Source organism: Rhizobium leguminosarum, from assembly GCF_001679785.1.
Classification (GTDB): domain Bacteria; phylum Pseudomonadota; class Alphaproteobacteria; order Rhizobiales; family Rhizobiaceae; genus Rhizobium; species Rhizobium leguminosarum_R.
The window spans coordinates 401147-458817 of the sequence record NZ_CP016289.1; the positions used below are offsets into that span (position 1 = coordinate 401147).

General features: G+C 59.1%; 42 protein-coding genes and 13 pseudogenes (2 of these 55 running past the window's edge). 33 read left to right on the forward strand and 22 right to left on the reverse strand.

The annotated features are described in order from the left end of the window. The 4 genes and pseudogenes from BA011_RS43080 to BA011_RS43095 form a co-directional block, all read left to right on the forward strand. A protein-coding gene (locus BA011_RS43080) for a YcaO-like family protein (RefSeq protein ID WP_186806612.1) crosses the window boundary here: on the forward strand, nucleotides 1-1174 show its 3' portion. The gene continues 86 nt to the left of window position 1, outside the view; only the last 1174 of its 1260 coding nucleotides appear in the window; the start codon falls outside the window, past its left edge; its stop codon occupies nucleotides 1172-1174. Nucleotides 1175-1725: 551 nt separating this feature from the next. Then, a pseudogene (locus tag BA011_RS43090) lies at nucleotides 1726-2381 on the forward strand (IS3-like element ISRle4 family transposase); the annotation flags it as partial. A 111-nt stretch (nucleotides 2382-2492) separates the two neighbouring features. Next, on the forward strand, nucleotides 2493-4016 hold the full coding sequence (locus tag BA011_RS33460) for an ISNCY family transposase (RefSeq protein ID WP_065279116.1): 1524 nt from the start codon (nucleotides 2493-2495) through the stop codon (nucleotides 4014-4016). A gap of 260 nt (nucleotides 4017-4276) precedes the next feature. Further along, nucleotides 4277-4399: pseudogene (locus BA011_RS43095) on the forward strand (IS3 family transposase); the annotation flags it as partial. 956 nt (nucleotides 4400-5355) lie between these two features. Here BA011_RS43095 and istB (BA011_RS33470) read toward each other — a convergent pair. Together istB (BA011_RS33470) and istA (BA011_RS33475) are read right to left on the reverse strand one after the other, a co-directional pair. Next, on the reverse strand, nucleotides 5356-6132 hold the full coding sequence (istB, locus tag BA011_RS33470) for an IS21-like element helper ATPase IstB (protein WP_065284017.1): 777 nt from the start codon (nucleotides 6130-6132) through the stop codon (nucleotides 5356-5358). Between the two features lie 16 nt (nucleotides 6133-6148). Continuing rightward, nucleotides 6149-7675, reverse strand: a pseudogene (istA, locus tag BA011_RS33475) (IS21 family transposase). 474 nt (nucleotides 7676-8149) lie between these two features. Between istA (BA011_RS33475) and tnpA (BA011_RS33480) the strand changes: the two are divergent. The 3 genes and pseudogenes from tnpA (BA011_RS33480) to BA011_RS43100 form a co-directional block, all read left to right on the forward strand. Further along, nucleotides 8150-8590, forward strand: a complete 441-nt coding sequence (tnpA, locus tag BA011_RS33480; RefSeq protein WP_065282368.1) for an IS66-like element accessory protein TnpA — start codon at nucleotides 8150-8152, stop codon at nucleotides 8588-8590. Then, nucleotides 8574-8927: an IS66 family insertion sequence element accessory protein TnpB gene (gene tnpB, locus BA011_RS33485; protein WP_018240906.1), complete on the forward strand. Its 354-nt coding sequence runs from the start codon at nucleotides 8574-8576 to the stop codon at nucleotides 8925-8927. Before tnpA (BA011_RS33480) ends, tnpB (BA011_RS33485) begins: the two co-directional genes overlap by 17 nt. A 41-nt stretch (nucleotides 8928-8968) precedes the next feature. Next, a pseudogene (locus BA011_RS43100) lies at nucleotides 8969-9754 on the forward strand (IS66 family transposase); the annotation flags it as partial. A gap of 56 nt (nucleotides 9755-9810) precedes the next feature. Here BA011_RS43100 and tnpC (BA011_RS33490) read toward each other — a convergent pair. The 3 genes from tnpC (BA011_RS33490) to tnpA (BA011_RS33500) are packed head-to-tail and all read right to left on the reverse strand — an operon-like array spanning nucleotide 9811 to nucleotide 12237. Next, a complete protein-coding gene (gene tnpC, locus BA011_RS33490; protein ID WP_065279183.1) occupies nucleotides 9811-11418 on the reverse strand; it encodes an IS66 family transposase in 1608 nt (535 codons plus the stop codon). A gap of 41 nt (nucleotides 11419-11459) precedes the next feature. Continuing rightward, the gene (tnpB, locus tag BA011_RS33495) at nucleotides 11460-11813 is read right to left on the reverse strand and encodes an IS66 family insertion sequence element accessory protein TnpB (protein ID WP_018240906.1); all 354 of its coding nucleotides are present in this window, start codon (nucleotides 11811-11813) and stop codon (nucleotides 11460-11462) included. Continuing rightward, a complete protein-coding gene (gene tnpA / locus BA011_RS33500; RefSeq protein ID WP_065282368.1) occupies nucleotides 11797-12237 on the reverse strand; it encodes an IS66-like element accessory protein TnpA in 441 nt (146 codons plus the stop codon). The genes tnpB (BA011_RS33495) and tnpA (BA011_RS33500) overlap by 17 nt, the downstream gene beginning before the upstream one ends. A gap of 80 nt (nucleotides 12238-12317) precedes the next feature. Here tnpA (BA011_RS33500) and tnpC (BA011_RS33505) point away from each other — a divergent pair. After that, nucleotides 12318-13145, forward strand: a pseudogene (gene tnpC / locus BA011_RS33505) (IS66 family transposase); the annotation flags it as partial. A 28-nt stretch (nucleotides 13146-13173) separates the two neighbouring features. On the opposite strand, the gene BA011_RS33510 reads toward tnpC (BA011_RS33505), so the two are convergent. The 4 genes and pseudogenes from BA011_RS33510 to BA011_RS45545 form a co-directional block, all read right to left on the reverse strand. Next, complete coding sequence (locus BA011_RS33510; RefSeq protein WP_065284174.1) at nucleotides 13174-13827, reverse strand: hypothetical protein; 654 nt, start codon at nucleotides 13825-13827, stop codon at nucleotides 13174-13176. A 282-nt stretch (nucleotides 13828-14109) separates the two neighbouring features. Next, nucleotides 14110-14511 carry a ParB N-terminal domain-containing protein gene (locus BA011_RS33515; protein WP_065284018.1) on the reverse strand — a complete coding sequence of 134 codons (402 nt, stop codon included), beginning with the start codon at nucleotides 14509-14511 and terminating at the stop codon, nucleotides 14110-14112. Between the two features lie 170 nt (nucleotides 14512-14681). Then, complete coding sequence (locus BA011_RS33520) at nucleotides 14682-16217, reverse strand: hypothetical protein (RefSeq protein WP_065284019.1); 1536 nt, start codon at nucleotides 16215-16217, stop codon at nucleotides 14682-14684. Then, nucleotides 16214-18001: pseudogene (locus BA011_RS45545) on the reverse strand (thioesterase domain-containing protein); the annotation flags it as partial. The pseudogene BA011_RS45545 and the gene BA011_RS33520, both read right to left, overlap by 4 nt. Nucleotides 18002-18216: 215 nt before the next feature. Here BA011_RS45545 and istA (BA011_RS33530) point away from each other — a divergent pair. Both istA (BA011_RS33530) and istB (BA011_RS33535) read left to right on the forward strand, forming a co-directional pair. Continuing rightward, entirely contained in the window at nucleotides 18217-19770 is a 1554-nt protein-coding gene (gene istA / locus BA011_RS33530; protein WP_065279982.1) for an IS21 family transposase, read from the forward strand. Between the two features lie 16 nt (nucleotides 19771-19786). Then, nucleotides 19787-20563 carry an IS21-like element helper ATPase IstB gene (istB, locus tag BA011_RS33535; protein WP_065279981.1) on the forward strand — a complete coding sequence of 259 codons (777 nt, stop codon included), beginning with the start codon at nucleotides 19787-19789 and terminating at the stop codon, nucleotides 20561-20563. Nucleotides 20564-20632: 69 nt separating this feature from the next. Here the strand turns inward: istB (BA011_RS33535) and BA011_RS33540 are convergent, their stop codons facing one another. After that, nucleotides 20633-26581, reverse strand: coding sequence for a non-ribosomal peptide synthetase (locus tag BA011_RS33540; protein WP_151343718.1), 5949 nt, complete (start codon nucleotides 26579-26581; stop codon nucleotides 20633-20635). Nucleotides 26582-26632: 51 nt separating this feature from the next. After that, nucleotides 26633-26791, reverse strand: a complete 159-nt coding sequence (locus BA011_RS33545; RefSeq protein WP_237352813.1) for a hypothetical protein — start codon at nucleotides 26789-26791, stop codon at nucleotides 26633-26635. A gap of 171 nt (nucleotides 26792-26962) precedes the next feature. On the opposite strand from BA011_RS33545, the gene BA011_RS33550 reads away from it, so the two are divergent. Next, nucleotides 26963-27859 carry a LysR family transcriptional regulator gene (locus BA011_RS33550; protein ID WP_065284022.1) on the forward strand — a complete coding sequence of 299 codons (897 nt, stop codon included), beginning with the start codon at nucleotides 26963-26965 and terminating at the stop codon, nucleotides 27857-27859. Nucleotides 27860-28000: 141 nt separating this feature from the next. After that, nucleotides 28001-28989, forward strand: a pseudogene (locus tag BA011_RS33555) (IS5 family transposase). 148 nt (nucleotides 28990-29137) lie between these two features. Here BA011_RS33555 and BA011_RS33560 read toward each other — a convergent pair. Beyond that, nucleotides 29138-29494: pseudogene (locus tag BA011_RS33560) on the reverse strand (helix-turn-helix transcriptional regulator); the annotation flags it as partial. Between the two features lie 84 nt (nucleotides 29495-29578). On the opposite strand from BA011_RS33560, the gene BA011_RS33570 reads away from it, so the two are divergent. Then, a protein-coding gene (locus BA011_RS33570; protein ID WP_186806533.1) for an IS3 family transposase occupies nucleotides 29579-30717 on the forward strand; the annotation gives its coding sequence in 2 pieces (ribosomal slippage) (nucleotides 29579-29837 and nucleotides 29837-30717; 1140 coding nt in all). A 17-nt stretch (nucleotides 30718-30734) separates the two neighbouring features. On the opposite strand, the gene BA011_RS33575 is transcribed toward BA011_RS33570, so the two are convergent. The 3 genes and pseudogenes from BA011_RS33575 to BA011_RS43120 all read right to left on the reverse strand — a co-directional run bounded on the left by BA011_RS33575 (nucleotide 30735) and on the right by BA011_RS43120 (nucleotide 31998). Then, nucleotides 30735-31373, reverse strand: coding sequence for a cupin domain-containing protein (locus BA011_RS33575; protein ID WP_237352794.1), 639 nt, complete (start codon nucleotides 31371-31373; stop codon nucleotides 30735-30737). A gap of 16 nt (nucleotides 31374-31389) precedes the next feature. Continuing rightward, nucleotides 31390-31680 (reverse strand): annotated as a pseudogene (locus tag BA011_RS43115) (ATP-binding protein); the annotation flags it as partial. 24 nt (nucleotides 31681-31704) lie between these two features. Further along, nucleotides 31705-31998, reverse strand: a complete 294-nt coding sequence (locus tag BA011_RS43120; RefSeq protein ID WP_065284789.1) for a hypothetical protein — start codon at nucleotides 31996-31998, stop codon at nucleotides 31705-31707. A gap of 273 nt (nucleotides 31999-32271) precedes the next feature. Here BA011_RS43120 and BA011_RS43125 point away from each other — a divergent pair. Next, nucleotides 32272-32597 (forward strand): annotated as a pseudogene (locus BA011_RS43125) (DDE-type integrase/transposase/recombinase); the annotation flags it as partial. 396 nt (nucleotides 32598-32993) lie between these two features. On the opposite strand, the pseudogene BA011_RS46675 reads toward BA011_RS43125, so the two are convergent. Both BA011_RS46675 and BA011_RS33590 read right to left on the reverse strand, forming a co-directional pair. Continuing rightward, a pseudogene (locus BA011_RS46675) lies at nucleotides 32994-33135 on the reverse strand (transposase domain-containing protein); the annotation flags it as partial. 54 nt (nucleotides 33136-33189) lie between these two features. Beyond that, a pseudogene (locus BA011_RS33590) lies at nucleotides 33190-33943 on the reverse strand (IS6 family transposase). Nucleotides 33944-34133: 190 nt separating this feature from the next. Between BA011_RS33590 and BA011_RS45555 the strand changes: the two are divergent. The 8 genes from BA011_RS45555 (at nucleotide 34134) to BA011_RS33625 (ending at nucleotide 40584) form a co-directional block, all read left to right on the forward strand. Then, complete coding sequence (locus tag BA011_RS45555) at nucleotides 34134-34601, forward strand: hypothetical protein (RefSeq protein WP_237352795.1); 468 nt, start codon at nucleotides 34134-34136, stop codon at nucleotides 34599-34601. Further along, nucleotides 34570-35178, forward strand: coding sequence for a SagB family peptide dehydrogenase (locus BA011_RS33595; protein ID WP_237352810.1), 609 nt, complete (start codon nucleotides 34570-34572; stop codon nucleotides 35176-35178). The genes BA011_RS45555 and BA011_RS33595 overlap by 32 nt, the downstream gene beginning before the upstream one ends. Nucleotides 35179-35509: 331 nt before the next feature. After that, complete coding sequence (locus BA011_RS45560; protein ID WP_237352796.1) at nucleotides 35510-35917, forward strand: 4'-phosphopantetheinyl transferase family protein; 408 nt, start codon at nucleotides 35510-35512, stop codon at nucleotides 35915-35917. Nucleotides 35918-36377: 460 nt separating this feature from the next. After that, entirely contained in the window at nucleotides 36378-37004 is a 627-nt protein-coding gene (locus tag BA011_RS33605) for an IS6 family transposase (RefSeq protein WP_065284026.1), read from the forward strand. A 55-nt stretch (nucleotides 37005-37059) separates the two neighbouring features. Next, nucleotides 37060-37488: an IS66-like element accessory protein TnpA gene (gene tnpA / locus BA011_RS33610; protein ID WP_065282713.1), complete on the forward strand. Its 429-nt coding sequence runs from the start codon at nucleotides 37060-37062 to the stop codon at nucleotides 37486-37488. Continuing rightward, on the forward strand, nucleotides 37485-37835 hold the full coding sequence (gene tnpB / locus BA011_RS33615; protein ID WP_064246224.1) for an IS66 family insertion sequence element accessory protein TnpB: 351 nt from the start codon (nucleotides 37485-37487) through the stop codon (nucleotides 37833-37835). The genes tnpA (BA011_RS33610) and tnpB (BA011_RS33615) overlap by 4 nt, the downstream gene beginning before the upstream one ends. Nucleotides 37836-37882: 47 nt before the next feature. After that, nucleotides 37883-39526 (forward strand): IS66 family transposase, encoded by a 1644-nt coding sequence (gene tnpC, locus BA011_RS33620; protein WP_064246225.1) that lies wholly within the window; start codon nucleotides 37883-37885, stop codon nucleotides 39524-39526. Between the two features lie 77 nt (nucleotides 39527-39603). Next, a complete protein-coding gene (locus BA011_RS33625) occupies nucleotides 39604-40584 on the forward strand; it encodes an IS5 family transposase (protein WP_065284172.1) in 981 nt (326 codons plus the stop codon). 316 nt (nucleotides 40585-40900) lie between these two features. Here the strand turns inward: BA011_RS33625 and BA011_RS33630 are convergent, their stop codons facing one another. Continuing rightward, nucleotides 40901-42856: a recombinase family protein gene (locus BA011_RS33630; protein ID WP_237352811.1), complete on the reverse strand. Its 1956-nt coding sequence runs from the start codon at nucleotides 42854-42856 to the stop codon at nucleotides 40901-40903. On the opposite strand from BA011_RS33630, the gene BA011_RS45565 reads away from it, so the two are divergent. The 7 genes and pseudogenes from BA011_RS45565 (at nucleotide 42761) to BA011_RS33655 (ending at nucleotide 48214) form a co-directional block, all read left to right on the forward strand. Next, entirely contained in the window at nucleotides 42761-42982 is a 222-nt protein-coding gene (locus BA011_RS45565) for a hypothetical protein (RefSeq protein ID WP_237352814.1), read from the forward strand. The genes BA011_RS33630 and BA011_RS45565 overlap by 96 nt on opposite strands. Then, nucleotides 42972-43952, forward strand: coding sequence for an IS5 family transposase (locus BA011_RS33635; protein WP_065284169.1), 981 nt, complete (start codon nucleotides 42972-42974; stop codon nucleotides 43950-43952). The genes BA011_RS45565 and BA011_RS33635 overlap by 11 nt, the downstream gene beginning before the upstream one ends. Before the next feature lie 52 nt (nucleotides 43953-44004). After that, a pseudogene (locus tag BA011_RS33640) lies at nucleotides 44005-45615 on the forward strand (BTAD domain-containing putative transcriptional regulator); the annotation flags it as partial. A 106-nt stretch (nucleotides 45616-45721) separates the two neighbouring features. Further along, the gene (locus BA011_RS44605; protein WP_165504093.1) at nucleotides 45722-45865 is read left to right on the forward strand and encodes a hypothetical protein; all 144 of its coding nucleotides are present in this window, start codon (nucleotides 45722-45724) and stop codon (nucleotides 45863-45865) included. Nucleotides 45866-45878: 13 nt separating this feature from the next. Next, nucleotides 45879-47141, forward strand: coding sequence for a YcaO-like family protein (locus BA011_RS33645; protein WP_065284027.1), 1263 nt, complete (start codon nucleotides 45879-45881; stop codon nucleotides 47139-47141). Next, nucleotides 47138-47881 carry a TfuA-like protein gene (locus tag BA011_RS33650; RefSeq protein WP_065284028.1) on the forward strand — a complete coding sequence of 248 codons (744 nt, stop codon included), beginning with the start codon at nucleotides 47138-47140 and terminating at the stop codon, nucleotides 47879-47881. Before BA011_RS33645 ends, BA011_RS33650 begins: the two co-directional genes overlap by 4 nt. A 66-nt stretch (nucleotides 47882-47947) precedes the next feature. After that, nucleotides 47948-48214, forward strand: coding sequence for a hypothetical protein (locus BA011_RS33655; RefSeq protein ID WP_003548229.1), 267 nt, complete (start codon nucleotides 47948-47950; stop codon nucleotides 48212-48214). Between the two features lie 100 nt (nucleotides 48215-48314). Here the strand turns inward: BA011_RS33655 and BA011_RS33660 are convergent, their stop codons facing one another. The 3 genes from BA011_RS33660 to BA011_RS33670 form a co-directional block, all read right to left on the reverse strand. Beyond that, nucleotides 48315-48719 (reverse strand): helix-turn-helix domain-containing protein, encoded by a 405-nt coding sequence (locus tag BA011_RS33660; RefSeq protein ID WP_025397650.1) that lies wholly within the window; start codon nucleotides 48717-48719, stop codon nucleotides 48315-48317. A 202-nt stretch (nucleotides 48720-48921) separates the two neighbouring features. Beyond that, nucleotides 48922-49758, reverse strand: a complete 837-nt coding sequence (locus BA011_RS33665) for an amidohydrolase family protein (RefSeq protein ID WP_065284029.1) — start codon at nucleotides 49756-49758, stop codon at nucleotides 48922-48924. 71 nt (nucleotides 49759-49829) lie between these two features. Further along, nucleotides 49830-50615, reverse strand: a complete 786-nt coding sequence (locus BA011_RS33670) for an IclR family transcriptional regulator (RefSeq protein ID WP_065284030.1) — start codon at nucleotides 50613-50615, stop codon at nucleotides 49830-49832. A gap of 426 nt (nucleotides 50616-51041) precedes the next feature. Between BA011_RS33670 and BA011_RS33675 the strand changes: the two genes are divergently transcribed. From BA011_RS33675 to BA011_RS33690, 4 genes are all read left to right on the forward strand, one after another. After that, nucleotides 51042-51776 (forward strand): SDR family oxidoreductase, encoded by a 735-nt coding sequence (locus tag BA011_RS33675; RefSeq protein ID WP_065284031.1) that lies wholly within the window; start codon nucleotides 51042-51044, stop codon nucleotides 51774-51776. A gap of 96 nt (nucleotides 51777-51872) precedes the next feature. Then, on the forward strand, nucleotides 51873-53150 hold the full coding sequence (locus BA011_RS33680; RefSeq protein WP_065284032.1) for an L-fuconate dehydratase: 1278 nt from the start codon (nucleotides 51873-51875) through the stop codon (nucleotides 53148-53150). A 223-nt stretch (nucleotides 53151-53373) separates the two neighbouring features. Further along, entirely contained in the window at nucleotides 53374-55953 is a 2580-nt protein-coding gene (locus BA011_RS33685; protein ID WP_065284033.1) for a caspase family protein, read from the forward strand. Between the two features lie 24 nt (nucleotides 55954-55977). Next, entirely contained in the window at nucleotides 55978-56622 is a 645-nt protein-coding gene (locus tag BA011_RS33690) for a tail fiber domain-containing protein (protein WP_065284034.1), read from the forward strand. Nucleotides 56623-56716: 94 nt separating this feature from the next. Here the strand turns inward: BA011_RS33690 and BA011_RS33695 are convergent, their stop codons facing one another. Continuing rightward, nucleotides 56717-57671 carry the 3' portion of a hypothetical protein gene (locus BA011_RS33695; RefSeq protein ID WP_065284035.1) on the reverse strand. It continues 656 nt past the right edge of the window, so 955 of the gene's 1611 nt are visible here — the last part of the coding sequence; its start codon lies off the right edge, out of view — the gene reads right to left on this strand; its stop codon occupies nucleotides 56717-56719.

Consider the following 57671-nt stretch of genomic DNA (forward strand, 5'->3'; position numbering starts at 1 on the left):
ACTGATCCAGGGTCACAACCGACTGCGGTCTCCGGTCAACGCATCCGGCTTTTCCACTAAGCGCAATCTGGCAGTCTTGAAAGCTCTCGGCGAGTTCATTGAACGGTATTCCCTGCTATGTCCACCAGCCCCACAAATGTTAAGGCGTGGTACCCGCCACGACTTACCGGGACAAGCTCTAGACATGGCAGCCATGCCCCTCTTTTCAGAAAACCAATGTGCTCGCAAAGACTTTCCTTGGACGGGTTTCACAGATAGTACCTATGATTGGATAGAGGCGTACAATCTTATTGATAACACACCCGTTTATGTGCCTGTAGATCTATTGCTCTTGCATAAACCATCGCACATCAGCTTGATGGGCTCAACAGGTGCCGCAGCCCACAGAAACGAGACGCAAGCACTGATATCCGCTATACTAGAGTTAGTCGAGCGGGATGCACTGTCGATCATTTGGGAAACACAAGCAATAACGCCATGCATTCCCAATTCAGCATCGTATCTTTTAAAAGAGACCCAGCAAACCATTAAACAATTGGGGAAAGCCAATCAGGACGTCATATTACGGGATATGACAACCGACCTTGGCATTCCGGTTGCCGCTTGCGTTATTTTGGACCGCGCGCGACGCCGGCCTTGTTTGGCACTTGGAGCAGGCGCAGCCCTGTCGCATAGCGAAGCTTGTCAAAAAGCCTTGGATGAAGCGACAGCCGTGTGGCTATGGATGCGGGATGAGCACAAAAAGTCGGCAACGATCTTCGAGAACATTTTACCGCTTGCTTGCAACGCTGTCGAGCCAATGTGGCAAGCGGTTCTCTACGGGTTCCAGGAAATGCTACCGGCGGCATATATTTTGACAGAACCAACTCTGCCGCCAAAGGAAGTTTACGAAGCCGAGCCCGGCCTTTCGCACTCTCAATATCTGGAGCGATTAAAAGGCAGTTTGGCAAAGAACAGAATATCCCTCTACTATCGTTCCATCCTGCCACAAGAATTCAAGGAATTGGGATGGGTAGCGATTCGCGCCATCGCTCCATCGCTCGTTCCTCTTGCTTTCGGCAATCAATGCCGTCCGCTCGGCCATCCGCGTTTACTGACCGTGCCAAAGACACGTAATTGGGCAGAAAGCCCGCGCAAGGCAAACGTTCATCATGCTCCAATTCCTTTGCCATAAGTGGAAGCTGCGAATTGGCCCTGCTGTCGTTTTGCAGATGGGGTGGTTGCCGTCCTCCCCTAAACGGCATTGCAATGTGCCAAGGTGATGTGGTGAAGGCCACAACACAGAGAGGTCGGCGGATGATCAATACGATGATAGGAGTGGATCTGGCAAAGAACGTTTTCCAGGGGCCTGTCGCAAATTTTCTTAGTTCACCTGACCTGCCACTGAGAATTTCCTCCAGAATGGATTAGAGTCCGGCCTATTATGAACCGCCCCAGGATTCTGGACCACCGGAGGCTGGAGTTTTCCGGCTTCATTCAGGGAGGTGGGCTGGTTACGCCTCCCGGATTCATCAGTAAGATTGGTACCTTATTGCCGATGGCGCCATGTGGCCGAACCTCATTGTACAACACGACGACAGAACACCCACGGGACCGAGGTTCGCGAGCTTTTGTATCCGTGGCATCCCTGGTCCGGGCGGCTCGTTCACGTGCATGAGTTGTGACCTTGCCCCGTTGAAATAATCCATTTTGAAGTAAGCTCTGGCCCATTGAGAGGACCAGAGGATGAAGCGCAATCGTTTCACAGACGAACAGATCATCGGCATATTGAAGGAGCACGAGGCAGGCACGCCGGTCTCGGAGCTTTGCCGCAAGCATGGCGTCAGCGATGCCAGCATCTATAAATGGAAGGCCAAGTACGGCGGCATGGAGGTGTCCGAGGCCAAGCGGCTGAAGACGCTTGAGGACGAGAACACGAAGCTGAAGCGGCTTCTGGCGGATGCGATGCTCGACAATGCTGCCTTGAAAGACCTTTTGGGAAAGAAGTGGTGACGCCCGCGGCCAAGCGGAAAGCTGTTGCGCATCTGATGAGCCATCATGAGATGAGCGAACGGCGGGCGTGTAAAGCCATTGGTTTTTGCCGAATGACGGTCCGTTACGAGACCAGGCGCGACGATGATCATGAGCTTCGCGAGCGAATGAAGGCGTTGGCGCATGAACGTCGCCGCTTCGGATATCGACGCATTCATGTGCTGCTCCGGCGGGAGGGTCACCTCGTGAACCACAAGAGGCTCTTCCGGCTCTATCGGGAGGAGAAACTGACGGTGCGCAAGCGCGGCGGTCGCAAGCGAGCGATAGGCACGCGAGCGCCGATGCTGGTGCCGATGGTGGCCAATGATCGCTGGTCGCTAGACTTCGTGTCGGATCAGTTCACCGATGGGTATAGCGCGACGATCAGGATGAGACGCGCATTGCCTCGCCTGAACTGCTCCCTGAGAATGGGTTATTGCCTCATCTAAATTGCTCCCGACGAATCAACCTCGGGAGCTTTGATGAGGAAGGTAAGCATGGCGACACGTGTGGAATTGGTGGCGGCGATCAGTTGTCGCTATGTGTTAGGCGGGCGGGCCGAGAAGGCGAGGATGTTGGACGAGTTCGTGGCGCTCACGGGCTTTCATCGCAAGCATGCGATGCGACTGCTGCGAGGAGAACGCGAACCGGCGAAGGGTGGTCCTCGGCCAGGGCGCCGGGTTTACGGCGATGACGTGCGGGCGGCGCTCGTCGTTGTTTGGGAGGCGTCGGATCGAATTTGCGGCAAGCGACTACACCCCCTGTTGCCAACACTGATCGAAGCGATGGAACGTCATGGACATGGCGATATGAATAGCGAGACGCGCCGGCAACTCTTGACGATGAGCCCAGCGACGATTGATCGAGTCCTCAAGGAGATTAAAGCGAGCGCCACGGGTCCGCGGCGCCGGAAAGGATCAACGGCGATTCGGCGTAGTGTTCCCGTTCGAACGTTCTCGGATTGGGATGACCCCGCACCCGGCTTTGTCGAGGCTGATCTCGTTTCTCATTCCGGCCCGTACGCGAGAGGTGCCTTCTCGCAAACGCTGGTGTTGACCGATATAGCCACGGGCTGGACGGAATGCGCGCCGCTGCTGGTTCGCGAGCAAACGGTACTGATCACTGCGTTGACCGAACTGCGCAAGTTGCTGCCGTTCCCGCTGCTGGGCTTCGACACCGACAACGACAGTGTGTTCATGAACGAGAGCGTTCATGAGTATTGCTTGCGAGATAATATCGAACTCACCCGTTGCCGCCCCTACCGAAAGAACGACCAGGCATTTGTCGAGCAGAAGAATGGCGCGATCGTGCGCAAGATCGTTGGATACCGACGCTTCGAGGGGCTGCGAGCCACCCGGGAGCTGGCCAAGCTTTATTCCTCAATGCGGTTGTTCGTGAATTTCTTTCAGCCATCATTCAAGCTGAAAGAAAAGCACCGTGACGGAGCCAAGGTGATCAAGCGCTATCATCGTCCCGCCACGCCTTATCAGCGGCTGCTTGACGACGCACGCACGCCGGAGGATACATGCCTTCGGCTCAAGGCGATGTACCTGACGCTCGATCCGGTTCGGCTGCTCCGCGACATACGGCTGGCACAAGAGAGATTGGTCGAAATTGCTGACAAGCCTGATGGTCCGCCTGCCACCGACGGCGAGGCATTACCGCTCGAAGACTTTCTGTCTGGCTTACGGATTGCTTGGCGTGGTGGTGAAGTGAAACCGACTGCCCGCTCCAAGCCAGCGGCCAAGCGAGAGCGGCGGAGGCCCGATCCTCTACTCGCCGTCACTGCCGAACTCGAGGATTGGTTCGAGGCGGAGCCTTGGCGAACTTCGCGAGAGTTGCTTGAACGCTTGCAGGTCAAATACCCCGGCGTGTATCCCGACGGCCTCATTCGGACCGTGCAGCGTCGAATGAAGATCTGGCGCAGTACACAGGCCAATGCGCTGGTGTTCGGGCCATTCGCCGATGCCGCGCGGCAGACGCAAAACGTAGAGGTCGTGCAGTGAGGCTCTTACCGCCAGGTTGGCCTTCGACAACCCGCGGAAAACATGATGAACGCCCGCGAAGCCGCCCGCTCGCTACAGCGCTATTGAGGGCGCGCTCGCGAGCGGCTTCGCTACCTCCGTCACCTTGCACCAGGTGCGGGGACAAGATCGTAACAACCCGTGAGGCATTCGAGAACATCCGAGTGAGGCAACGGCATTATTCTCCGGGAACACTCTTGGGTGAGGCAATACGAGTCTCACCTTGTTTGTCGCCGCGCACTCAGACACTCAACCCGCGACGTGATGCGGTGCTGCGCAGCCGAAATGGCTCCGCACCGCAACCCGCCGCTACCGAACCAACAACAGCAACCAAAAACCGCTGGAGCGAACTCAAAACTGGATAAAACTTGGGGGCAAGGTCATGAGGAAACTGCGTGTGAATGCAGCGTGAGCGAGAGAAACGGTGCATATTCAACGAAAGGCAATCGTGCGGCAGACGAGCAGGTTAGTAAAGAGCAGTCGTTGATAGGTGGAATCTACGCCTGAGCGGACCATCGCGAATTAAGAGACGGCCAAAGCAGCCACCGCGAGGGGTCACGGAGGATCTGCTGCTGGAGGTGGTGATTGATCAATGACGCCAGCTCTTTAGGGGGCTGCCCAGCTGCGTCGACGGTCGCCACGATTCGGGCGTCACCATCTAAATATGAGACAAGGACGAGCTCGTATCCAAACCGAGCGGCAAGCGTAAGCAGGCCGGACGGCGTTCTTGAGGAAAAACCAAGAAACATGGCGTCCACTGACGCCGTCTCGGCATAGCAATAATCAAACATGCAAGCGACCGGCTGTCCCCCCTTAAGAGACCGCATTAACCGCGCTAGGCTGCCGCGTGATCGGAACAGCAGGGTGTTCCCCTCACCCATCAGATCGACCATCCAGCGAGCTTGCTGCGCAAGTAGGGTCAGTGCTCCTAATCGTGCGATCCAAGCCATTAGTCTGGGGGCTTCCGGCTGGTGCCAGGCCAAGTAGATTCTTTTAGGCGGAAAGTCGTTGGACCCCGAACATCGTTTCGCCCCAGCAGCGTAGAAATAATATTCAGCCCAGCTGTTCAAGTATTCTGTCTCAAACGTCTTGCGGATTGGCATCTCCAACCGTCGACAAACTTGGGTGTACACCCAAAACGCCTGCCGCATTTCGGCATCCATTGGTGCAATCAGTTGTGCGCGTAACTCGCCAACCCTCGGACGGCCGGCGGACTGCGTAATTCGGAAGAACGGGACAGTCGTTTCACTAAATCGCGGACAGTGGTTTCACTAATTCCGGGACAGCATGGTGTGGTCGATTTTCGCCTGCCTGGTTGAAGTCATGAGCGATTGATTTCGCCGTTTTCAGCGCCGGTCAAGTGGGATGGTGTTTTTTGCCGTCGCATGCTGTCGCCTTCAAGGGCAATGCGGTGCGCATTGTGGATGATCCGATCGAGGATTGCGTCTGCGATGGTCGGTTCTCCGATCATGTCATGCCACTGGGCGACAGGAAGCTGCGCGGTGATGAGCGTTGATTTCCGGCGATAGCGTTCCTCGAAGATTTCCAGCAGGTCGAGGCGTTGTTGATCTGTGAGCGTGTGCGTTCCCCAGTCGTCGAGGATCAGCAACTGGACGCGGGCGAGTTTGTCGACCAGGCGTGGAAAGCGGCCGTCAAGCCTGGCAAGGCCCAGATCTTCGAACAGACGCGGCATACGCAGGTAGAGGATGGAATGATCGAGCCGGGCAGCCTGACGGCCGAAGGCGCAGGCGAGCCAGGTTTTTCCCGTGCCGGTCTGGCCGGTGATGATCATATTCTCATCTGCCTTCAACCACGCCCCTTGCGCAAGCGACAGAGTGTTGCGGCGGTCGAGACCACGATGAGCGGCAAAGTCGATGTTCTCGATGCAGGCGTCGGGAAAGCGGAGCTTTGAAGCTGCAAGCCGGTTGGTCAGGCGCTTGTCGGATCGCAGAGCCGTTTCCCGATCGAGCATCAGGCCGAGCCACTCGTCGCGGCTGAGATCGCTGCTGTTGTTCTGAGCGGCAAGTTCGCGATAGGCCGTTGCCATTCCGGCAAGGCCAAGGGCCTGCATCTGATCGAGGGTTGGATGTGTCAGCATGGGTCTTTCCTTTCCTTCACTGGTAATAGGAGCCGCCGCGGATGTTGGTGTGCGGCGGGGTGGGTTTTGCCGGGTCTGTCTGGGGTTTGGTTCGATCGAGACCGGATTTGAGAATGGCGGCGACAGAGGAATAGGTGATGGAGTTGATGACCAGCGCCCGCTCGCACGCCGCTTCCAGGCGATCCGTCTCGTAACGGCGGGCAAGGGACAGAATGCCGAAGGCCGAGCGATATCCTTGTTCGGGATGAGGACGATCGCGCATCATCCGCTCGACCAGAATGGCGGTGTTCACCCCGATCCTTGCCGCCTGGTTCAAAAGCGATGCCGGCGTCGTGTTGGCATAACGCTGGTGGGATTTGGGCATATGCTCGTTGACCGTCACATGCCCGGATCGCTGAGAACGCCTGATATGGCTGGCAATCCGCTTGTGATCGAGAAATACCTCGACCACCCGGTGGGTCAGACGCACATCAACCTGTCGGCCGATCAAGCGGTGCGGCACAGAGTAGAAGGTCTTGTCGACCTCGACATGGTAATCGGGATGGACCTTCGCCGATTTCCATTCCGCATAGTCGAACGGCGTTGCTGGCAGCGGCGCAAGCGCCTTTCTCTCTACCTCCTCGAACAGGTCTCGGCGCGACTTTCCGATGTGGCGCATCGGGCGGTTGTTCAAGTCGTCAAGCAGAACCGAGATCGCGGCATTCAGATCAGCCAGACTGAAGAAGCGTCGGTTTCTGAGGCGAGCCAATATCCAGCGCTCGACGATCAGCACTGCACCTTCGACCTTGGCTTTGTCACGCGGCTTGCGGCTTCTGGTCGGCAGGATGGTCGTATCGTAATGTTCGGCCATAGCAGCGAAGGTGGCGTTGAGCGTCGGCTCGAACCACAGCGCCTTGGCGACGCCTGCCTTCAGGTTGTCGCACACGATCGCCTTCGTGACGCCGCCGAAGAAGCTCAGCGCGCGTTCCTGGCCCTCGATCCAGTCCGGCAGTTTCTGGCTGAAGCTGGCACAGGCGAATGTCAACGACGAGGCGGGAAGCATCGCCACAAAGATTTGCGCCGAATGGATGACGCCGGTCGAAGGGTCGAGGATGGGGATGGTGTGGCCGGCATAATCCGTCTGCATCACCGCGCCCGCCTCATGACGGTTGCGGAACGTCGCGTGAGCGCGGCGTTCGAAGACGGCAAAACGGTCGCAAAACCATGTGTAGCCGTAGCCGTCGGGATGGCTCGCCCTGTATTCCTGCCAGAGCAGCGTCAGCGTTACACCCTTGCGCTTCAGCTCGGCGGAAACGGACCGCCAATCCGGCTAGACCAAGTCCTGTGGCGGCCGGCCAACGCGCCGGAAAAGATGTCGCTCCAGCGCGGCATCATCGTCCAGGCCCGCAGGTAACGGCCAGACCGAAAGTCCGGTCTCCTTCGCTCGCAGCAGATACGTCGCCACAGAGGTTTTGCTGATCTTCAGGCGTTCCGAAACGGCGCGAACCGAAAGGCCCTGTTCATGCGTCAGCCGCAGTATCGATCGAATGTCTTTCACTGTCATCCACGACGGGACTTCAAGAAGTCGATCAGAGGAAGCACCAGAAAGGCTGCAGCGGAAAATACGCGTCCCTTTGGACAGCGCCTCATGGACGTGAACGAGCCGCCCTGACCAGGGATGCCACGGATACAAAAGCTCGCGAACCTCGGTCCCGTGGGTGTTCTGTCGTTGTGTTGTACAACGAAGAACGGCAGCATGGTGCAATCGGCAATAAGGTGCCGATCTCACTGATAAATTCGGGAGGCGCCACCAGCCCGCCTCCCTGAATGAAGCCGGAAAACTCCAGCCTCAGCTGGTCCAGAAACCTGGGGCGGTTCATGACGGAAGGGAAGCTAACCATATAGTCAAAAAAATAGATCATAGCGCGTGTCGAACCCATACGTTCGGTTCGGCATATAGTAAGCGCACAATTCCCCGCACCTGTTCACTGAACGGCGAATGAGGGAGTCTGTGTCCACAAGGGAGACTGTGGACACAATGACATTGGATAACTTGAAGGGCTCAGGGGGTCTTCGGGCAGTGAAGGTTCTTCCCAACGGGAAGCGGCGTTTCGATCCGGTCGAGAAAGACCGGCTGATCGACGCCGCAATGAAGCCCGGCGTATCGGTTGCCCGTCTGGCACTGGCGCACGGCGTCAACGCCAATCAGTTACGCAACTGGGTGAAGCTTCGCCGAGATCGGCAGGCCCAGGGTAGTTTGACGGCTGCTGCAGGGCAGGAAACGTCGGCCTTTGTTCCTGTGGTTGCAGCGTCGCCGATTGCGCGGCAGCCCGACATGCCGGCCCGGCCATCATCGGCAGGAATGCGGCTGATGGCGTCTTTGCCAAATGGTGTGCGGCTTGAGCTTGAGGATGTGGATGAGCGGGCTCTTTCGGCGATGATCGAAATTCTGGGGCGGTGCAATGTTCCGGCTGGCTGACGATCTTCGCGTCTATCTTCACCGGGACCCGATCGACTTTCGTGCGGGGATCAACAGCCTGGCGATCCTGGTCGAGCAGTCGATGGGCCTGAGCCCGTTCGAGCGTGCTGTCTTTGTCTTTTGCAACCGCCGGCGCACCCGGATGAAGCTCCTGTTCTTCGAGCGGTCAGGGTTCGTGCTTGTATTGAAAGCCTTGTCCGAAGACCGGTTTCGCTGGCCCCGCCGCGAGGCGCCGGTCGTGACGCTCGATACCGAACAGTTGCGCTGGCTGCTTGACGGCATCGATCTCGACGCGATGGTGCGCCATCCTGTTCGGCAATATGAGTTTGTCGGCTGAAGGCTGTTGACGGAGCGGGGCGGCTCAGATTCAAAGCTACGATGACACGAGCCGGCACCCCGACCGTTGCGGAACTGATGGCGCTTCTGGCGGCGAATGCTGCCGAGAACGTCGCGCTGCGGGCTGAGAGAGACGCCCTTGAGCAGCGTGTCTTCAAGCTCGAGGAAGAACTGGCGCTTGCACAACTGCATCGTTTTGCGCCGCGCAGCGAAAAGCATATGGATCGCGTCTTCAATGAAGCCGAGAACGCCGCTCTCGAGGCCGATGCTGATGAGGGCTTGGCCGACTGTGACGAGACCGACGCCACTGAGCTTCCCGACACGGGATTGCCAGAGGTGGAAAAGCCCGAAGGCCGCAAGCGCGGGCGTAAACCTCTTCCGGCAAATTTGCCCCGCCAACGCGTTGAATATGACCTTGCCGACGATCAGAAGACCTGTCCGTGCTGCCGCCATCCGTTGCATCGCATGGGCGAACTCGTCACCGAGCAGCTGCATATCGAGGTGAAGGCCACGGTGCTGCAGAATGCCCGGGCCAAGTATGCTTGCCGCAACTGCGAGCGCACCGATATCAGCACTCCCGTTATCATCGCGCCGATGCCCGCACAGCCCTTGCCGGGGAGCATTGCCACGGCCTCGACGCTGGCCTTTGCTCTTGTTCATAAATATGTCGACGGCACACCGCTCTATCGCCTGGCACAGGCCTTCGAGCGCGCTGGCGTCCCTGTCAGCCGTGGCGCTCTTGGCCATTGGGTGATCGGGTCCAGCGAAAAGCACCTCGTTCGCATCTACGATGCACTGAAGCAGCGGCTCTTGTCGCAGAACGTCATTCGTAAGCGCTCATTTCGCTGCGCGTTGACGCAGTGGATTGTGACGCCCGCAGCGGCTTATGCGGCAGTGGATTTGGCGAAGTTAAATGGGAGCAGATCGTCGATATTGGCGCCGTCCGGACGCTGCGGCGATTCGGTAAAGACGTGTCGCAACCAGGTGAATGGCTCGACGCCACAGGCGCGACAGGTCAGCATAAGGCTGTAGATGACAGCGCTTGCCTTGGCCCCGTCGACAGTGTCGCAAAATAGCCAGCTCTTCCTTCCAGTGGCAAAAACTCTGATATCGCGTTCCAATAAATTGTTGTCGATCGGCATCCTGCCGTCTTCGGTGTAGCGGGTCAGATATTGCCACTGGTTTCGCGTATAGGAGATCGCATCGCCGAGCTTGGTGTCGGGCACGACCTTGGGGGCCATCCTGTCGAGCCACTCCTTCAGGGCATCAAGGACTGGAACGCTATGCTTCTGGCGCAAGCGCCGGATGCAATCGGCCTGCGTTTCGCCGTCATCCGGCTTTTCGTCCCGCACCTGCCTTTCAATCCGATAGAGCTGGTCGAAGAACTTCAATGCCTGCGCGGGCGGCCCGCTTTGTTTCTTCCCGGCCTTGAAGGCGTTGACGAAGCGTCGCCTGGCGTGAGCCATACACCCGACATGCGTTGCGCCCTTCAGGGTGCGCCAGCCCTGATAGCCGTCGCTCATCAGGATGCCGCGATAGTCACCAAGGAAAGTCTGCGGATGCACCTGCCCACGACCGGGCTGATATTCGAGCAGCACAACCGGTTCGACACTATCCTGCCCGCTGCGATAGGCCCAGATGTAGGACTCGTCAGTTGCTTTCCTGTCCTTTTCCTTCAGCACCTGCACCGTGGTCTCGTCACCGTGAATGACGTTCTGCGACAAGAGCCGCTGCTTCAGTGCATCGTAGATGCGAACGAGGTGCTTTTCGCTGGACCCGATCACCCAATGGCCAAGAGCGCCACGGCTGACAGGGACGCCAGCGCGCTCGAAGGCCTGTGCCAGGCGATAGAGCGGTGTGCCGTCGACATATTTATGAACAAGAGCAAAGGCCAGCGTCGAGGCCGTGGCAATGCTCCCCGGCAAGGGCTGTGCGGGCATCGGCGCGATGATAACGGGAGTGCTGATATCGGTGCGCTCGCAGTTGCGGCAAGCATACTTGGCCCGGGCATTCTGCAGCACCGTGGCCTTCACCTCGATATGCAGCTGCTCGGTGACGAGTTCGCCCATGCGATGCAACGGATGGCGGCAGCACGGACAGGTCTTCTGATCGTCGGCAAGGTCATATTCAACGCGTTGGCGGGGCAAATTTGCCGGAAGAGGTTTACGCCCGCGCTTGCGGCCTTCGGGCTTTTCCACCTCTGGCAATCCCGTGTCGGGAAGCTCAGTGGCGTCGGTCTCGTCACAGTCGGCCAAGCCCTCATCAGCATCGGCCTCGAGAGCGGCGTTCTCGGCTTCATTGAAGACGCGATCCATATGCTTTTCGCTGCGCGGCGCAAAACGATGCAGTTGTGCAAGCGCCAGTTCTTCCTCGAGCTTGAAGACACGCTGCTCAAGGGCGTCTCTCTCAGCCCGCAGCGCGACGTTCTCGGCAGCATTCGCCGCCAGAAGCGCCATCAGTTCCGCAACGGTCGGGGTGCCGGCTCGTGTCATCGTAGCTTTGAATCTGAGCCGCCCCGCTCCGTCAACAGCCTTCAGCCGACAAACTCATATTGCCGAACAGGATGGCGCACCATCGCGTCGAGATCGATGCCGTCAAGCAGCCAGCGCAACTGTTCGGTATCGAGCGTCACGACCGGCGCCTCGCGGCGGGGCCAGCGAAACCGGTCTTCGGACAAGGCTTTCAATACAAGCACGAACCCTGACCGCTCGAAGAACAGGAGCTTCATCCGGGTGCGCCGGCGGTTGCAAAAGACAAAGACAGCACGCTCGAACGGGCTCAGGCCCATCGACTGCTCGACCAGGATCGCCAGGCTGTTGATCCCCGCACGAAAGTCGATCGGGTCCCGGTGAAGATAGACGCGAAGATCGTCAGCCAGCCGGAACATTGCACCGCCCCAGAATTTCGATCATCGCCGAAAGAGCCCGCTCATCCACATCCTCAAGCTCAAGCCGCACACCATTTGGCAAAGACGCCATCAGCCGCATTCCTGCCGATGATGGCCGGGCCGGCATGTCGGGCTGCCGCGCAATCGGCGACGCTGCAACCACAGGAACAAAGGCCGACGTTTCCTGCCCTGCAGCAGCCGTCAAACTACCCTGGGCCTGCCGATCTCGGCGAAGCTTCACCCAGTTGCGTAACTGATTGGCGTTGACGCCGTGCGCCAGTGCCAGACGGGCAACCGATACGCCGGGCTTCATTGCGGCGTCGATCAGCCGGTCTTTCTCGACCGGATCGAAACGCCGCTTCCCGTTGGGAAGAACCTTCACTGCCCGAAGACCCCCTGAGCCCTTCAAGTTATCCAATGTCATTGTGTCCACAGTCTCCCTTGTGGACACAGACTCCCTCATTCGCCGTTCAGTGAACAGGTGCGGGGAATTGTGCGCTTACCGTCATTCACGGTGACGAGACCACGGTGCAGGTGCTGAAGGAAAAGGACAGGAAAGCAACTGACGAGTCCTACATCTGGGCCTATCGCAGCGGGCAGGATAGTGTCGAACCGGTTGTGCTGCTCGAATATCAGCCCGGTCGTGGGCAGGTGCATCCGCAGACTTTCCTTGGTGACTATCGCGGCATCCTGATGAGCGACGGCTATCAGGGCTGGCGCACCCTGAAGGGCGCAACGCATGTCGGGTGTATGGCTCACGCCAGGCGACGCTTCGTCAACGCCTTCAAGGCCGGGAAGAAACAAAGCGGGCCGCCCGCGCAGGCATTGAAGTTCTTCGACCAGCTCTATCGGATTGAAAGGCAGGTGCGGGACGAAAAGCCGGATGACGGCGAAACGCAGGCCGATTGCATCCGGCGCTTGCGCCAGAAGCATAGCGTTCCAGTCCTTGATGCCCTGAAGGAGTGGCTCGACAGGATGGCCCCCAAGGTCGTGCCCGACACCAAGCTCGGCGATGCGATCTCCTATACGCGAAACCAGTGGCAATATCTGACCCGCTACACCGAAGACGGCAGGATGCCGATCGACAACAATTTATTGGAACGCGATATCAGAGTTTTTGCCACTGGAAGGAAGAGCTGGCTATTTTGCGACACTGTCGACGGGGCCAAGGCAAGCGCTGTCATCTACAGCCTTATGCTGACCTGTCGCGCCTGTGGCGTCGAGCCATTCACCTGGTTGCGACACGTCTTTACCGAATCGCCGCAGCGTCCGGACGGCGCCAATATCGACGATCTGCTCCCATTTAACTTCGCCAAATCCACTGCCGCATAAGCCGCTGCGGGCGTCACAATCCACTGCGTCAACGCGCAGCGAAATGAGCGCTTACGGCATATATGCCGTAATTGTGCTCAATCGACACAAGCATCGGCACTAGTGCACCATCAATTTCCACCATGCCCGAACGTTCAAACGCTATTCCTGTCCAACTTGACCATTCGGCAATTGTCCCAGCAATGGTAATGGAATAAGGTGCTATTTTTAGGATCCTGCCACCGACGGCTATGTGAGTTCGCAGCCAGGAATCCACCGGGGAGCCGTCAGCACGCTGTAGTTTGATGTATTCATCCATTGGTAGCCGCGGGTCTCGTTGCTTCTGATTTGGACGAACCGGCGCAAACAATTCGTCGAAGCCAACATTCCTGGCACAGGTCTTCAATGCGCCCAACATTGCCAGTGCATTGCCAATACCTCGTGCTCTGGGCGCTAATGTGATTTCGAGTGCACTCATCGTGTTTGGTTTGCGACCGATTAGTTTATCCTCATGCGCCCAGCGGATAACCTGGTCCCAACCGCCGTCAGGCAATTCGGCACGCCCATCAACGTTCAGTGCAAACGGCACGCCGAAAGCTCGAGCAACGACCTCCTCATCGATAAGTCCTACAAAGGCATAGTCAAGGTAGTCAAAAAACACGGCCTTCCCAAAATACAGCTTTGCAGTTTGATTTTGGCGCATGAAGTTGGGCCAAAGACCATCGAATTTCGGTGAAAAAACTGAGGGAATCAGATCGGGCCGTTCCCGTAATGAGAATACCTTTAAGCTCATTCTTCTATCTCGCGCAAAACCTGTGTCACCTGAATCATTTTAACCAGTTGCGCCCCAGTCCGCAGCTTTTTCTATGCCGACCTCAATTGCGACTTGAACCCAAAGTCGCTAACCCAGAGGAAAGATTAGTGTCGAAAACCTACCGCTCTTGCATGGGACGAGCGACCGGTTTCAAGTCGGAATTCGCACCCTTCAGGAACCATTGCCCGGATCATATCCGAGATCACTCAATGGGATTTTACATTCGGGGAACTGAGGGTCGAAGACATGTTTGGTTGTCTTGGCAGGGAACTTCCGTCCGCTCCGAGCCATAGCAAAAATGATCTCGGGAGTAACTACCTCTCCCGGACGCCAAGCTTCTACACGAACACCGTAGTAGTCCAGCAACATTGCTGGCAATATCCTCAATTGAATCCGCTTGGCGACAGCCAGTCTATGATGGCCATCCATCACGAAAAGCTCTCCCTTATGGACTGCAATTGGAGTCTTCCAGAATTTGGCTTGGAGAATCTCTTCTTCAAGCTCAATAACTTTTCGGCAATCAACCTCTTCGGTCGGAGTCAAATCGTTGGGCTGTAAGAGATAGTAGCGCATTCGCGTATAACCTCCGATAGTAAAATACCTAATGTGTAGCCGGAACCTCGATTCCTTAGTGATGGCGTGCGAAGTTCCGATGGATCACGCGGGTTCAAAGACAAATAAAGCTTCTTGATTCTGGCATGGCTTTTCCAAGCTCCGGCGATGATGCCTTATCAGAATGCAGATCAGTTTCTGGTGAGGAAGGCGACGTTTTCCAAGACCATCAGACTTCGATCAAACAAATGCTTCATGCCTCGTTCGCCTGCGTTGATCGCTTCCACTATCAGGCGTGCACTAAGGCAAAGCCGCAACGCGGCGACCTGGACGCCCTCAAGCTCGCCGCAAGGAACCGGTTGTCCAACTTCGCAACGAACTGACAACATTGCGTCACCGGGCATCTTGGCTTTCACGGTCGAATCCTGGCACAAATGATCGTAGATCCTCTTGGTCTGCGGGATAGCCAGCGGATTTCTCCCCGCACGTCGACTTACGTGAAACAGTATAAAAGGAAAAATCGTCGGTAGCTGGTCCCAAGAATTGTGGGTGACTGGCAGATGGCGTTGTAACGTCGGTTGCTCTAACAGCTGAAAGTTAGGCGCATTGTTCAGCCCGGCGGTAACCTCCTTATGAAAGTCAAACACGACGCTTTGGACATCTTCCTCTGAAACACTACGGAAAGCACGCAACTCCACGAGCGCAGCTTCCCATCGCAAAAGTAAACCAAAATTACTGGCTTCCGGGAATGACTGAGCGCCTGCCCAATTTCGTGGCCAGTCTGCCCGGCAAGACTTCGCTCCGGGTATAGGGTGTAGTGGCCGTTTCTTCAAACGGCATGCCAGCGACTCAGGAACCAAGAGCATTGCCGAAAAGGCTGGACCTCCCAAAAACTTGGATCCAGTAACTATCACCAAGCAGCCGATGGTAAGATAGGTTTGCAGCGTCTTCGGTGCCAATCGAAATTGAGATGCATCGATGAGAATTTCAACACTATCAGGCCAGCGACGCTTGAGATCCAGCGCCTTGCTCGGAGTTGGAGCCAGTACGCCAGTTTTCGAAACGTCAGTCAACACAATCAAAATACGACTGTATCGCGTTATCGCAGCCGATACTATTGCCTCAAGCTCATCATCGACGGCCGCAATGGGTCGGAGACGGGAACCTTCCATGCGAACTGCTATCGATCTAACATCAATTGGATCTGCTGGATTAACCCTTATTCCATCACTCTCGCGGTGGGGAGAATGCATACCACCAGCCAGAGCATGAGCGACCCCACTCCCCGTCTCCTCCGATTGGACCATAATTGCCAATGTCTTTGCGACAGCGCTTCCTGCGACCAATTTGGAGGCGAGCATGTGAGCGTCGGTGCCAGAAGGGGAAACGATGAGTTCTAGCCCTCGAATATGTTCCAAACCGCATAAGCCAATGAATTCGGTGCGAAGTCTGTCGATCTCTTCTAGATAAACTTCTTCCGGTGCCCGTCCATGCAAGGTCTGCAATATCCTTTGGCGCAGTTTTTCCGCAGCTGAAAATCCGATGTCAGAAATCGTAGATGCGGTTGCGGAACCAAATGAGAATATTTCCCTGTCGGGAAGTGGTTTACGACCGTACTTATTTGTCATTTGGCCAGCATGAAGTTCGATCCGCTCGTCACCCCCCAAGGTTAACAACTCAGCGGTCGAAGGAAGATGAGTATTCAGGTGGGATAGCCGCTCTGTCATTTGACATCCAGATTGCTGTTCGGGTGGGTAGTCGGCGAATTGTTTAAGGCTGCTGACAGTTGGCGCGCCAAGACCCGCCGGTTTTCCGGAACAGCCATCATCGTCACGTGATCGCCTGGAACGGGCACAGCCTGGATAAACTCCGCGCCCAAAATTCGATCCCAGCCGCGCATTGGTGAATTTGCGTCCGGCGCTGCCGGAAGTCGTGCCCTTCGGCTAAGAGAGTGCTCCAGAGCATAAAATTGGTGCACGCTGACTGGCAGTGATGGCATCTCATACGAATGCACAGCTTGGTGAAATTGCGCGTATCTGATGGCGTCATAGTAGAGATCTGGTCTACCGACGCCTGCACCGATTTGTCGCGCTTTCTCAAACAACTGCTCAACGGAACTCTGCCCGGCCGATTGGCGCAGCACCTCGAACCCCTCATCACCCAGCGACTCCAGAGGTTCAAAGATCATTTGCAAAGCGATTTCTGTATCCGTCATCGCAGGCGACATCGCCGGTATTGGCACATCGATGAATGCCATAAATGAAACAGTTTCTTCGAGATAGAGCAGGCGCTCGGCGAGCGCATACGCCAGTACAGCCCCAGAGGAATACCCGGCAAATCGATATGGTCCCCGTGGCTGCACTTTGCGTACTGCGTGCGTTACTTTTGTTGCAATCTCTTCAAGGCTTGATCGACGAGCTTCCTCAAATGGCGGCCAAGGCAAAGCGTAGACAGGGCAATCTATGTCCATCTCTCTGACTAAGCGGAACACATATGAGCAGTCGCCATAACCTGTCGGAACAAAGAAGACTGGCGCTTGAGACCCTATCGTGCGAACCGGTAGCACACCGGGTGTATAATGGGATGAATCCAACTCGATCTTCGGAGCGAGGTCTTTGAGGATCGGGGCATCAAAAATGTTGCTGGCGCTGACCTTCATCCCAAGGGCTAACGCTTGGACGAGCAGGCGAACCGCCAACAACGAGTGGCCGCCGAGCTCGAAGAAGTTGTCGTGGCGCCCGACCCGCTCGACGCCGAGAAGCTCGGCCCAGATCCCGGCCAGCAGCGTCTCGATCTCGCCCTGCGGCGCCTCGTAGGCCCGACGCGCATAGGCATCGTCGTCGGGGACCGGCAGCGCCTTGCGGTCGAGCTTGCCGTTCACCGTCAGCGGCAGTGCTTCAAGCCGCACGAAGGCCGACGGCACCATGTAGTCCGGCAGCAGGCCACCCAGATGCGCCCGCAACGACGCAGCAAGCCCGGCGCCATCGGCTTCGGCCGACCCGTCCGTCGTCTTCGCAACCACATAGGCGACAAGCCGCTTGTCGCCCGCCGCATCCGCGTGCGCAACGACCGCGGCATCGCCGACAAGCTCATGCTCCAGCAGCCGGGCGGCGATCTCGCCCGGCTCGATGCGGAAGCCGCGGATCTTCACCTGGTCGTCGTTGCGGCCCAGAAACTCGAGATTGCCATCCGGCAGGTAGCGCGCCAGGTCGCCGCTCCGGTACATCCGGGCGCCGGCCTTGCCGCTGAACGGATCCGCCAGGAACCGCTCCGCCGTCAGATCCGGACGGTTCAGGTAGCCGCGCGCCACCCCCGCCCCGCCGATGTAAAGCTCGCCAACCGCCCCAAACGGAACCGGCTGACCATGGTCGTCAAGCACATAAAGCCGCGTGTTCGAGATCGGACGCCCGATCGGCACATACCGGTGAGGCGCCTCAATTCTCGTGTCGGTAAGAAAGGTGGTCGCCCAAATTGTAGTCTCCGTCGGACCATAAAGATTTCTGAGAGATTTTACCCTTCTACCGAGGTTCGAGGCCAGTTCTGAAGGCAACGTGCGTGTTTCACTAATTTCGGGACAGCGATTCCGGTAATTCGCGGACAGCGATTTCAGTAAATACGGGACAGCGATTCCGCTAATTCCGGGACAGTCTCGGACGTGGATTTAAGGTCGATTTTCGCAAGCGCCGTTCTGGCAGATTGCCTCCTCATCATCGGTTGAGAGGGGCCATGCCAAGACGGAAGCAAGCGAGACGAACGACAGTGAAAGACATTCGATCGATACTGCGACTGACGCACGAGCAGGGCCTTTCGGTTCGCGCCGTTTCGGAACGCCTGAAGATCAGCAAAACCTCTGTGGCGACGTATCTGTTGCGAGCGAGGGAGACCGGACTTTCGGTCTGGCCGTTGCCTGCGGGCCTGGACGATGATGCCGCGCTGGAGCGACATCTTTTCCGGCGCGTTGGCCGGCCGCCACAGGACTTGGTCGAGCCGGATTGGCGGTCCGTTTCCGCCGAGCTGAAGCGCAAGGGTGTAACGCTGACGCTGCTCTGGCAGGAATACAGGGCGAGCCATCCCGACGGCTACGGCTACACATGGTTTTGCGACCGTTTTGCCGTCTTCGAACGCCGCGCTCACGCGACGTTCCGCAACCGTCATGAGGCGGGCGCGGTGATGCAGACGGATTATGCCGGCCACACCATCCCCATCATCGACCCTTCGACCGGCGTCATCCATTCGGCACAAATCTTTGTGGCGATGCTTCCCGCCTCGTCGTTGACATTCGCCTGTGCCAGCTTCAGCCAGAAACTGCCGGACTGGATCGAGGGCCAGGAACGCGCGCTGAGCTTCTTCGGCGGCGTCACGAAGGCGATCGTGTGCGACAACCTGAAGGCAGGCGTCGCCAAGGCGCTGTGGTTCGAGCCGACGCTCAACGCCACCTTCGCTGCTATGGCCGAACATTACGATACGACCATCCTGCCGACCAGAAGCCGCAAGCCGCGTGACAAAGCCAAGGTCGAAGGTGCAGTGCTGATCGTCGAGCGCTGGATATTGGCTCGCCTCAGAAACCGACGCTTCTTCAGTCTGGCTGATCTGAATGCCGCGATCTCGGTTCTGCTTGACGACTTGAACAACCGCCCGATGCGCCACATCGGAAAGTCGCGCCGAGACCTGTTCGAGGAGGTAGAGAGAAAGGCGCTTGCGCCGCTGCCAGCAACGCCGTTCGACTATGCGGAATGGAAATCGGCGAAGGTCCATCCCGATTACCATGTCGAGGTCGACAAGACCTTCTACTCTGTGCCGCACCGCTTGATCGGCCGACAGGTTGATGTGCGTCTGACCCACCGGGTGGTCGAGGTATTTCTCGATCACAAGCGGATTGCCAGCCATATCAGGCGTTCTCAGCGATCCGGGCATGTGACGGTCAACGAGCATATGCCCAAATCCCACCAGCGTTATGCCAACACGACGCCGGCATCGCTTTTGAACCAGGCGGCAAGGATCGGGGTGAACACCGCCATTCTGGTCGAGCGGATGATGCGCGATCGTCCTCATCCCGAACAAGGATATCGCTCGGCCTTCGGCATTCTGTCCCTTGCCCGCCGTTACGAGACGGATCGCCTGGAAGCGGCGTGCGAGCGGGCGCTGGTCATCAACTCCATCACCTATTCCTCTGTCGCCGCCATTCTCAAATCCGGTCTCGATCGAACCAAACCCCAGACAGACCCGGCAAAACCCACCCCGCCGCACACCAACATCCGCGGCGGCTCCTATTACCAGTGAAGGAAAGGAAAGACCCATGCTGACACATCCAACCCTCGATCAGATGCAGGCCCTTGGCCTTGCCGGAATGGCAACGGCCTATCGCGAACTTGCCGCTCAGAACAACAGCAGCGATCTCAGCCGCGACGAGTGGCTCGGCCTGATGCTCGATCGGGAAACGGCTCTGCGATCCGACAAGCGCCTGACCAACCGGCTTGCAGCTTCAAAGCTCCGCTTTCCCGACGCCTGCATCGAGAACATCGACTTTGCCGCTCATCGTGGTCTCGACCGCCGCAACACTCTGTCGCTTGCGCAAGGGGCGTGGTTGAAGGCACATGAGAATATGATCATCACCGGCCAGACCGGCACGGGAAAAACCTGGCTCGCCTGCGCCTTCGGCCGTCAGGCTGCCCGGCTCGATCATTCCATCCTCTACCTGCGTATGCCGCGTCTGTTCGAAGATCTGGGCCTTGCCAGGCTTGACGGCCGCTTTCCACGCCTGGTCGACAAACTCGCCCGCGTCCAGTTGCTGATCCTCGACGACTGGGGAACGCACACGCTCACAGATCAACAACGCCTCGACCTGCTGGAAATCTTCGAGGAACGCTATCGCCGGAAATCAACGCTCATCACCGCGCAGCTTCCTGTCGCCCAGTGGCATGACATGATCGGAGAACCGACCATCGCAGACGCAATCCTCGATCGGATCATCCACAATGCGCACCGCATTGCCCTTGAAGGCGACAGCATGCGACGGCAAAAAACACCATCCCACTTGACCGGCGCTGAAAACGGCGAAATCAATCGCTCATGACTTCAACCAGGCAGGCGAAAATCGACCACACCATGCTGTCCCGGAATTAGTGAAACCACTGTCCGCGATTTAGTGAAACGACTGTCCCGTTCTTCCGAAATACGCAGGCAACGCTTCGCCGCCACACAACGCACTTAAATCGGGCGCACCCTCCCATCCGGCGTCGAAGAGCATACGCCACGCTGCCGGGGTCGCCTGCATCACAGTTATCTTCTGATGGGATAGATACCGCTGCAATCCAATAGCACTGGTCCCGTGAGCAACAACGACGTTAGCTCCCACGGCCAGTGGCAGACAGAGTTCCAGCCCCGCAATGTCGAAAGAGATCGTCGTGATCGCGAGGAGTGAATCGCGCTCTGTGAGGCCCGTTACATCTAAAAGAGCGCGTAGAACATTGAGAACACTCGCATGCTCGACCATGACGCCCTTAGGCGTGCCGGTGGATCCCGATGTGTAGATGACATAGGCGAGATGGCGCGCTGTCAGGCCGAGGGCATGCGGGTCGGGATCGTCAGCGGACTGGTCGGCCCAGGCGGGCGTGGCCGCATCGAGATCGACCACGCTCAGATCGGCGATTGCCTCGGCGCCGAGTGCGGCGCGTCCGGCGGCATCGCAAAGCAGCCGCCGCGGTGCGGCATCCTCGACAATCTGCCGCAGCCGCGCCGACGGATAGGCCGGGTCGAGCGGCACATAGGCGCCGCCGGCCTTGAGGATCGCCAGCAGTCCCACCACCATCGCCGGGCTGCGTTCCAGGCAGATCGCCACCGGCTGATCCGGCCTCACCCCGAGCCCGATCAGATGATGGGCCAGCCGGTTGGCATCGGCATTGAGCGCGCCATAGGAGATCGACTGCTCTTCGAAGACCAGTGCGACCGCGTCGGGCGCCCGGCGCACCTGCGCCTCGAACAGCGCATGCACGCAAAGATCCGACGGATAGTCCGCTTCCGTCCGGTTCAACTCCTCCAGCAGGTAGCTGCGCTCCTCAGCCGGAAGAATGTCGAGCTCGCGCACCGGCCTATCGGGCGCTTGCTCCAGCGCGTCGACCAGTTGCTCGAGCGCCCGCTGCATGTAGCCGCAGATCCGATCGGCGGAGATCGGTTCGACCGCATCCGCCGTGAGCCCCAGCTCCTGACCAAAATCATCCACCGACAATGTCAGCGGGTAGTTGGTCCGTTCCTCGTCCCCCAGCCATTCCATGCCGGACAGCACGTCGCTTGTTCCCTCGCCGGCCATGGCCGGCGTGTTGTGGCGATAGTTCAGCAGCGCACTGAACAGTGGCGCTGGTGCGGCAATATCGCTGCAGCGTTGCGCCAATGCCAGCGAGGCATGCTCGTGTGAGAGCAATTCGGCCAGACGGGCGTGGGCGATACGCACACTTTCCTCGACCCCGGTCTCATCCAGATCCAGCCGCAACGGCAAGGTATTCATGAACAAGCCCATGGTACGGTCGGCGCCGGCACCCGCATGCATGCGGCCGAACAGCACCGTGCCGAACACCACCTGCTCGCGCCCGCTGCTCAGCGCCATCACCTGGGCCCAGGCCAGATGGCAAAGGCTAGCCAGACTCACCCCCAGCCGCCGCGCCTGGTGGCGCAGCCGATCGTTGAGCGCCTCCGGCAGCATCCGCCGTGCCTCGCGGGATCCGCGGCCGTCGCCGTAGACCTCGCTCAGACCGAACGGCAGCGTCGGCTCGTCGATGTCGGCCAGCATCTCCCGGAAGAACGCTTCATGCGCTTTGGCATCCATGCCAAGCCGCGCCTGCGCCACCAGGTTGCGGAACGGCTGCGGCGTTGCAAGCTCATGCGCGCGCCCCTGCAGCACGGCCCGGACCTCGGCATACATCACTTCGGCCGTCGTATGATCGCCGATCAGATGGTGCTGCAACACCAAAAGCAGCCAGCGCCCACTGCCCGGTTCGCGCGCGATCACGAACCGCATCAGCGGCGCCCGGCCAAGGTCGAGACGGTACTGGCGCGGATCGAACCGCCGCCTGAGCTCATCGGCGCCGGAACCATCACAGCCCTCCAGCTCGACCTCGAGCACATCCAAGGACGCCTTGCGCCAGACAACCTGCGCCGGGCTCGACAGACCCTCCCAGACAAAGGCCGTGCGCAGAATGTCGTGGCGGTCGACCACCTGTTGAACCGCAGCAAGGTAGCGATCGAGCACACCCCGCTCGGCAAAGGCCATCTGCGACACCAGGAGATAGGGGTCACCCTGGGTTGCCAGCAAATGATGGAACAGAATGCCGTCCTGCAGCGGCGACAGGCCATAGATATCCTGGATATTGCCGACGCCGCCGGGCACCGTCGACACGATCCGGTCGATCTCCGGTTGGGTAAGATCGATCAGCGGCAGCATCTGCGGCGTGATCGCCGTACTCTGTTCCGTGATCGGGTTGGCAGGCACCGCCACCTCCCGGTGGCTGCCAAGATTGGCCGCCAGATCGGCAAGCATCGGCTTTGCAAATACGGTGCGAACCTCGACCCCGAGCGACAGCCGCCGCAGACGCTCCATCATTTGAACCGCCAACAATGAGTGGCCGCCGAGCTCGAAGAAGTTGTCGTGGCGCCCGACCCGCTCAACGCCGAGAAGCTCGGCCCAGATCCCGGCCAGCAGCGTCTCGATCTCGCCCTGCGGCGCCTCATAGGCCCGACGCGCATAGGCATCGTCGTCGGGGACCGGCAGCGCCTTGCGGTCGAGCTTGCCGTTCACCGTCAGCGGCAGTGCTTCCAGCCGCACGAAGGCCGACGGCACCATGTAGTCCGGCAGCAGGCCACCCAGATGCGCCCGCAACGACGCAGCAAGCCCGGCGCCATCGGCTTCGGCCGAACCGTCCGTCGTCTTCACAACCACGTAGGCGACAAGCCGCTTGTCGCCCCCCGCATCCGCGTGCGCCACCACCGCGGCATCGCCGACAAGCTCATGCTCCAGCAGCCGGGCGGCGATCTCGCCCGGCTCGATGCGGAAGCCGCGGATCTTCACCTGGTCGTCGTTGCGGCCCAGAAACTCGAGATTGCCGTCCGGCAGGTAGCGCGCAAGGTCGCCGCTCCGGTACATCCGGGCATCCGCCTTGCCGCTGAACGGATCCGCCAGGAACCGCTCCGCCGTCAGATCCGGACGGTTCAGGTAGCCGCGAGCCACCCCCGCCCCGCCGATATAAAGCTCGCCAACCGCACCAAACGGAACGGGTGCGCCATGACCGTCCAGAAGATAGATCCGCGTGTTCGCAATCGGACGGCCGATCGGCACATACCGGTGAGGCGCCTCAATTCTCGTGTCGGTAGGAAAGGTGGTCGCCCAAATTGTAGTCTCCGTCGGACCATAAAGATTTCTGAGAGATTTTACCCTTCTGCCGAGGTTCGAGGCCAGTTCTGAAGGCAACGCTTCGCCGCCACACAACGCACGTAAATCGGGCGCACCCTCCCATCCGGCGTCGAAGAGCATACGCCACGCTGCCGGGGTCGCCTGCATCACAGTTATCTTCTGATGGGATAGATACCGCTGCAATCCAATAGCACTGGTCCCGTGAGCAACAACGACGTTAGCTCCCACGGCCAGTGGCAGACAGAGTTCGAGCCCCGCAATGTCGAAAGAGATCGTCGTGATCGCGAGGAGTGAATCGCGCTCTGTGAGGCCCGATACATCTAAAAGAGCGCGTAGAACATTGAGAACACTTGCATGCTCGACCATGACGCCCTTCGGCGTGCCGGTGGATCCCGATGTGTAGATGACATAGGCGAGGTGGCGCGCTGTCAGGCCGAGGGCATGCGGGTCGGGATCGTCAGCGGACTGGTCGGCCCAGGCGGGCGTGGCCGCATTGAGATCGACCACGCTCAGATTGGCGATTGCCTCGGCGCCCAACGCCGCGCGGCCGGCTGCGTCGCAAAGCAGCAGCCGCGGGCCGGCATCGTCGAGCAACTGCCGCAGCCGTTCGCTGGGATAGGCCGGGTCGAGCGGCACATAGGCGCCGCCGGCCTTGAGGATCGCCAGCAGTCCCACCACCATCGCCGGGCTGCGCTCGACGCAGATCGCCACTGGCTGGTCCGGCCTCACCCCGAGCCCGATCAGATGATGGGCCAGCCGGTTGGCATCGGCATTGAGCGCGCCATAGGAGATCGACTGCTCTTCGAAGACCAGTGCGACCGCGTCGGGCGCCCGGCGCACCTGCGCCTCGAACAGCTCATGCACGCAAAGATCCAACGGATAGTCCGCTTCCGTCCGGTTCAACTCCTCCAGCAGGTAGCTGCGCTCCTCAGCTGACAGCAGATCGATCCGGCCCACCGGTTGTTGTGGAGTGAGTGTAGCTACGCTTAGAAAATTCTCGAGATGCTGCGTAATATTGCCGATTTTCCCGGGCGCCCAGCGATTTTCATCAACGTGCCATCTAAAGCTCCCATCGACCGCGTTAATTTCAAGCGTCAATAAACTGCCTGGTAAGGCCATTTGCGACTCGGGACTCGACTCAAGTTTGTCAACTGACGGGCCGTGGCTCTTCGTCATCATAACGCCAATTGGCCACGGTTGACCCGATTGCAGCGCTTTGACGCCCAACAGTGCCGGGCTACGTGCTATCAGGTCGCGGGCGAAGCTAGCGTTTCTACGCAACAGAACACATTCAGCCGCTACCATCGCTCGTAGCTCAGAAAAACCGCGATCGAGGTCGATGGAGATTTCCATCGGCACGATAGACGCTATAAGCTTCTGCGCCGAACGCTCCTCAATCTGCGCTTTATCGAGTGCTGGACGCCAACCCAGCTGAAGCTCGGCTTCACCTTCCGCGCGGGCAATATAAACCAACCAAGCACTCAACAAGCATTCCACGCCGTCCGTCGGCGAGAATTCTGCCAAGGCATCTATATTATGCCAGGAGCTCGTGTGCCATTTGGGTGGTTGTTCGGCCTGCAAAGACGAAACATAAGGCGGCTGCGACGGTTTAAATCTCTCAAGTCGCCGCAGCCAAAATCTCTCCCGTGGTGCCAACGCTTCACAGATACTCGTTATGGATAATCGGTGGTCAGCGCTCAAAATCGCGAGACGGTCACCTACATTCAGACGAGAGCCTGCGAGTGCTATCGCATCGAGGATCGGGCCATTGGGAGCACCAAACCAAACATCAACGTCCTCTGTTTCCGTCGCCACACGCCAGTGGTCCGGATATATTTCGAGCAGCGAGCCTGACTGATAATCAGATGACCGAGTGGATACCTCCAAGTACCGAACTGGGATAGCATCTTCTCCGACAACGACCTTAGGCAAACACAACGGATTTGGATGAAAAGGACCGAAGTCCAAACCACGGACAATCGCTGATAATTCCTGCGCTGACTGATTCCATCTCAGGCAACCAGCGGCAACAGGGCGTTGGTTCCTCGGAAAATAGGTCCTGTTCGCCAGCGCCTGCGGGCGGCCCTGGAGATCGGCACCCGCTATTATCATCGCTAAAAGCGCGCGAAATCCTTCTATCGCGGCCTCATAGCATTTGAGGTTGAGAGTCAATGCCGTGTCGGTTGATGCAATGGACAGCGGGCACTGCACAACTACGTTGCCCGTATCAATACCAGAATTGATGTGATGCCACGAAATGGCGTATTGGCTCTCTTGCGCCAGAATAGCCCAGCTTGTCGCGTGGGTCCCTGCGTAACGCGGCAGTGGGCTGTCGTGATAATTAAACGCACCGACACGTGCTCGCTCCAATAAATGAGCTGGCAAGATAACGGGATTGACAACGGAAAATATCAAATCGACATTCACGTCGTATAGAAATTCATAGATCTGCTCGACGTTATCGAAGCACCGGATGCCTAAATTGGTAGCCCAGGCACGAAATACATCATCTGTAGGTAGAACGGCGGGTATGGAGCAGCCCATTTCCTTTGCCGTCTGCGCACATCTAATACTAAGCGAACCACCACCGACAAAGATAGCTGACATAGTTCGTGTAGTGCTGGGGTCTCGCAGATCTTGGCCGCAAAGCCCATAGCCATACGGGCTTTTCGGAAGCGACAAATAGATCATCTTGTTCCTCTTTAGTGCTCTCGTGCTCACGCGCTGGTGCGGCACCCGCAATTACGGCGACCTGGTCACCGAGCAGCTGGAGGCGCTTTGGTCACCGGAAGAGATGGCCGGCCACCTGCTTCGCCCTTTTGGCGTGCCGCCGAGATAGGCGCGCATGTCGAGCAGCGACTTCTCGAGCACGTCGAAATTGCGGCGGAACTCCCCGGTCATGTAAGGCCAGGGTCCGCCGCCATGGCAAGTAGGTCCGGAGTCGAGAATCTGTCATCGGGTCTGTCCTTCGCAAGTTTGCCGCGACGGGCACCTGGAGAGGTGTTTGACTTTTCTCATTCATTAATCAATACATTCGATATTGAAGAACCATTTCTCGAATGTTGATGATCCATGGATACACTGATGAGCCTGCGGCTGTTCTGCACCGTGTCAGAACTGACGAGCTTCACTGCTGCCGCCGACCGCCTCGGCATTTCGCCGGCAATGGCGAGCAAACATGTGATGCAGCTTGAGAACAGGCTGGGCACCCGGCTGCTCAACCGGACCAGCCGCCGCGTCAGCCTGACGGAAACCGGATGGCTTTATTTCTACCAGGCCAAGCAGTTGCTCGAAGGGCTTGACGAGGTGGAAGCAGCCATCGGCAACGTTACGGTGGCGCCCCGCGGAATCCTGAAACTGAGTGCACCGGTTTGGGCGGCCAGCATCGGCTTCGTGAGCCGACTGGCCGAGTATAACCGGCGCTATCCCGACGTCTGCCTAGACGTGGATCTAAGCGGCCGCATGGTGAATCTGGTGGACGAAGGTTTCGATCTTGCCCTGCGGGCAACGTCGCCCGACCGGCTCGATCTGGGCCTCGTCGCCCGTCCGCTGGCCGATATAGAATTCCACCTCATGGCATCGCCGGAATATCTGGAACGAGCAGGTCGACCCAAAGGCTTCGCGGATCTTAACGGTCACGCGCTGCTTCGTTTCAGCGGGGTCGACCTCAGTGACATCATGGCGCTGAAAGGCGCAATTGGACAGTACAAAGTCACATTTCGTACCGTGATGTCGAGCGAGAACGAGACTATTCTCCAGCTCGCAGCTCTGCGAGGTATGGGCCTTGTCTTCCTGCCGAAATGGATGACCAAGCAGGACATCGAGGCAGGTCGATTGGAGACGGTGCTTCCAGACGCGATCGGGTTCGCGCCCACGTTATATGCTGTGTATCCGAGCCGGAAATATCTTTCCGCCAAAGTCCGAACTTTCATTGACTTCATGACGACGAGCTTGCAGGGGTTAGAATAAACACGATTGTGCAGGTACGATCGTGTCCCGTCAGGTGGTGTAGGTCCTGAGGATTAGGCGGCCATCAGGGCGTTGGTGCACGGACCGTTTGGCGTTCTGAGTTAGGCAGGAGGGAACCGCAACAGCTCTTGTCGTTTAGTCATGCCTTTCAAACACAATGCCAGCCGTCGTCATCACATTGAGAAGACGAAGTTCAGGGTGACGACCTGGCCGGAGTATGAAGCAGGACTTCGTCGGCGTGGCAGCCTGACCTTGTGGCTGACACCGGAAGCCCTGTCCAAATGGTATGCCCCAAGACGCAAGACCCGCGGCGGCCAGCACCGTTATTCCGATCTGCAATCGAGACCACCTTGACGCTGGGCCTGGTGTTTGGCTTGCGGCTTCGCCAGGCAGAAGGCTTGGTGGGATCGGTGCTGCAATTGATGGGCTTAGCGCTTGCCGTCCCCGATCACACCACGCTGAGCCGTCGGGCGCGCGCATGGCGATCTGCCGGGAAGCGGCCCGGAAATCAGGTTCCACCTGCCGGACCGTTGCATGCTCTGGTGGACAGCACCGGCCTGCAGGTTTACGGCGCGGGCCAGTGGCTGGAGGAGAAGCATGGCGCCAGATCCCGCCGAGGTTGGCGAAAGCTGCATCTGGCACTGGATGCCGATAGCGGCGAGATCGTTGCCCATACCCTGACGGATCAGGATGCTGGTGATGTCTCTCAAGTTGCGCCACTCCTCGACCAGATTGGCGGTCCGATCGGACAGTTCACAGCCGACGGTGCCTATGATGGAAAACCTACATACGACGCAGTCATCGATCATAGCGCGGCGGCTGCTATCGTCATTCCGCCTCGCGCCAACGCGGTCGAGCCAAGCGACGATAGACCTTCCGGCCAACGGAACCGGCATATCGTCGCAATCAACAGTGACGGCCGGATGAAATGGCAGGTCTCTAACGGTTACGGCAAACGCTCGCTGGTTGAGACGGCAATCGGGCGATACAAGTCCATCATCGGGCGGCGTCTGCGGGCCAGGTCGCTGCCTGGTCAGCAGACCGAAGTCGCCATCGGCTGCGCCGTCCTCAACCGCATGCTTGCTTGCGCACGCCCGAAAGCCGTCCGCCGCAAGGCAGCCACGCCATAGTCAGCCGTTTCAATGATCCCCATCCGTTCAGTTCCACATCCGTGCACCAACGCCCTATCTTCAGCATCTTCGACTGGAAGCTGCTCATAGGGAACTCCATGAAGCAACGCCCGGACTGACTGTGCGGCAATCGCCCTGAATTGGGGCTTTACCCATTTCGGCCGTTTTTCCTGTAATCGCCCGAAAAGCGGCCCTGATGGGTGAACCCCCACTTCTGCGCTATAGCGGCGACGGTCGTCGCCGAATTTGCCATGATGAGATCCCGATGCACGGCCTCCAGGCGCAGATTGGCCAGATAGGCCATGGGGGACATGCCCTTGAACCGCTTGAAGCCTTCCTGCAGCGATCTAATGCCGACCTGGGAAGCCTGCGCTATGTCGCTAATTGAGATCGACTGCGAGAGATTGGCCTGCATGAAATCGATGGCACGCCGGATATGCCGGGGAGATGGCAACGTCGGCTGCCGCGCCAGCGCGCCTGAAAAACGATGCGGCACGTTTTCAAGAGAGCTGGCTCGGGAAATCTGAACAGCCAGGATAAGTGGAATTTCTGCCTGACTTCGGCTTAGATGCCGGGAACAGGAGATACCATGACGAGACGACCGCGCCGGAACCATAGCCCGGCTTTCAAGGCAAAGGTGGCGCTCGCCGCGATCAGGGGCGAACAGACGCTGGTGGAACTGTCCCAGCAGTTCGACGTGCACGCCAATCAGATCAAGCAGTGGAAAGACCAGCTCCTTGAGGGGGCGACGGGCGTTTTCGGCGATGAAGCCAAGGCGGAGCCGGCGGGTCCAACCGTCGATGTCAAAACGCTGCACGCCAAGATCGGCGAACTGACGCTGGAGAACGATTTTTTGTCCGGTGCGCTCGGAAAGGCGGGATTGCCGGGCGGAAAGAAATGATCGACCGCGAGCACAAACTGTCGGTCGTGCGCCAGGCGAAGCTTCTCGGCTTCAGCCGTGGCAGCGTCTATTATTCTCCACGTCCCGTGTCGGACGTCGATCTGGCTTTGATGCGCCGGATCGACGAACTGCATCTCGATTACCCGTTTGCCGGAAGCCGGATGTTGCAAGGGCTTTTGAAGGCAGAAGGGCTGCAAACCGGACGGCTGCACGTCGCCACCCTGATGAAGAAGATGGGCATCGAGGCGATTTACCGTCGCCCGAACACCTCGAAACCGGCACCAGGACACAAGGTCTATCCCTATCTCCTTCGCAAGCTGGCGGTCACCAGACCCAATCAGGTCTGGGCGATGGACCTGACCTACATTCCGATGGCACGGGGCTTCGTCTATCTCTGCGCTGTCGTGGACTGGTTCAGCCGGAAGGTCCTATCGTGGCGGCTGTCGATCACGATGGAAGCAGCCTTCTGCATAGAAGCGGTCGAAGAAGCGCTTGCCCGCTATGGCAAGCCCGACATCTTCAACACCGATCAGGGGTCGCAGTTCACCTCCGTCGACTTCACCGCCGTTCTGAAGAACGCCGACATCGCCATCTCCATGGATGGCAAAGGCGCGTGGCGAGACAATGTCTTCGTCGAACGGCTCTGGCGGTCGATCAAATACGAGGAGATCTATCTCCACGCCTACAAGAGCGTTTCCGAGGCCCGCGCTGCCATCGGCCGATATCTGAGCTTTTACAACACCCGACGCCCACATTCATCCCTTGACCGGCAGACGCCGGATCGGGCTTACTTCAATGCGCTGACGCCGATGATGGTGGCAGCATAATCGAGGCGGAAATCCACTTAGCAAAACGCCCGGAACTGTTCAGACAAACCGAGCCAGCTCTCAAGCAACAGGTGGATCAACCCCGTGGACAGGGAGGAAAGGGCCGCCGGTGATTGCAGCAGGGAGGCGTCGTCGTTCAATCCGGTCGCCAGGATTTTTGTTAACCGGGAAAAGGCCAGTCCGGCCTCAAGACACAGGTCGAATTCGAGCGCAAGGTCGATCGAGCCAGAGACGGGTTGCTCCAGCATCGCGGACAGTAGCCGGACAACCCCGCTCTGATCGATGATCAGCGAAAGATGCTCGCGATCGCCGTTGATCACAATATCAGACAGGCTGGTCATATCGATAATGGTGCCTTTGCCGGGTTCGGAAATATGGTGCCGATTGGACGACGATATCGTTGCCGCGCCCGAGAGTGGGACGTAGATCAGAAACTTGCTGTCTTCGGCCTTCTGGTGAAACGTCAATCCCCCCTGATATGCCGCGCGACCGACGCCAAGTGCCCCGGCGGCAACGAAATCATATTCGGCCGAAAATCCCGCATCGCGCAGGGCCTCGACCCTTCCTGGAGCCTTGCAACGGCTCAGTATCGCAGAAAATTCATCCGCGTTATTGCCCTTGAAGGTTAAGGACGAACCAGGTTTCTCGCGCTGCATTCCGGCGTTTCCCGAACTAGAATGAGATGAATGTCAAGCGAAGTGAATGAAGATGGAACTGACCCCCTTCATTGATTTGCTGTTTCGTTTGTCTCGAACGGCGCTTTTCGCGAAGCCTGTAGCTATCACCTCGGATGGTGATCACTGTCCAATGGTGCAGCAGGCGGTCCAATATTGCGGTGGCGACGACAGGGTCTCCGAAGACGCTCCCCCACTCTCCGACCGATCGATTTGAGGTAATCAGGATCGATCCCTTCTCGTAGCGGCGAGAGACCAGTTGGAAGAACAGGTGAGCCGCGTTCGCTTTTCCACAATGGCGACACCGACCCGCTCACAGCAGACAACGACCCAGGGGGCCGATGTATTCCGTCTTGAGGCCGTGACGTCGAACACTTCTCAGAAAATCGTTCGCGGCGATCAGGTTAAGATAAAGCTCGTCCTCGCCAGAGCCCACATTCATGGATTTCATCCAATATAACCCTTGCTGGGAAATGACCCGAAGCCGCCACTTGCCACCCTCCAGCCGACGTAGTTCGAAATCAACACCCTGATGCACCGATGCTGAGATACGGGCCGCAGTCCGGGCCGAACTTTGGGCGACATGCTTTTCGGGTTCTGAAGACATACCTATCCACCATTCAGACCAGATCAGAATTCGGAAACGGTCGGATGGCGCACGGCAAGAGCCAATCGTTTCGAACGCGGAAGTCCCAGCTTGAGATAGCCAGAACCGCCAACCCCACGCCAGATGGTGCAAGGTCAACGGCTAACGACGGAGGGAAGAGGGAAGGAATGATCCATGATGTCGCGATAGCAAGCATACCGGGGAAGAGGGCCGTCTGCGTCCACCAACGTTGTTCACTCATCGTAACCTCCATGTGAAGCAACGGCAGGAGGCCAAGGCCGTTCGCCGCGTGTGATGATCACCGACAAGCTTCGATCCTACGGTGCGGCGAAGCGGGAGATCATGCCAGGCGTCGAGCATCGCTCGCACAAGAGCCAACAATCGGGCGGAGAACTCTCATCAACCCGTCCGACGGCGGGAGAGGATCATGAAGCGCTTCAAAGTCAGCGCGACATTTTCAGCGTTTCGTTTCCGTACACGACCCGATCGCCAACCTCTTTAACGTTCCCCGCCACGATATTCCATCCACCTACCATCGACAATTGCGAGCAACGGCCATGCAAGCATGGCGCCAAATCGCGCCCCTTCATGCCGAATGAACCAAAGCCTCACTCCCAGATCTTGTTTTCACAGCGTTAAGTTTACGGTGCCTCTTTGGTTCCTCGGTCAAGATTGATGTGTGAGTGAAGGAGTGCCACTTATCAGCAACAACAGGCACTCCCATGCAATTCCGCCCTGACGGGCGGAGCTGAAGCCAATTCACCTTGCCATCAAGCTCCCTTTCCGCTGATTTTCAGTTTTCACGCCAGGACGGATCCAATCGTTTGGACCGCTTCTTGGCCCAGCTCCAACTGAGGCGAGTGTTATTGAAGACACCAATTCAGCTATAATCATTTCTGGGTGAGGTAAATGAGTAGATTTACTCTAAGCGCTCATTTCCATGCGCATTGACGCGGCCAGTTTGACGTTGGTCGCTGTCAGACGGTCGCATCGGTTCAGGCAGCGGCGGGTTTGGTGAAGTTGAAGGGGCAGCAGATCGGTGATGTCGGCATCTGCTGCGCGCTGGGGCAACTCGCCGAGAAGATGGCGCAAGTAGGCCAAGGGTTCGATGCCGCAGGCTCGGCATGTCAGCATGAGGGCGTGTCGCAAAGCGGTCGGCCGAACGCGTTGAGCTGAAATACATTCTGCTCTTCACGCCTTATTAACCTTTTGAAGTCCGAAGAGACGCGCGAGCAGATCGTTCTGATCATTGACGGTCCACTCTCCGGAGAAGCCAAACCCTTTTCGCAGCCACAGCATCGCTTCGAACCCTGCGATAATTCGATCGCGCGGTTTTGAAGGATTGGAAACCGCCGATCTTCGGCATGTTCTTCTTCACGCGGAAATGGTCACTCTCAATGCCTTGTTGGAGATGTTTGGTGACATAATGAACCGGATCCGCATGCAGGTGCCCATCGTCGACTGACGTCTTGATCGCCGACGGAAAGGTGTTGGCGCCGTCCGTGCCGATCTTTGCCGGTGACAACAAAGGCTCGTCCTTCAGCATCTTGCGGAAGAAGCGCTTGGCGGCATCGAGATCGCGCTTTGCAGTCAGAAGGAAGTCGATTGAGTTTCCGTGCTTGTCGATGGCACGGTACAGGTAACGCCACTTGCCGCGGATCTTGACGTAGGTCTCGTCGATCGTGACCGAACCACAATGCGGGCGCCGAAACTGGCGCAGCCGCTTCTCGATCATCGGAGCATAGGCAAGTACCCAGCGGTTAATCGTGCTGTGGTCCACTTCGAAGCCGCGCTCTTGGAACATCTCCTCAAGGTCTCGGTAGCTGAGCGGATACCGCAGATACCAGGCCACCGCCTGCACGATGAGCCATGCCTCGAAATGCCGCCCTTTGAAATCATCTTTCGACCGGCGCTTCAGCTTCTCGGCAATGGTATTCAGAATCACAGGCTCGCTCCACAAATTCGAAGCGAGAATTTCTCCGGCGAGCGTCAACAGACGGTGAACTAAGAAAATTTGCGACAGGCCCTTCGAGCGCGTTGCATGAAAAATGCAGTGGATAGGGTTACCTCGTCCAAAGTCTGATGCATGCAACAGTGCTATGTTTCACGAGGTTCCGGTGCGACGGTCGAGGGCTTTGCTCATCACCTTCGAAGCTGAGGGCCTGGCAGCATATGATTTCCTGTCGCGCATGGGAGGGCCTTTGAATGCAGTTAGCATGGCAATACTCAACGCATTCTCCGACTGGCGACCATTATCAAGCGGCGTCGGCGAATTGAGCCGCGATCTCGGCAGCTACCCGAGCGTGGCCGGGGAAGTCATCCGGCTGCTTGACTACGGTTTCCTGATCGTCGCCGGAACTGCGCTTGGAGACCGGAACGACAAGTATGATCGGGAATGGCCCTGGGGGGTGACAGCCGGCCTCTATCACTTTTCGATCAAATACACCCAATATCTCGATGCAGGCAGCAGCATCGCTGCGATGACAGAACGGGTGCTAAATGTGCCGCCGGTTTCCCTTTTCACCACCAATGCCGATGCCGCCACCGCGCGACGATGGATGTTTCGGCGTGATGAAGCGTCGGCGCAGCTATCGTGGCTTTGACGGGAGCGCCGCGGAAGCGATCACCAAGGAACAGTTGCGCGACTGCCTGTTCTCCGGCCTCGGCATTGTGGGACTGGCGAGGACCGATCTGGGGGAGCTGCCGCTTAAGACGACGCCGTCGGGGGGCGCCAGAAATCCCTATGAAGCCTATGTACTTGCCTACAATGTCCAGGATCTTCCGAACGGCCTCTATCACTACTCGGCCCTGGAAAATTCGCTCGCTTACATGCCTTGCGACACGCTTCCCTCGGCAGAGACCGTTCTTGGTGGTCAGGACTGGTTTTCCGGTGCGTCAGCCCTGATCCTACTGGTGGCAAATTTTGCGAGGACGGCATGGAAGTACCGGCATCCCACCATCGAGGCGGGGCACATTGCGCAAAACATGTTGCTGGCGGCGACTGCCAACGGCCTCGTTGCCACGCCCACTTGCGCATTGAACGATAACGTCATCGAGACCATGCTCGACATCGATCCAGTCATGCAATCGCCAATCTATGCGGTGGCGGTCGGCACCCGTTCGGAAACCGCAACAATTGCCGATTTGGTCGACTGGTCAGCCGTGGAACACCAGCAATGAGCATGGCGGGCGACCTGGATCCATGGCAGGTGAGCAGTGAACTGCGGGTCGATATTTTTCTGAGCCAGCCGAGGGAAGCAAGCGTCAGGCTGTGGAATGCGGCCCGTGACGTTCTGAACGAGGAGGAGCGCCAGCGTGCCCGACGCTTTGTCTTCGACCGCGACCGCGACATGTACGTCTTCAGCCATGGCCTGCTCAGGCTGTTGCTTGCCCGCTATATGGTCGCTGATCCGCGTGAACTGACTTTTGCTTCTGCACCGGGGGACGGCCCGAACTCGTCTCGCCGTCCTCTGCTCCGATCCGCTTCAACCTGTCTCATACCGATGGATTGGTGGGCTGCATCCTCACGCAAAAAGCCGATTGCGGCCTGGATGTCGAGCAGATCGGCAGGGTCGACTACCGGCATCTGGTGCCGACTGCGCTTGCTCCAGAGGAGCGTTCGGCGCTGCTGGGGCTGGCGGAAGCGGATCGACCGGATCGCTTTTGTGAGATCTGGACACTGAAGGAAGCTTATCTCAAGGGGCGAGGGCTGGGCATATCCTATCCCATCCGTAATATCTCGTTTTCCGGTTTCGACGGTAATCGCCGATGTCGCGTCGTCGGTGACGAACGAGATGACGGCAGCACATGGCACTTCTGGAGCAGGACGTTTGCGGGTGCATATTCTGCCGCGGCGGCTGTGCGAACGCAGCGCGACGACGTAAAATTCTCCGCGACCTTTATCGAAGACCTCCCGTGAGTGCGGCCGGAAGGCTGGCCTTCGGGCGCGAAGCGACGACCACGGGCTCCGCGCCGGCGCTGGATTGAAGCCGTCGACTCCGCACGCCACTCGGTTACGATCAGCGTTAGGCCGGCATCAGATCGCGAACCACTGCCGTCGTGCATCATCGGGCCGTGACACCAAAAACGAAGGTGTTCTGAACATGGAACATTATGGGTACTTCACGCTTTCATTGCTGAGTGAGTGAGGTAACCAAAACGGCTGGAATCGCAAATGCGTAGCCCGCATAGCTGTTGCCAATAAAGCCGTTGTTCCATTGGCGGTCGGGATAGAACTTCGCACGCTCATCACGAGGTGCAAACACCATCGAACGCGCAGTCGCGTTGGTTCTGTCGCAAAACTTTTCACCGGGTTTGCAACCAGTATGGTAGGCGTAGATCCGGGTTGGAGATGAGCAGGCAGATTGAGTTTCCCGATCATGGTCGATTTCAAAGGCAGTCATTACCCGAAAGACGTGATTTTATACGCGGTATTTTTCTACGTGAGATATGCGGTCTCCTATCGTGATCTGGAAGAGATTATGGCCGAGCGCGGCGTTACCGTTGACCACGCGACGCTGAACAGATGGGTCGTGAAATATTCGCCCCTGATTGCCTGCCAGGCCCAGCGGCGCAAATCCGCAACCAGCAGCTCCTGGCGGATGGACGAGACCTCTATCCAGGTCAAAGGCAAGTGGACCTATTTCTATCGGGCTGTCGACAAATTCGGCAAAACCCTTGATTTCATGCTGTCTGAGCACCGCGATGAGGCCGCGGCCAGCGCTTTCTTCGCCCGCACGATTAAGACCAATGGCTGGCCCGAAAAGGTCGTCATCGACAAGAGCGGCGCGAACCTGGCAGGATTGCAAAACATCAACTGGCTGCTGCTGTTGTTGTATGGATGGTTCTGGCTGATCGAGATCCTGCAGGTCAAATACCTCAACAACACGATTGAGCAGGACCACCGGTTTATCAAGAAGCTGACCCGCCCCATGAAGGGCTTCAAATCCTTTCAGTCTGCGTCAGCAACACTGTACGCATCCGAGTTGGGCCGCATTGTGGAGTGAGTGAGAGTGTGGATGCTCTGTCTATATAGACGGCAATATAGACGGTGCTTCACACATGGACTTGATGAATGATCTCACCGGGCATTTTAGCCGGATGGAGATTGTCGATAGCGGGCGTCGCCGGCGTTTCACGGATGAAGGGAAGCTAGCGATTGTGGCTGAGAGTTATAACGGCCCGCGGCAGGTGACGGCCACGGCGCAGCGTCATGGGATCACGCGCTGGCAGTTGAATGCCTGGCGCAGGGCCGCCCGGGAAGGACGGCTTGTCCACCGCTCGACAAACGGGTTTGTTCCAGCGATCGTCGTTGCCGAGCCGGTTGTTGCGAACACGCCACCTGCGGCGACTGTCGCTGTGCCGCCGCCTGTCAGCGACCACGGTCGCATGGAGGTGGTGAGTGCGAACGACCGGCGTGTGATCGTCGGTCGGGATGTCGACGTGGACGTCCTGCTGCGGATTATGCGGGGTCTGGAGACGTTGCGATGAACCCGTTTCCGATGGGAACGGGTGTCAAGGTTTGGTTGTCGACCGGACATACAGACATGCGGTGCGGCTTTCCTTCGCTAGCCCTTCGGGTGCAGGAAGTGTTGAAGCATGACCCGCTGGGCGGTCATCTGTTCTGCTTCCGGGGCCGCCGAGGTGATCTGGTAAAATTGATCTGGCATGATGGCCAGGGCGCATGCCTGTTCACGAAAAAATTGGAACGCGGCCGGTTTATCTGGCCGAATGTAGAGGGCGGCGCGGTGGCAATCACGCCGGCGCAGCTTTCTTATTTGCTGTCCGGAATTGACTGGCGAGCCCCTCAGGAAACCTGGCGCCCGACGCGGGTTTGAACGTCTTTTGCATTGAATTTGTTGGATAAATATGCTTCTATGACAGCATGTCGTTACCGCCTCTCTCACTGCCGGACGATCTTGCCAGCGCCCACGCCGCGTTGCTGGCGGAACGCGAGGCGCGGATACGCGCTGAGGCTGAAGCGAGCAGTGCAAAAGCAAAACTTTCCGGCATTGAGGCGCTCAACGCCCATCTGCAATTGCTGATCGCCAAGTTGGAGCGCGACAAACACGGTCCGAGCCGGGAGCGCACCCAGCGGCTGATCGACCAGATGGAATTGCAGCTTGAGGAACTGGTCGCTGATGCGACCGAGGATGAGCTTGCGTCAGAGGCGGCCTCAGCGAAAACACAGACCGTTCGTGCCTTCACCCGCAAGCGCCCGGTGCGCAAACCCTGGCCAGAAAATATTGAGCGCGAACGTCTCGTCGTCGACGCGCCGACCGCCTGCACCCATTGTGGCAGCGAGCGTCTGTCGAAGCTTGGTGAGGATACTACCGAGACGCTGGAGGAGGTCCCGCGCCGCTTCAAGATCGTCGAAACCGTCCGGGAGAAATTTACCTGCCGGGACTGTGGCTGCATCAGCCAGGCGCCGGCGCCTTTCCATGCCACGTCGCGCGGCTTCCTTGGCCCCAACCTTCTTTCCACGATCGTCTTCGACAAATTCTCCGAGCATCAGCCCCTGAACCGCCAAAGTCGCCGGTTCCGCAGCGAGGGGATTGATCTGTCAACCCAGACGCTCGCCGACCAGGTTGGCTACGTCAGCGCCGCCGTCAAGCCACTCTTCGATATGATCGAAACCCACGTGTTTGCGGCCGAGCGCCTCCACGGCGATGACACCACCATCCCGATCCTGGCCAAGGGGCAGTGCATTACCGGCCGCATATGGACTTACGTTTGCGACGACCGGCCATTTGGCGGGCAGTCGCCGCCGGCTGCCGTCTTCTACGCCTCCAGCGACCGGCGTGGCGAACATCCGCAACGACATTTGGCCGAGTTCACCGGCATCCTGCAGGCCGATTGCTACAATGGCTTCAATCCGCTCTTCGACCGGAGCAGGAAACAAATCCCGGTAACGCCAGCCTTCTGTTTTGCCCATGCGCGGCGAAAGTTCTTCGAGCTGGCCGATGTCTCTCGCAGTGCCCGGCGGGGCAAGGGCTTGAGGCCTGTCTCTGCGACGGCGCTGGAAGCGGTCAAACGCATCGATGCGCTGTTTGACATCGAGCGCGACATCAACGGCAAAAGCGCCGAAGAGCGCCTTGCCGTGCGCCAGGAAAAGAGCAAGCCGCTGCTCGACGAACTGGAGGCTTGGTTCAGGCTGGAACTCGAAGGCCTGTCGCGATCCTCACCGGTGATTGAACCCATCAACTATATGCTGTCGCGCTGGGCCGACTTTGCCAGATACGCCGACGACGGCAGGATCTGCATGACGAATAACGCGGCGGAAAGAGCCCTGCGCGGGGTTGCATGTGGAAGAAAAAACTGGAGCTTCGCCGGATCCGAGCGGGGCGCCGACCGGGCGGCCATCATGCTGACCCTTATTACGACGGCCCGCCTCAACGACATCGACCCGAAGGCTTGGCTCGCAGATGTGCTGACGCGCATCGCAGATCTTCCCGTCTCCCGCCTGCGTGAGCTCTTGCCTTGGGAATGGAAGAGGATCAAGGCGGTGGCGATATCGGTTGCCGCGTAAACAGGGCGTTGTTGCGCGGATCACCCGGCGACTGATATTGGGCTTTGGTTTTCAGTCTCCTGATCGGGGTTTTGATGATGCCGCATAAGTTCAATGCCGACCGACGGGACAAGATAGCCAAGCAGAAGTTTAAGGTGACGAATTGGGCGGCCTATAATGAAAGCCTGCGTCAACGTGGTGATTTGACCGTGTGGGTGAGTGATGAGGCCCTTGCTTTATGGACGGCGCCGAGGCGGAGATCGCGGGGCGGTCAGCCGAAATACTCGGATCTGGCGATCACATTGTGCTTGACCCTACGCGTCGTCTACGGGCTGGCGCTACGCCAGACCCAAGGTCTGATGCGCAGCGTTGCGGCGCTGATGGAGTTCGATATTGCCGTGCCTGACTTCTCCACCCTGTCGCGCCGGAGCAAAGGGCTGGCGTTGCCGTCGACAAAGTCCGGAGCCAGAGCGTCCGGTCCTGTTTATCTGGTGGTCGATAGCACGGGGTTAAAAGTCTTCGGTGAGGGCGAGTGGCTGGAAAACAAGCACACAATCAAGGTGAAACGTAAAAGATGGCGCAAGCTTCACATTGGTCTTGATCTTGCTAGTGGTGAGATTGTCTGCGCGGATCTAACCACGGATGATGTTGGCGATCCGACCGCTTTGCCAGGTCTTCTGGATCAGATTGATGGCCCAGTTGCCAAGTTTATCGCTGATGGCGCCTATGACGGAGCGCCGACCCGTGATCTTCTGGAGACACGCTTCGGCGAGATCGTGGAGATCATTATCCCGCCTCCCAAGACAGCAGTTGAAAGTCCGCAATCGGCGTTCAATCCAACGGTACGGGACCGCCATATCGCCGAAATCGAAAACAAGGGCCGGATGGCTTGGCAGAAATCCACCGGCTATAACCAGCGCAGCCGGGTGGAGACCCAGATGGGTAGATGGAAGACGGTCATTGGGCCAAAACTCAAAGCGAGGAACTTCGACAATCAGAAAACAGAAGCCAAGATCGGCGTCCACGTTCTCAACCGGATGACTGAACTTGGCCGTCCAGAATTCCGGCGTGTTGTATGAAAAATCCCAAGGGTGGGGTTATCTCGTACAGAATCTGATCCCTGCAACACGTCCGGAATTTTACCTGCAACGCAAATCCTTCCCGGCTCACCGTGGATGGTTCCCGTCGAAGCATTATCCTCGGAAGCCGTCCGGATAGGGGTGCAGGGTGTCATCGATCGACGCCCGAAGTTTTATGAAGATTATCAATACGATAAAGTCGTCCGGTTGCCCGGAATCTGATGGAGGGATGCATTATGAAGCGCACTGTGCGGACCGGTTGAAGCTGATCTACTGGGATGGCAGCGGTCTGGTGATGGCATACAACGATCAGCGTTCATACTACACCTCTTTCCTCGCCAGTTGATGTTCTTGGCTCAGTTTGCGTTTGTTGGCGCGCAGCAGTCCGATCTTGGAGTTGGTTCCAACGGCTGCATTGCTTTTGCGGCAAGTCTCCATCGGGGATTTCGTACAGGCTGTAGTGCCCGTTGTAGGCATGTCTGGCAATGAGGCCATACTTGGCCCATCTTGCGACGGTTTGCTCACTGATGTTGAGGTGCACTGCCGCTTCCTGTCTCGTCAGCATTCCTCGCTGCCGCAGCCGATCATATCGTGATTGCAGCTTATATTCGTGGATGAGATAGGCGACTTTGAGAGGTGTAAAGCGGGCATCATGGCAGCCGCGACGTGCTGTTCCACCTGGGCGATGACCCTGCTCGTTCAGGATCTCGGCGATCTCTGGATAAATGTAATCATCGAGAAGCTTATCGATCAGTTCAACGATATTGGGCTTTGTCTTGATCTGCTGAGCGGAGGACTGTGGGTTCATGGTGGTGAGCGTCTGGATTTTGCCACCCTTGAAGCGAACGTGAAGCTTGGTGGTTCCTTCCGCCGGCAGCTTTAAGAGCGTGACGTCCTCGATGATGTGGGCCAGCAGTCGCTTGCGTTCGCGACTTGGGGTATCTGGATCTTTCCAGAGTTCGTTGAAGTCGGCCGTCATCGCGACCAACCGCTCGTGGACAGCTTTATCGAGAATGAATTGATCGTGCTCTCGGCCACGTTCGCGTTCTTCGCGAGCATTGGCCAGTATGCGTAGCTTCTCGTTCCATTCACCTTCGAGCGTGTCGGCGACGAGGCGGTTATTGGGATCGACCAGCATGAAGCGGCGCTGGGCGAGATCGGCTTCCGTTTGGGCGCGTTCGATCGCGCGACAGCGCAGCCGGTCTGCTTCTTCATGGCGAGCTTGGATCTCCTTGCGGACGTCGAGTGCCAGTTCGACGGCCGCTGGCGTCATCTGCTCGGCAATCAGCATGCCGATGGCTTCATCGACGGGTGGCCCGGCAATCGACTGACACATGGGCTCCCCACGATAGATATGGTCACGATTACAAATGTACCAGGCTTCCTGCCGGCCACGCCGGGCCGCATAGCGAACCCTAAGATGGTTGCCGCATTGCCCACACACTGCCCGGCCTTGCAGTAGCGCCGGGCCCTCCCTTGGGATTGACGCTCGTGCCGCTTCAAATCCACGGCCGTTCGCCTTGAGAATCTTCAGGTTCTCCTGGTGTCGCTCCCAACTGATATAACCGGGGTGGGCATCGGGCATGCAGGCCGGCCAGTCATCAATGTCGCGCGCACGCAAAGTCTTCTTGCCGTCGATGGTACGTCGAAACTGTCGTCGGCCATAGGTATAGGCGCCAGCGTAGCGCGGATTGTTCAGGACACGCATCGCCGTCGACGCGGTCAGCGGCCGAAACAGCGTGTCGCCGTTGTGTAGGCGCGACGGAAACAATAGGCCTTCATTGCGAAAGACCTTGACGGTCTGGGAGGCGGACTCGAGGCGAGAGAACATCTCAAAGAAATGAATGATCGTTTCTCTGACTTGCATGTCTGGATCAAGCGTCACATGACCGAAATGGTCATAGACCAGCCCGGTCGGCAGCAGGCAACGAAACTCGCCGCGCCGCACCTTATTGAGAATGCCGCCGCGTAGCCGGGCCTTGATCACATGCAGTTCGGCCTCACTCATCGTTCCCTTAAGGCCGAGCAGGAGCCGGTCGTTGAAACTTGCCGGATCATAGACGCCGTCTTCGTCCAGGATCAGTGTATCGGCAAGGGCGCAAATCTCTAGCAATCGCTGCCAGTCGGCATTGTTACGCGCGAGACGAGAGACCTCCAGGCCCATGACGATCCCGGCATGCCCCATGCCGACGTCGCTGACCAGGCGCTGGAACCCTTCACGCCAGGCGGCCGATGCACCGGACTCTCCTTGATCGTTGTCGATGACGATAATCTGCTCGTCGCGCCATCCGAGGGCGACAGCACGCCCCCGAAGGGCGTTGTTGCGCGGATCACCCGGCGACTGATATTGGGCTTTGGTTTTCAGTCTCCTGATCGGGGTTTTGATGATGCCGCATAAGTTCAATGCCGACCGACGGGACAAGATAGCCAAGCAGAAGTTTAAGGTGACGAATTGGGCGGCCTATAATGAAAGCCTGCGTCAACGTGGTGATTTGACCGTGTGGGTGAGTGATGAGGCCCTTGCTTTATGGACGGCGCCGAGGCGGAGATCGCGGGGCGGTCAGCCGAAATACTCGGATCTGGCGATCACATTGTGCTTGACCCTACGCGTCGTCTACGGGCTGGCGCTACGCCAGACCCAAGGTCTGATGCGCAGCGTTGCGGCGCTGATGGAGTTCGATATTGCCGTGCCTGACTTCTCCACCCTGTCGCGCCGGAGCAAAGGGCTGGCGTTGCCGTCGACAAAGTCCGGAGCCAGAGCGTCCGGTCCTGTTTATCTGGTGGTCGATAGCACGGGGTTAAAAGTCTTCGGTGAGGGCGAGTGGCTGGAAAACAAGCACACAATCAAGGTGAAACGTAAAAGATGGCGCAAGCTTCACATTGGTCTTGATCTTGCTAGTGGTGAGATTGTCTGCGCGGATCTAACCACGGATGATGTTGGCGATCCGACCGCTTTGCCAGGTCTTCTGGATCAGATTGATGGCCCAGTTGCCAAGTTTATCGCTGATGGCGCCTATGACGGAGCGCCGACCCGTGATCTTCTGGAGACACGCTTCGGCGAGATCGTGGAGATCATTATCCCGCCTCCCAAGACAGCAGTTGAAAGTCCGCAATCGGCGTTCAATCCAACGGTACGGGACCGCCATATCGCCGAAATCGAAAACAAGGGCCGGATGGCTTGGCAGAAATCCACCGGCTATAACCAGCGCAGCCGGGTGGAGACCCAGATGGGTAGATGGAAGACGGTCATTGGGCCAAAACTCAAAGCGAGGAACTTCGACAATCAGAAAACAGAAGCCAAGATCGGCGTCCACGTTCTCAACCGGATGACTGAACTTGGCCGTCCAGAATTGCGGCGTGTTGTATGAAAAATCCCAAGGGTGGGGTTATCTCGTACAGAATCTGATCCCTGCAACACGTCCGCTCGTACCTGAAGACGGCGACCTGCTGAACGGCGAATTGCTCGAAGGCGTCAAATCGCCGACGCAGGGCGCCGAGGACTGGCTGACCTTTGAGCGCCAACGGGTCGACGAGTTGCGCTCCGCCCATCTCGCCCGGCTGATCGAGACATCGGAAGACAGATCGGATGAAGAGCAGGTCACGCTTGCCAGGCGCCTGCTGGAACTCGATTCTGCCAGTGAGACGGCCTATCGCGCCTTGATGCGCACCTATGTCAGGATGAACGATCCGGCAGCGGCGCGTCAGGCCTATCTGAAGTGTAAGAGCCAGCTGAAAGACGACTTCGACACCGAGCCGGAAGAAAGCACCACCGCTCTTGCCCGCGAACTTAACCTGGTGCCGGCAGCACAGGCGACGTCGGGACATCCTCAGTCGGCGCCTAACCTTTCCGTCGGTCCGCTTGGTCAGCCGCGTATCATCATCCTGCCGCCGGAAAGCATCTTCACCGATCCGCTGATGGAGCGCGTCGGCAGGGCCCTTCTCGAAGACGTCACCATCGGCCTCAGCCAGCAGCGTGGCTTCAAGGTGATCGCGGCGCATACGAGCCTGGAAATCCTCAGCCGTTCGATCGATCCGTCGCGTGCCGTGCCCGGTCCGCTCGACCTCAGCTTCGACTATGCGGTCTACGTCACCATCCAGGGCCGCGACGAGGATGTCTACGCGACCTGCCGGCTGACGCGGACGACGACTTCGGAGGTGATCTGGGCCATCGAACTGCCGCTGGTCATGCAGAAGATCAGCGAATCCTTCGCGCATCTGACGCGGCGGATCGTCTCCTCGCTTGCCGACACGATCGAGCGTTACGAACTGGCGATACCGATCGGCGAGGCGCCGCCGTCCGCCTACCGTCTCTACCTGGAAGGCAAGCGGCTGATCGCCCAGACCGACCTGCAGCATCTGCGCCAGGCGCGCAAATGGTTCAAATCCTCGCTCAATCGTTATGAACATTTCTCCGCCGCCCATGCCGGCATGTCACGCGCGCTCGGCATGGAATGGCTGATCCGCGGCATGCGGGACAAGGAACTGCTGGACGAGGCGAACGGTGCTGCCCGGCAGGCGCAGCAGTCCGACCCGAACAGCGGCCGGGCCTACCGCGAACTCGGCTTCGTGGCGCTTTATCGGCGCCGCTTCGACGAAAGCCTGGAATATTTTCAGCAAGCCCAGGATCTCAATCCCAACGATGCCGACATCCTGGCCGACTATGCCGACGCGCTTTCCCATGATGGCGATTTCGATCGAGCGCTGGAGCTCAGCCGCGCTGCCTTCAAACTCAATCCGCTGCCGCCGGACTACTACTACTGGAACCTCGGCGGCATCCACTTCATGCGCGAAGAGTATGAAATGGCGATCGAGGCGCTGGAACCGGTGAAGACGAAGCAGGCGACGGCCCGCCTGCTCGCCGCCTCGCATGCCATGGCAGGCGACACCGGCAAGGCCAGGAACTACGCCAGGATGGTGCTGGAAAACTTCCCCGATTTCCGCAGTGAGGACATCCGCCATTTCGTCCCCGATCGCGATCCCGCCTATACGGAACCGCTGATACAGGGCCTGCAACTTGCCGGTCTTCCCTGATTGCACGGCCTTTTAACGAAGCCTGTAACGCTTAAATGACGCAGGCAATGTTTCTTTCCGATGGTTAACGGCAGCAAGGCGCTGCCTGACCAATCGGAGATGAAACATGAAGACGAATGCTGACACCACTGCAGCTCAGACACAGTCACTGCGCTTCTCTGCAGCCGCCAGAGCGGCTCTGAAGCAGGACGAACTCAACGTTTCCGCCAATGCGCTCGAGAGCCTGACGCATGCGCTGAGGTTCCGCTAAGGAACAGATCGGTATGTCCGCTTTCACCGACCTTGAAACGCTTGCCGGTGACCTTAAACGATCATCGGCCGGCGTCAGCGACTATCATGACCGCGCCGTCACGCCGGCTCAGACCTTGGGGGCCATCAGGCCGCATCTGCGCGAATTCGGCATTACGCGCGTCGGTCTGCTGACCGCGCTCGACGTTCTGAACATCCCCGTCGCCTTCGCAACGAGGCCGAACAGTCATACGCTGTCGGTCTTTCAGGGCAAGGGTATCGACAACGATGCCGCCATGGCCTCGGCGGCGATGGAGGCGGTCGAGACGCGGATCGCCGAAATTACCCCCGCCGACCTGACGCAGGCGACGGTCGAGAGCATGCGGGCGGAGCGTGCCGCGATGATCGATCTCGACAATGTCGCACGCTGCGCGCCCGACGAAATCGGCAGCAATCCCATTCCGTGGTGCTCCGGGCTCGACATTCTTTCCGGCAGCAGCGTCTTCGTGCCCTGGTGGCTCATCGGTCTCGACCATCGCGGCGAGAGGCCGCCGGGCTTCGAGCAGTCGAGCGATGGGCTTGCCTCCGGCAACACGCCGTCCGAAGCAGTCCTGCATGGGCTTTGCGAGTTGGTGGAGCGCGACGCCTGGGCCTTGACCCAGCTGAAATCGCCCGAGCGCCTGAAGGAGAGCCGCATCGACCCCGCCTCCTTCGGCGATGCGGTCATCGACGTCATGATCGACCGGATCACCCGCGCCGGCATGAAACTGCTGCTGCTCGACATGACGACGGATATCGGCGTTCCCGCTTTTCTGGCCGTCATCATGCCAGGCAACCTTTCCGACCGTGTCGACGCGCGCTGGTCGCATGTCTGCGGTGGCTGCGGCTGCCATCCTGACCCTGTGCGCGCCGCGCTGCGCGCCATCACCGAAGCGGCGCAGAGCCGGCTGACCGCGATTGCCGGCAGCCGCGACGATTTCTCGCCGCGCATCTATCAGCGGCTCGACAGGAGTGCGGCGATGCAGCAGGTGGTCGAACTCTGCGAGGACAGCGGCCGGATGCGCTCGTTCCAGGCCCGCGATCGCCGCCCGGCGACGATCCAGGACACCATCGGCCATATTGCCGACCGGCTGGCGGCAACCGGCATCGAGCAGATCGTCGTCGTGCCGTTTTCGCATCGAGCCCTGCCGATCTCGGTCGTCAGGGTGATCGTGCCGGGACTGGAGGTCGATATTTCAGGCCAATACATCCAGCTCGGCCTGCGGGCGGTCAACACCATGAGAGGAGCCGAATCATGAAGGTGCTGTTCGTCGGCCCAAGCCTTGGCAGCGATCTTGCCGCGGCAAGAGCCATGTCCCCCCGCATCGATTTCCGGCCGCCCGCCGCCGCCGGCGACATCCTGAAAGCCGTTCAGGACGGCGCCACCGCGATCGGCCTGGTCGACGGCTATTTCGGCGATCTGCCTTCGGTCTGGCACAAGGAAATCCTGTACGCACTCGAACACGATGTCGCCATTGCCGGCGGCGCCAGCATGGGGGCGCTACGGGCAGCCGAATGCGCCCCCTTCGGCATGGTCGGGCTCGGCTCGATCTTCGACGACTACGAGTCCGGGCGGCTGCTCGACGACGAGGCCGTCGCGCTGGTGCATGCGCCGCAGGAGCTCGGCTGGCTGCCGCTTTCCGTACCCTGGGTCGATTTCGAACCGACCATCGATGCGCTTTACGCCAACGGCGAAATCTCGCCCGGCGAGCGCAAGAAGCTGCTGCTGGCCGGCCGTTTCCTGCATTTCTCCGAGCGCACCTATGCGAAGGTGGCCGACGAGTGCCATTTCCGCAAGCCGCGCCGCGACCACATCCTCGCCGCCATCCGCGGGAACCGCGTCGAGCGCAAGCGCGGCGACGCGTTACTGGTGCTGAAATGGCTGCGCCGGGACAAATTCCGCCCTGTCAACCGTGACTGGCGCTTTGCCGCGACCTCGCACTGGGAACTCCTGCGCGCCGAAGTCACGCGCAATGCGGTTCCTGTAACGCTTGAATAACGGTCGCGGCGGAAGATGCAGTCATGATGGAATCGTAGGGTTCCACGACCAAAGAGGGCGGGAACGATGTTTGAACAACACCACGAAGGTACCGGCAGCGAATACGCAAGGATCTTCCGGCTGCTGTCGGCAGCCAAGGAGGAGGCTGAAAAGCTTCAGCTGCGCAATTTGATGCACCTGACGAACATGGCGCTGCTGCAGGTCGTCATCGATTGGGACGGCATAGATCCCGACAGGGAGCTTGACGTCAATCTCGAAAAGCTGGTTGGCAGCAAAGCCAAGATCGCAATGAAGGATGCCAGCGAGAATCTAATCCTGATCGATCGCCATTGATCTCGATCGATTGCTATTGATCTCGATCGATCGCCATTGATCCGATCGATCCTGGTTGACCCTCATTCGGTCCGTTTGGAGCGCGTGAAGGACAACCGGTCTATTCGGCCGCTTCGGTATCCAACTGTCCGGTGTTGGCAATCGCCTGGACGAGCTTCAGGATCTTCTTGCGAAGCGCCTCGTTCTTGATCGAAAAGAACGCCGCATTAAGAAGCACGCCTTCGCGCGAAATAACGAATTCCTCGCTCGGGGCGGCGTTGTCGTTGGCCGTATCAGGGGTCGACAGGTCGTCAAAAAACGTCCTGACATCCACCTTCAGCGCGCCGGCGATTTCGACCAGCATACTGGCGGAAACGCGGTTGGAACCCTTTTCGTATTTCTGGATCTGCTGGAACGTTACGCCCACACGATCACCCAGTTCCGTTTGAGAAACTTTCCTCAATAGACGCTGGATGCGGATCGTCTTTCCGACGTGAACATCGACGGAATGCGGTTCTTCTTTCATCTCATTTCCCTTCTGAAGGCAGCGGACAAGGGGTTATTCGCCATATCCGTGTCAACAACTTTTAGCCGAGATAAATAACGCTAGCAATTGCTTGCATGTAGATAGAGTTAAACTCGAAAATCGGGCCCTTTTTGTCCCGGAATGGTACAAAAAGCATGCCGAAATGGCACGCCCAGGAGACCGGTCGCTTTATTTTGTGACGTCAGAGCGACCAGAGGCGCTGTGCATTGGCGAAAAGCAGCTTCGAGCGCTCTGTCTCGCTCACGCCGGAAAGCATGGAGTAGGTCGCCGCAACCCAGGTAGAGAGGCCGCCACCGAGCGTGCAGACGGGCCAGTCGCTGCCCCAGACGACGCGGTCCCAGCCGAAACTTGCGATCACATGTTCGATGTAGGGCTGCAGCGTTTGCGCCGTCCATGTCTTGGCATCGGCATAGGCGACCACGCCGGAGACCTTGCAGACGACGTTCGGCCGCCGGGCAATCTCTGATATACCGGCCTTCCAGGGCTCAAAGGCATCCGAGCGGATGTCCGGCACGCCGCAATGGTCGAGCACGAACTGCACATCAGGCGCAAGATCCACGAGGGCGGTCACACGGTCCGCCTGATGCGGCAAGGTGCAAAGGTCGAAGGTCAGGCCACTGCCGCTAATGCGCCGGATGTTTTCGCGGAACAGGGCGCCTTCGGAGACATCATCGGGCACGACATGCAGCACGCGCCGGAACCCCTTGACGAAGGGATCGGCCTTTTGCCGCTCGAGATAGGCGGCGAAGCCTTCCTCTTCCGGCCGGCAGGAGACGATGGCGCCGGCAATCAGGCTGCCTTCCTTTTTGGCGAGGCTGGCGACGTGATCGGTCTCTGCCTGTATCGCAGCAGGATCGACGTCGACCTCCATATGCAGCACCGTGGTGATGCCGCAGCGCCGGGCCTCCCTCGCATAGGCCTCGTAGAGGAAATCATGATCGAGATCAGGCACGCCCGAGAGCCAGGGATAGGGCAGCGCCGACCGATCGATGATATGCAGATGGGTGTCGATGAACACGCTCTTCCTCCCAGAATGGTGTCGTGAAACTATCCCTGGTGAATGGATTGTTCAAATAGAAATTCCAGCCGTCAGGCGGGGGTGCCGACATCGGCGCCGGCCAGCAGCGAAAGCTGGGCCGCCGCCTTCTGCACCAGCGTGATCGCCTGGGTGATATCGGGAGCCGACGGCGCGTTGACGAGCGCGATGAAGGGGCAGGTGAGGGCGGCGATGCAGCGGCGGTCCGGCCCGAGAACGGGAGCGGAGAGATTGTAGACGCCTGAAGTCTGGGCGCTGGCCATCATCTCGTAACCGCGCTCGCGGATCTGGTCGAGACGATCGTAGAATTCGGGCCCGAGTTCGACATCCGCGCGGCTGCGCACATGTTCGGAGATCATCATCTCCCGCTCCTCCTCGCTGCGGAAGGCGAGCAGCACATGCCCCGAGCCGGTGTCGAAGAGGCTGATATGGGCGCCGATGCGGATCGAAAATCCCCAATAGTCCGGCGCCTCCTGCTGGGCGATGACGACGGCCGCACCCCGATCGAAGACGGCGAGATGATTGGCCTGGCGCGTGCGCTGGGCAAGGTCGCGCATCAGCGGCGTGGCGTAAGAAGCGAGCCGGCGCACCGGCGCGTGCAGCTGCGCAAGGCCGAAGAGCTTCAGCGTCAGCGAGTAGCGGTCGCCATCCAGCCGGGTGACGTAACCGCGGCGCACCAGCCGGTCGAGCATGCGGTAGAATTCGTTGGGGCTGCGGTCGAGCCGCTTGGCGATATCGGCCTGGGTGAGGCCGCTGTCGACGCCCGCGAGCAGCTCCAGAATATCGAGGCCCTTGTCGAGGGCAGGAGCGCGGTAGCGGTCGGACTCGTCGGTCTCCATTCCTTCCTCCTGTGAATATCAATCTGCATATACGCAGAACCGCAGCCGGAAAAGTAAAACTTCGCACTTGACCCTTGGCCAATCGTCTGTTTGTCTATAAACAGACAAATCATCACTGAAGAACAGGGCGGCGATAGGGGGAGACCATGCAGCGCGTGGGATTGGTCATCGGCCCTGGAGCCGGCGAAGTCAGCATTCGCGTGCAGCCGACCGACAGGATCTGGCGCTGGTATGCCTTTGCAACAGTGGCAACTCCTCCATTTAATAGAGAGAGCAGCGCGCATCTTGCCAGAACCCGGTCGAAACGCGCAAAGAGGGCGAATGGCGGACGACGATGGACGAGGCGCTCCATTACGACCGAGCTTCGCCGAGACATGAACCGCACTCCATCGTCCAGCGTAGACAATTCCAGAAAAGGCCCGTGACATGACAAACAGACTTTCCGGCAAGACCGTTCTCATCACCGCCGCCGGCCAGGGCATCGGCCGGGCGACGGCGGCAGCCTTTGCCGCGATCGGCGCCAAGGTCCACGCGACCGACATCAACACCGAGGCCTTGGCGACGCTTGCCGCCGAAACCGGCGTTTCCACCCATAAGCTGAACGTGCTCGAAGAGGATGCGGTCAAGGCCCTGGTCGCCGAGATCGGCGCCGTCGACGTGCTGTTCAACTGCGCCGGTTTCGTCCATGCCGGCTCAATCCTCGAGATGAAGGATTCCGATCTCGAATTCGCCTTCGACCTCAACGTCAAGGCGATGATCCGCACCATCCGCGCCGTGCTGCCCAGCATGATCGAGCGCAAGGACGGAGCGATCATCAACATGGCCTCCGTCGCCTCCAGCATCAAGGGCGTGCCGAACCGCTTCGCCTATGGCGTCACCAAGGCGGCGGTAATCGGGCTCACCAAGGCCGTCGCCGCCGATTATGTCGGTCAGGGCATCCGCTGCAACGCGATCTGCCCCGGCACGGTGGAAAGCCCGTCGCTGCAGGACCGTATGCGGGCGCAGGGCGACTACGACGCGGCGCGCGCCGCCTTCATCGCCCGCCAGCCGATGGGCCGGCTGGGCTCGCCGGAAGAAATCGCCGATCTCGCCGTCTATCTCGCCGGCGCGACCTACACGTCGGGCCAGGCGATCGCCATCGACGGCGGCTGGACGATCTGATTTCAGCAATGCGGCCGGCGCGGCAGTCTTGCCGGCCGGCCCGGCCACTGCAATCGGCTCTCTATAATCGGCCCATATAATCGGGAGAAAAACACCATGACCCGCATCACCGACCTTCGTGTCTTCGATCTCCGCTTTCCCACGTCGCAAAGCCTGGATGGATCCGATGCGATGAACCCCGATCCGGATTATTCGGCGGCCTACGTCATTCTCGATACGGATGCGCCTGATCTTGCCGGCCACGGCCTGACCTTTACCATCGGCCGCGGCAACGACATTTGCTGCATGGCGATCGAAGCGATGCGGCACCTCGTCGTCGGCGCCGACCTCACGGAAATTCTCGCCCATCCCGGCGCCTTCTGGCGGCACCTGACCAGCGATAGCCAGCTGCGCTGGATCGGCCCGGAGAAGGGCGCCATTCACCTGGCGACTGGCGCGATCGTCAATGCCGTCTGGGATATGCTCGCCAAACAGGCCGGCAAGCCCGTCTGGCGGCTCGTCGCCGAGATGTCGCCGGCAGAGATCGCCGATATCGTCGATTACCGCTATCTCACCGACGTGCTGACGCGCGAGGAGGCGATCGAGATCCTGAAGCGCGCCGAGGCGGGCAAGGCGGAACGCATCGCCATCCTCGAAAAAGAGGGCTACGCCTGCTACACGACCTCGGCTGGCTGGCTGGGCTACGGCGACGAAAAGCTGCGCCGCCTCTGCCAGGAGGCGATCGACGCCGGTTTCAACCATATCAAGATGAAGGTCGGCCGCGATCTCGAAGACGATATCCGCCGCCTCAGGATCGCCCGCGAGGTGATCGGCCCCGACCGCTACCTGATGATCGACGCCAACCAGGTCTGGGACGTCGGCCAGGCGATCGACTGGGTGAAGGCGCTTTCCTTCGCCAAGCCCTTCTTCATCGAGGAGCCGACCAGCCCCGACGATGTCGCCGGCCACCGCAAGATCCGCCAGGCGATCGGCCCGGTGAAGGTCGCGACCGGCGAGATGTGCCAGAACCGTGTCATGTTCAAGCAGTTCATCGCCGAGGGCGCGATCGACATCGTGCAGATCGATTCCTGCCGCATGGGCGGGCTGAACGAGGTTCTCTCCGTGCTGCTGATCGCCGCCAAGTTCGACCTGCCGGTCTGGCCGCATGCCGGCGGCGTCGGCCTTTGCGAATATGTCCAGCATCTGTCGATGATCGATTACATCGCAGTGTCGGGCACCAAGGACGGCCGCGTCATCGAATATGTCGATCATCTGCACGAACACTTCCTCGACCCCTGCCTGATCGAGAACGCCGCTTACATGCCGCCCACCCTGCCGGGCTTCTCCATCGAGATGAAACCGGCCTCGATCAGCAACTATACGTTTCGAGGCTAAGGAAACTTCGCCGGCCGCATGTTGAATTTCTGATCCCGACAGTCTTTCCTGCCGCCGATGGGCTTCCAATCTGACGGGCCTGCTCCAATTCACTTGGAGGCGGCGCAGCTTGCTTTTTAGAGCGCCGAGGAATAGTTTTGAAATGTGAATGCGGAGGGGGCCCAGCACCAGCAGGCCAGCAAATTTTATTGAACTTAGACAATAGAATGTTTGCGATCGAGCCATGCCCAAGTTTCACTGCGTCAAGAGACTGTGCGCTTATCTGCTGATCGTCGCAGCAATGCTGCTATCGATCGGCACGGTACATGCAGCCATCACCGAGGAGAGCGGGCGCCGCGTCGCCCTCGTCATCGGCAATTCGGTCTACAAGACGCTGCCCTCGCTTCCCAATCCTGCCAATGATGTCGAAGAGGTCGCGACCACGTTGCGCGCGGCCGGTTTCGACGTGACGATCGGCGTCAATGTCGACCGCATCGGGCTCGAAGATACGGTGCGCCGCTTCCTGCGCTCAACCAGCAATGCCGAGGCCGGCCTCATCTACTATTCGGGCCACGGTATCCAGGTGGGCGGCCAGAATTTCATCGTGCCGGTCGATGCGACGCTGGAGACGCCCTATGACGTCGAGACGCAGACCATGCCGCTCGACCTCATCCTGAACCATCTCAAGCAGAATTCGCGGGTACAGCTGATCTTCCTCGACGCCTGCCGCAACAATCCCTTCAATGCCCAGAAATTCTGGATGGCGGAAAAACTGGAGCCGGTCGGCGCCACACGCGGGCTTGCGCGCATCGACAGCGATCTCGGCAGCCTGATCGCGTTTTCCACGGAACCCGGCCAGGTGGCGCTCGATGGCACCGGGGCGCTCAGCCCCTATTCCGAATCCTTCATCAAGCGGGCGAGCGAACCCAACAAGGAGATCCGGCAGGTCCTGACCGATGTGCGCCGCGACGTGATCGCCATGACCAACGGCAAGCAGGTTCCCTGGGAAAATTCCTCCCTGATGGACAGCTTCTATTTCATTCCAGCGCCGCCGCCGCCAAGCGTCGAGCCGATGCAGCAGGTGAGCGTGCCGGAGGGTGCGGCCACGACCAAATTGCCGATCGCCCCGCCGCATGACGAGACCGGTTCGGCGCTGCTCGTCACCCTCAACCAGCTTCCCAAGACCGGCAAGCTCAGCTTCGACGGCAAGCCGGTAGAGCAGGGCGCGAAGATGCCTGCCGCGGCACTGACGGCGCTGACCTATGATTCATCAGGTGTTGCCGCCGGAACCGTCGGCCTGATCGGCTATACCGTGAGCGACCCTTACGGTCAGGCAACGCAAGGTGTGGTCGCGATCACCGTCTCGGCCGATGCCGGCGCCAAGCTCGCCCAGCTCGAACAGGAAAAGCAGGTGCGGCTCGCCGATGCCGACGCCTATCTGAAGACCCTGCCGCGCGACGTGGGCACGGCGATCGGCGTCGGCCCTGTTGAAGCCAGCCTGCCGGTCGTGCCGGCATCGGCCGCGGAGATGACCTTCAAGGTCGCGGCCCTGCCCGACAAGGGCACGCTGCGCGCCGGAGACCGGGTGATCGGACTCGGTCACGTGCTCGAAGCAGCCGATATTCCCGCTCTTTCCTATGAGCCGCAGATCGGCACCGAAAACCAGCCTTTCGCCCTGACGCTGCAGGCAGCCAATGACGACCTGCCACCGGCGACCGTCACTTTCAAGCCGACGCTCAACGCCTGCGATACATCAGCCGCGGCTCCGCTCGACCTGCAGGGCGTGACGGCAGGCAAGCTGCCGAACGAGATCGACCCGGCCGTCGCGCTGCCTGGCTGCGCCGATGCCGTGAAAGTCTATCCGAAGGTGCCCCGCTTCGTCTATCAACTCGGCCGCGCCCAGCTTGCCGATCGTGACGCCAAGACGGCGTTTGCGACGATCAAGAAGGCGATGGATGCCGGGCATGTCCGGGCAATTTCCGAACTCTCCGCGCTATATCTCGTCGGAGCGTCTGTGCCGGCAAATCTCGGCAAATCCAGCGAGATTGCCGCCATCGGCGCGAAGAACGGGGATCCCTACGCGCTCTATGCCTATGGGAAGAGCCTCTATTATGGCCGCGGTGTGAAAGCCGACACCCAGGAAGGCCTGAAGCTTATGCTCCAGGCAGCCGACCTCGGCCACACCTATGCGATGAACGAACTCGGCTACATCTTCTCAAATGGCGTCAACGTTCCCTCCGACATGGAACGCGGAATTCGCTTTTACGAGTCAGGTCTCAAAAGAGACGACATATATTCGATGAACAGTCTCGGAATGATATATCGCGCAGGCAAAGGCGTACCGCAGGACCTGGAGAAGGCCCTGGCGCTTTTCAAAAAGGCGGCGGAGGGCGGCCAGCCTTATGCCCCGCGCAATATCGGCCTTATGTACAGAGACGGCTTAGGGGTGCCCAAAGACGAGGCTGCAGCGCTCTCATGGCTGGAAATGGGCGCGGAACGCGGCGATTATTGGAGCGCGTTCGAGCGGGCCAAGATGGCGAAGGGCGACGGCTCAGATGCAGAAAGCCTTGTGACCGCCGCTCACTATTTCGCTCTTGCAAGCGCACTCAACAGGCCTGGCACCGGCGATCCTAAAAAGCAGTCCGACAAAGAACTCGCATCCTTGGCCGACTCTGCCAAGAAGAAGGCCGCAGAGGCGTTTTCGGCGGAATTGACTCCACAGGAACTGAAGGCTCTGCCGACGACGAAGTCACTCAACGAGAGGCTGACGCTTCTTGCGAGGGCGACGTGGGCGAAGCGAAATCCGCGATATGATCTTTTTTGAAACGGTGATCCGGGGGTGCCTAACATGACCAGCAAAGTCTTCATCCGTGTACTCCTCTGCTCGACCTTCATAGCCGGCTCCGGCACAGTACTGCAGGGCTGCATCTTCGACCCAGGAGGCAAGACGCTCTTCGCCAATCAAGAGCCGGCGCAGCCGGCGCGCAAGAAGACGCCGATCGTCAAAAGGGTCGTCACAAAGAGTGATGACCGGGAGCCGGCTTTTGCTCGGTCGGAAAGGGGTTCAGGTTCAGACAGCTCGTCCGGAATGGGCGGCGGTTCCAGCAGTGGCAGTTCCGGCAATGACTCCGGCGGCAGTGATCCTGGGGGCGGTGATACCGGGTGGAACTCAGACCGCCGGCTGAAGACGGATATTCATCGCCTCGGCACTTCCCCTGCCGGCATCCCGATCTATGCATTCCGTTACATCTGGGGCGGGCCGCTCCTTGTCGGCACCATGGCGCAGGATCTTTTGCTAATCAGGCCTGACGTGGTGTCTCAGGGGGCAACTGGGTATTACACCGTGGACTACGACAAGCTCGATATCAAAATGATATCCATACCGGATGAGCTGTCGCTCGCCTCAGCAGCGGCAGGCGCTGCCGTCGCCGCACTGTCGGTCGACGCTGGAAAGACGCAGCCTGTGATCAGACTTCCGGATTTCGTTTTGTAAGATGTTCGGTTGGCAATGTGATCGGGCGCCCCGTGCTGGGTGCGACGCTCGTTGCGCCTGACTTGAAACTGGCCTCCTGAAGCCGTCCGCCCGTTCAGCCGTCCAGCCCCTTGAAGCGCACCGGCTGGTAGCCGCGCATCAACAGGCTGCCGAGCGAATAGGTATTGCGGCAGACGCGGCCTTTGCAGGCATTCGGCGAGGCCTCCATCACCTCCACCTTCTTGTCGGCCGTGAAGCGCATGAACAACAGCACATGCGAGCCCGGCTTGTTCAACGCGTCGCCCGGCCGCATCGACCAGGGGTCGGAGAGGCGCTTGGTGATCCCGGGGATGGCGCGCGTCGAAACGTGCATCTTCAGGCCCCAGGCGTCGCTGACGAAACCGGAGCAGTCGACGCCGAGGATGTTGGATTGCGGCGCGCTCTTGGTGCAGACATTGCCAGCGGTCTGGCCCTTTTCCACGCCGCCGACGAAATTTTCGAGCGGCGTCTTGCAGCCCCAGCAATAGGGAACACCCTTGACCGTCTGGCCGCGCTTGCCGATCAGGTAGATCGGGCGGCGGAGCCGGTTCATGTTGATGCAGCCAGGTCCCGGATCCTTGCCGTAGGCAGTTGGCGTCACCAGCCAATTCAGCGTCTCGAAGCCGATCGCCCGCTCGATGACGTCGCTGCGCGATTTCGGCACGATCGCCACCTTCGGCGTCTTACCGAGCTTGCCGGCAGTCGGCTGCTTGGTGGGCCGAGCGACGGCAAGCTTGCGGCCGGGCTCCCGGCCGTCGAGCCGCAGCACCTGCGCCCGGCTTTCCTGCGATCTCAAATAGAGCACGTCGCCCCGCGGTCCGATCGCCACGAAGCGCCTCGAAAATACCGTGCCCGGTTCGATCGGAAGGTCGTAGACCCGATCCATCGCGCCGTTCGGCGTGAAGCGTACCACCAGCATGCCGGTGCGCTCGGGCCGGTCGGCGGGCACGAGCTCGACCAACGCATAGGGTCTGCCTGTCGTGTCGATGTCGAGAAGTTCGACGGTGCCGATCCGCCCTTCCGAGGCGAGC

Bases quoted from the DNA above. Each gene is read 5' to 3' on its own strand.
- BA011_RS33670 (WP_065284030.1), bottom strand. From the start codon at position 50,615: ATGGAGACCGACGAGTCCGACCGCTACCGCGCTCCTGCCCTCGACAAG.
- BA011_RS33515 (WP_065284018.1), bottom strand. From the start codon at position 14,511: ATGCGCTACTATCTCTTACAGCCCAACGATTTGACTCCGACCGAAGAG.
- BA011_RS33650 (WP_065284028.1), top strand. From the start codon at position 47,138: ATGAAGGTGCTGTTCGTCGGCCCAAGCCTTGGCAGCGATCTTGCCGCG.
- BA011_RS33660 (WP_025397650.1), bottom strand. From the start codon at position 48,719: ATGAAAGAAGAACCGCATTCCGTCGATGTTCACGTCGGAAAGACGATC.
- tnpB (WP_018240906.1), bottom strand. From the start codon at position 11,813: ATGTTCCGGCTGGCTGACGATCTTCGCGTCTATCTTCACCGGGACCCG.
- BA011_RS45565 (WP_237352814.1), top strand. From the start codon at position 42,761: ATGCCCCATGCCGACGTCGCTGACCAGGCGCTGGAACCCTTCACGCCA.
- BA011_RS33625 (WP_065284172.1), top strand. From the start codon at position 39,604: ATGCCGCATAAGTTCAATGCCGACCGACGGGACAAGATAGCCAAGCAG.
- BA011_RS33645 (WP_065284027.1), top strand. From the start codon at position 45,879: ATGTCCGCTTTCACCGACCTTGAAACGCTTGCCGGTGACCTTAAACGA.
- BA011_RS44605 (WP_165504093.1), top strand. From the start codon at position 45,722: ATGAAGACGAATGCTGACACCACTGCAGCTCAGACACAGTCACTGCGC.
- BA011_RS33655 (WP_003548229.1), top strand. From the start codon at position 47,948: ATGTTTGAACAACACCACGAAGGTACCGGCAGCGAATACGCAAGGATC.
- BA011_RS33575 (WP_237352794.1), bottom strand. From the start codon at position 31,373: ATGCAGCGCGAGAAACCTGGTTCGTCCTTAACCTTCAAGGGCAATAAC.
- BA011_RS33680 (WP_065284032.1), top strand. From the start codon at position 51,873: ATGACCCGCATCACCGACCTTCGTGTCTTCGATCTCCGCTTTCCCACG.
- BA011_RS33635 (WP_065284169.1), top strand. From the start codon at position 42,972: ATGCCGCATAAGTTCAATGCCGACCGACGGGACAAGATAGCCAAGCAG.
- tnpC (WP_064246225.1), top strand. From the start codon at position 37,883: ATGTCGTTACCGCCTCTCTCACTGCCGGACGATCTTGCCAGCGCCCAC.
- BA011_RS33675 (WP_065284031.1), top strand. From the start codon at position 51,042: ATGACAAACAGACTTTCCGGCAAGACCGTTCTCATCACCGCCGCCGGC.
- BA011_RS33550 (WP_065284022.1), top strand. From the start codon at position 26,963: ATGGATACACTGATGAGCCTGCGGCTGTTCTGCACCGTGTCAGAACTG.
- tnpB (WP_018240906.1), top strand. From the start codon at position 8,574: ATGTTCCGGCTGGCTGACGATCTTCGCGTCTATCTTCACCGGGACCCG.
- tnpA (WP_065282368.1), top strand. From the start codon at position 8,150: ATGACATTGGATAACTTGAAGGGCTCAGGGGGTCTTCGGGCAGTGAAG.
- istA (WP_065279982.1), top strand. From the start codon at position 18,217: ATGCCAAGACGGAAGCAAGCGAGACGAACGACAGTGAAAGACATTCGA.
- BA011_RS33510 (WP_065284174.1), bottom strand. From the start codon at position 13,827: ATGCGCCAAAATCAAACTGCAAAGCTGTATTTTGGGAAGGCCGTGTTT.
- BA011_RS33545 (WP_237352813.1), bottom strand. From the start codon at position 26,791: ATGACCGGGGAGTTCCGCCGCAATTTCGACGTGCTCGAGAAGTCGCTG.
- BA011_RS33685 (WP_065284033.1), top strand. From the start codon at position 53,374: ATGCCCAAGTTTCACTGCGTCAAGAGACTGTGCGCTTATCTGCTGATC.
- istB (WP_065279981.1), top strand. From the start codon at position 19,787: ATGCTGACACATCCAACCCTCGATCAGATGCAGGCCCTTGGCCTTGCC.
- BA011_RS33460 (WP_065279116.1), top strand. From the start codon at position 2,493: ATGAGGAAGGTAAGCATGGCGACACGTGTGGAATTGGTGGCGGCGATC.
- BA011_RS33690 (WP_065284034.1), top strand. From the start codon at position 55,978: ATGACCAGCAAAGTCTTCATCCGTGTACTCCTCTGCTCGACCTTCATA.
- BA011_RS33540 (WP_151343718.1), bottom strand. From the start codon at position 26,581: ATGATCTATTTGTCGCTTCCGAAAAGCCCGTATGGCTATGGGCTTTGC.
- istB (WP_065284017.1), bottom strand. From the start codon at position 6,132: ATGCTGACACATCCAACCCTCGATCAGATGCAGGCCCTTGGCCTTGCC.
- BA011_RS43120 (WP_065284789.1), bottom strand. From the start codon at position 31,998: ATGTCTTCAGAACCCGAAAAGCATGTCGCCCAAAGTTCGGCCCGGACT.
- tnpB (WP_064246224.1), top strand. From the start codon at position 37,485: ATGAACCCGTTTCCGATGGGAACGGGTGTCAAGGTTTGGTTGTCGACC.
- tnpA (WP_065282713.1), top strand. From the start codon at position 37,060: ATGGACTTGATGAATGATCTCACCGGGCATTTTAGCCGGATGGAGATT.
- BA011_RS33595 (WP_237352810.1), top strand. From the start codon at position 34,570: ATGAAGCGTCGGCGCAGCTATCGTGGCTTTGACGGGAGCGCCGCGGAA.
- tnpC (WP_065279183.1), bottom strand. From the start codon at position 11,418: ATGACACGAGCCGGCACCCCGACCGTTGCGGAACTGATGGCGCTTCTG.
- BA011_RS33520 (WP_065284019.1), bottom strand. From the start codon at position 16,217: ATGACAGAGCGGCTATCCCACCTGAATACTCATCTTCCTTCGACCGCT.
- BA011_RS33605 (WP_065284026.1), top strand. From the start codon at position 36,378: ATGGTCGATTTCAAAGGCAGTCATTACCCGAAAGACGTGATTTTATAC.
- tnpA (WP_065282368.1), bottom strand. From the start codon at position 12,237: ATGACATTGGATAACTTGAAGGGCTCAGGGGGTCTTCGGGCAGTGAAG.